Source organism: Bifidobacterium callitrichos DSM 23973 (genome assembly GCF_000741175.1).
GTDB classification, from domain to species: domain Bacteria; phylum Actinomycetota; class Actinomycetes; order Actinomycetales; family Bifidobacteriaceae; genus Bifidobacterium; species Bifidobacterium callitrichos.
Genome location: NZ_JGYS01000008.1, coordinates 1 through 57671, shown reverse-complemented (window position 1 = coordinate 57671; position 57671 = coordinate 1). Strand labels below are relative to the sequence as shown.

44 protein-coding genes, 2 pseudogenes and 1 CRISPR repeat array (1 of these 47 running past the window's edge) are annotated in these 57671 nt (G+C 63.3%); of the genes and pseudogenes, 14 read left to right on the top strand and 32 right to left on the bottom strand.

Features of this window, described 5'->3' with window-relative positions; genetic code table 11:
• On the top strand, positions 1 to 806 hold the 3' portion of the coding sequence (gene asd, locus BCAL_RS06140; protein ID WP_043165615.1) for an aspartate-semialdehyde dehydrogenase. Its footprint begins 289 nt before the window's first position; the window shows 806 of its 1095 coding nt (coding positions 290-1095); its start codon lies beyond the left edge, outside the window; its stop codon occupies positions 804 to 806.
• Positions 807 to 1092: 286 nt separating this feature from the next.
• Here asd and BCAL_RS13190 read toward each other — a convergent pair whose 3' ends face one another.
• From BCAL_RS13190 to dnaX, 8 genes are all read right to left on the bottom strand, one after another.
• The gene (locus BCAL_RS13190) at positions 1093 to 1287 is read right to left on the bottom strand and encodes a hypothetical protein (RefSeq protein ID WP_152600333.1); all 195 of its coding nucleotides are present in this window, start codon (positions 1285 to 1287) and stop codon (positions 1093 to 1095) included.
• Positions 1288 to 1616: 329 nt separating this feature from the next.
• Positions 1617 to 2423: a CRISPR direct-repeat array (repeat unit 36 nt; unit sequence GTTGGGAATTAGCATTCACCCTTCTTGATAGACTTG).
• A gap of 50 nt (positions 2424 to 2473) precedes the next feature.
• The gene (gene cas2 / locus BCAL_RS06135; protein WP_043165617.1) at positions 2474 to 2806 is read right to left on the bottom strand and encodes a CRISPR-associated endonuclease Cas2; all 333 of its coding nucleotides are present in this window, start codon (positions 2804 to 2806) and stop codon (positions 2474 to 2476) included.
• Entirely contained in the window at positions 2803 to 3708 is a 906-nt protein-coding gene (gene cas1, locus BCAL_RS06130; protein ID WP_043165618.1) for a type II CRISPR-associated endonuclease Cas1, read from the bottom strand. Before cas1 ends, cas2 begins: the two co-directional genes overlap by 4 nt.
• A 9-nt stretch (positions 3709 to 3717) precedes the next feature.
• The gene (gene cas9, locus BCAL_RS06125) at positions 3718 to 7131 is read right to left on the bottom strand and encodes a type II CRISPR RNA-guided endonuclease Cas9 (protein WP_043165620.1); all 3414 of its coding nucleotides are present in this window, start codon (positions 7129 to 7131) and stop codon (positions 3718 to 3720) included.
• Positions 7132 to 7539: 408 nt separating this feature from the next.
• A complete protein-coding gene (locus BCAL_RS06120) occupies positions 7540 to 8109 on the bottom strand; it encodes an ACT domain-containing protein (protein ID WP_043165622.1) in 570 nt (189 codons plus the stop codon).
• 75 nt (positions 8110 to 8184) lie between these two features.
• Positions 8185 to 8949 carry an aspartate kinase gene (locus tag BCAL_RS06115; RefSeq protein WP_043165623.1) on the bottom strand — a complete coding sequence of 255 codons (765 nt, stop codon included), beginning with the start codon at positions 8947 to 8949 and terminating at the stop codon, positions 8185 to 8187.
• Between the two features lie 180 nt (positions 8950 to 9129).
• A complete protein-coding gene (gene recR / locus BCAL_RS06110; RefSeq protein WP_043165625.1) occupies positions 9130 to 9732 on the bottom strand; it encodes a recombination mediator RecR in 603 nt (200 codons plus the stop codon).
• Between the two features lie 83 nt (positions 9733 to 9815).
• Complete coding sequence (gene dnaX, locus BCAL_RS06105; protein WP_043165627.1) at positions 9816 to 12668, bottom strand: DNA polymerase III subunit gamma/tau; 2853 nt, start codon at positions 12666 to 12668, stop codon at positions 9816 to 9818.
• 103 nt (positions 12669 to 12771) lie between these two features.
• Here dnaX and BCAL_RS06100 point away from each other — a divergent pair, with 103 nt between their 5' ends.
• Positions 12772 to 13410: a TetR/AcrR family transcriptional regulator gene (locus BCAL_RS06100; protein ID WP_052119129.1), complete on the top strand. Its 639-nt coding sequence runs from the start codon at positions 12772 to 12774 to the stop codon at positions 13408 to 13410.
• 34 nt (positions 13411 to 13444) lie between these two features.
• Here the strand turns inward: BCAL_RS06100 and BCAL_RS06095 are convergent, their stop codons facing one another.
• The 4 genes from BCAL_RS06095 to BCAL_RS06080 form a co-directional block, all read right to left on the bottom strand.
• On the bottom strand, positions 13445 to 14557 hold the full coding sequence (locus BCAL_RS06095) for a diacylglycerol/lipid kinase family protein (protein ID WP_043165628.1): 1113 nt from the start codon (positions 14555 to 14557) through the stop codon (positions 13445 to 13447).
• A 42-nt stretch (positions 14558 to 14599) separates the two neighbouring features.
• On the bottom strand, positions 14600 to 15016 hold the full coding sequence (locus BCAL_RS06090; RefSeq protein ID WP_160268285.1) for an Rv3654c family TadE-like protein: 417 nt from the start codon (positions 15014 to 15016) through the stop codon (positions 14600 to 14602).
• A 5-nt stretch (positions 15017 to 15021) separates the two neighbouring features.
• Positions 15022 to 15366 carry a TadE family type IV pilus minor pilin gene (locus BCAL_RS06085; RefSeq protein ID WP_043165630.1) on the bottom strand — a complete coding sequence of 115 codons (345 nt, stop codon included), beginning with the start codon at positions 15364 to 15366 and terminating at the stop codon, positions 15022 to 15024.
• Positions 15367 to 15601: 235 nt separating this feature from the next.
• A complete protein-coding gene (locus BCAL_RS06080; protein WP_052401196.1) occupies positions 15602 to 15859 on the bottom strand; it encodes a DUF4244 domain-containing protein in 258 nt (85 codons plus the stop codon).
• A 992-nt stretch (positions 15860 to 16851) separates the two neighbouring features.
• On the opposite strand from BCAL_RS06080, the gene BCAL_RS06075 reads away from it, so the two are divergent.
• From BCAL_RS06075 to rlmH, 8 genes and pseudogenes are all read left to right on the top strand, one after another.
• On the top strand, positions 16852 to 17733 hold the full coding sequence (locus BCAL_RS06075) for a CpaE-like family protein (protein WP_052119112.1): 882 nt from the start codon (positions 16852 to 16854) through the stop codon (positions 17731 to 17733).
• Positions 17734 to 17761: 28 nt separating this feature from the next.
• Positions 17762 to 18760: pseudogene (locus tag BCAL_RS06070) on the top strand (CpaF family protein); the annotation flags it as partial.
• A 302-nt stretch (positions 18761 to 19062) separates the two neighbouring features.
• On the top strand, positions 19063 to 20328 hold the full coding sequence (locus BCAL_RS12200; RefSeq protein ID WP_052119113.1) for a hypothetical protein: 1266 nt from the start codon (positions 19063 to 19065) through the stop codon (positions 20326 to 20328).
• Positions 20329 to 20446: 118 nt separating this feature from the next.
• Positions 20447 to 22684: an RNA degradosome polyphosphate kinase gene (locus BCAL_RS06060; RefSeq protein WP_043165632.1), complete on the top strand. Its 2238-nt coding sequence runs from the start codon at positions 20447 to 20449 to the stop codon at positions 22682 to 22684.
• 403 nt (positions 22685 to 23087) lie between these two features.
• Positions 23088 to 24092, top strand: a complete 1005-nt coding sequence (locus BCAL_RS06055; protein ID WP_081887313.1) for an NUDIX hydrolase — start codon at positions 23088 to 23090, stop codon at positions 24090 to 24092.
• Between the two features lie 136 nt (positions 24093 to 24228).
• A complete protein-coding gene (locus BCAL_RS06050) occupies positions 24229 to 24837 on the top strand; it encodes a hypothetical protein (protein ID WP_043165717.1) in 609 nt (202 codons plus the stop codon).
• A gap of 268 nt (positions 24838 to 25105) precedes the next feature.
• The gene (gene upp, locus BCAL_RS06045) at positions 25106 to 25747 is read left to right on the top strand and encodes a uracil phosphoribosyltransferase (RefSeq protein ID WP_043165636.1); all 642 of its coding nucleotides are present in this window, start codon (positions 25106 to 25108) and stop codon (positions 25745 to 25747) included.
• Positions 25748 to 26032: 285 nt separating this feature from the next.
• On the top strand, positions 26033 to 26512 hold the full coding sequence (gene rlmH, locus BCAL_RS06040; protein ID WP_043165638.1) for a 23S rRNA (pseudouridine(1915)-N(3))-methyltransferase RlmH: 480 nt from the start codon (positions 26033 to 26035) through the stop codon (positions 26510 to 26512).
• Positions 26513 to 26586: 74 nt separating this feature from the next.
• On the opposite strand, the gene BCAL_RS06035 is transcribed toward rlmH, so the two are convergent.
• Positions 26587 to 27705: a glycerophosphodiester phosphodiesterase family protein gene (locus BCAL_RS06035; RefSeq protein ID WP_043165640.1), complete on the bottom strand. Its 1119-nt coding sequence runs from the start codon at positions 27703 to 27705 to the stop codon at positions 26587 to 26589.
• Positions 27706 to 27850: 145 nt separating this feature from the next.
• Between BCAL_RS06035 and BCAL_RS06030 the strand changes: the two genes are divergently transcribed.
• Positions 27851 to 28894: a glutamyl-Q tRNA(Asp) synthetase gene (locus tag BCAL_RS06030; protein WP_043165641.1), complete on the top strand. Its 1044-nt coding sequence runs from the start codon at positions 27851 to 27853 to the stop codon at positions 28892 to 28894.
• A 199-nt stretch (positions 28895 to 29093) separates the two neighbouring features.
• Here the strand turns inward: BCAL_RS06030 and clpB are convergent, their stop codons facing one another.
• The 5 genes from clpB to BCAL_RS13725 form a co-directional block, all read right to left on the bottom strand.
• Positions 29094 to 31772, bottom strand: coding sequence for an ATP-dependent chaperone ClpB (gene clpB / locus BCAL_RS06025; protein ID WP_043165644.1), 2679 nt, complete (start codon positions 31770 to 31772; stop codon positions 29094 to 29096).
• Between the two features lie 746 nt (positions 31773 to 32518).
• On the bottom strand, positions 32519 to 33340 hold the full coding sequence (locus tag BCAL_RS06020; protein WP_043165646.1) for a fumarylacetoacetate hydrolase family protein: 822 nt from the start codon (positions 33338 to 33340) through the stop codon (positions 32519 to 32521).
• Between the two features lie 34 nt (positions 33341 to 33374).
• The gene (locus BCAL_RS06015) at positions 33375 to 34820 is read right to left on the bottom strand and encodes an RNA-guided endonuclease InsQ/TnpB family protein (RefSeq protein WP_081887301.1); all 1446 of its coding nucleotides are present in this window, start codon (positions 34818 to 34820) and stop codon (positions 33375 to 33377) included.
• Positions 34801 to 35406, bottom strand: coding sequence for an IS607 family transposase (locus BCAL_RS06010; protein WP_420796817.1), 606 nt, complete (start codon positions 35404 to 35406; stop codon positions 34801 to 34803). Before BCAL_RS06010 ends, BCAL_RS06015 begins: the two co-directional genes overlap by 20 nt.
• Positions 35407 to 35569: 163 nt before the next feature.
• Positions 35570 to 36454 (bottom strand): DUF4190 domain-containing protein, encoded by an 885-nt coding sequence (locus BCAL_RS13725; protein ID WP_052119115.1) that lies wholly within the window; start codon positions 36452 to 36454, stop codon positions 35570 to 35572.
• Between the two features lie 182 nt (positions 36455 to 36636).
• Here BCAL_RS13725 and BCAL_RS06000 point away from each other — a divergent pair, with 182 nt between their 5' ends.
• Positions 36637 to 37188 (top strand): type 1 glutamine amidotransferase domain-containing protein, encoded by a 552-nt coding sequence (locus BCAL_RS06000; protein WP_043165652.1) that lies wholly within the window; start codon positions 36637 to 36639, stop codon positions 37186 to 37188.
• A gap of 26 nt (positions 37189 to 37214) precedes the next feature.
• Here the strand turns inward: BCAL_RS06000 and BCAL_RS05995 are convergent, their stop codons facing one another.
• The 6 genes from BCAL_RS05995 to BCAL_RS05970 form a co-directional block, all read right to left on the bottom strand.
• On the bottom strand, positions 37215 to 37514 hold the full coding sequence (locus BCAL_RS05995) for an acylphosphatase (RefSeq protein WP_052119116.1): 300 nt from the start codon (positions 37512 to 37514) through the stop codon (positions 37215 to 37217).
• Positions 37515 to 37540: 26 nt separating this feature from the next.
• Complete coding sequence (locus BCAL_RS05990) at positions 37541 to 38329, bottom strand: YggS family pyridoxal phosphate-dependent enzyme (protein ID WP_043165654.1); 789 nt, start codon at positions 38327 to 38329, stop codon at positions 37541 to 37543.
• A gap of 266 nt (positions 38330 to 38595) precedes the next feature.
• On the bottom strand, positions 38596 to 40587 hold the full coding sequence (locus BCAL_RS05985) for a glycoside hydrolase family 127 protein (protein WP_043165655.1): 1992 nt from the start codon (positions 40585 to 40587) through the stop codon (positions 38596 to 38598).
• A 77-nt stretch (positions 40588 to 40664) separates the two neighbouring features.
• Positions 40665 to 41483, bottom strand: a complete 819-nt coding sequence (locus tag BCAL_RS05980; protein ID WP_043165657.1) for a carbohydrate ABC transporter permease — start codon at positions 41481 to 41483, stop codon at positions 40665 to 40667.
• Positions 41484 to 41503: 20 nt separating this feature from the next.
• Complete coding sequence (locus BCAL_RS05975) at positions 41504 to 42430, bottom strand: carbohydrate ABC transporter permease (protein WP_043165660.1); 927 nt, start codon at positions 42428 to 42430, stop codon at positions 41504 to 41506.
• Positions 42431 to 42726: 296 nt separating this feature from the next.
• Positions 42727 to 44055 carry an ABC transporter substrate-binding protein gene (locus tag BCAL_RS05970; protein ID WP_043165723.1) on the bottom strand — a complete coding sequence of 443 codons (1329 nt, stop codon included), beginning with the start codon at positions 44053 to 44055 and terminating at the stop codon, positions 42727 to 42729.
• Positions 44056 to 44567: 512 nt separating this feature from the next.
• On the opposite strand from BCAL_RS05970, the gene BCAL_RS05965 reads away from it, so the two are divergent.
• Positions 44568 to 45584 carry a LacI family DNA-binding transcriptional regulator gene (locus BCAL_RS05965; RefSeq protein WP_043165661.1) on the top strand — a complete coding sequence of 339 codons (1017 nt, stop codon included), beginning with the start codon at positions 44568 to 44570 and terminating at the stop codon, positions 45582 to 45584.
• Between the two features lie 101 nt (positions 45585 to 45685).
• On the top strand, positions 45686 to 46906 hold the full coding sequence (locus tag BCAL_RS05960; protein ID WP_202961949.1) for an ATP-binding protein: 1221 nt from the start codon (positions 45686 to 45688) through the stop codon (positions 46904 to 46906).
• Positions 46907 to 47395: 489 nt separating this feature from the next.
• Here BCAL_RS05960 and BCAL_RS13390 read toward each other — a convergent pair whose 3' ends face one another.
• From BCAL_RS13390 to BCAL_RS05920, 8 genes and pseudogenes are all read right to left on the bottom strand, one after another.
• A complete protein-coding gene (locus tag BCAL_RS13390; protein WP_238549639.1) occupies positions 47396 to 48400 on the bottom strand; it encodes a hypothetical protein in 1005 nt (334 codons plus the stop codon).
• A gap of 353 nt (positions 48401 to 48753) precedes the next feature.
• On the bottom strand, positions 48754 to 50436 hold the full coding sequence (locus BCAL_RS05950; RefSeq protein ID WP_152600343.1) for an AarF/UbiB family protein: 1683 nt from the start codon (positions 50434 to 50436) through the stop codon (positions 48754 to 48756).
• A gap of 249 nt (positions 50437 to 50685) precedes the next feature.
• A complete protein-coding gene (locus BCAL_RS05945; RefSeq protein WP_043165667.1) occupies positions 50686 to 50973 on the bottom strand; it encodes a hypothetical protein in 288 nt (95 codons plus the stop codon).
• A gap of 139 nt (positions 50974 to 51112) precedes the next feature.
• Entirely contained in the window at positions 51113 to 51880 is a 768-nt protein-coding gene (locus BCAL_RS05940; protein ID WP_043165669.1) for a type 1 glutamine amidotransferase, read from the bottom strand.
• A gap of 22 nt (positions 51881 to 51902) precedes the next feature.
• Positions 51903 to 53531, bottom strand: a complete 1629-nt coding sequence (locus BCAL_RS05935; protein ID WP_052119118.1) for a Mur ligase family protein — start codon at positions 53529 to 53531, stop codon at positions 51903 to 51905.
• Positions 53532 to 53550: 19 nt separating this feature from the next.
• Positions 53551 to 55062, bottom strand: coding sequence for a replicative DNA helicase (dnaB, locus tag BCAL_RS05930; protein ID WP_420796816.1), 1512 nt, complete (start codon positions 55060 to 55062; stop codon positions 53551 to 53553).
• A 61-nt stretch (positions 55063 to 55123) separates the two neighbouring features.
• Positions 55124 to 56482: an MATE family efflux transporter gene (locus BCAL_RS05925; protein ID WP_043165672.1), complete on the bottom strand. Its 1359-nt coding sequence runs from the start codon at positions 56480 to 56482 to the stop codon at positions 55124 to 55126.
• Positions 56483 to 56866: 384 nt separating this feature from the next.
• Positions 56867 to 57671 (bottom strand): annotated as a pseudogene (locus tag BCAL_RS05920) (HD domain-containing protein); the annotation flags it as partial.

Here is a 57671-nt window from a genome sequence, read left to right as displayed (position 1 = left end):
GCGCGATCGAGGAACGCTACGCGAAGACCGAGACCCCGGTCGTCTCGAACAACAGCGCCCACCGCTGGACCCCGGACGTGCCGATGGTCGTGCCGGAGATCAACCCGGAGCATTTCGCCGTGATCGAGCATCAGCGCAAGCGCCTCGGCACCACGCGCGGCTTCATCGCGGTCAAGCCGAACTGCTCGATCCAGGCGTACACGCCGGCGCTGGCCGCGTGGAAGGAGTTCGAGCCGCACGAGGTGGTCGTGAGCACCTATCAGGCGATCTCCGGCGCCGGCAAGACGTTCAAGGACTGGCCCGAGATGGTGGGCAACATCATCCCGTTCATCTCCGGCGAGGAGGCCAAGAGCGAGAAGGAGCCGCTCAAGGTCTTCGGTCACGTGGATGACGAGAAGGGCGAGATCGTGCCGTTCGACGGACCGCTTCGCATCACCTCGCAGTGCATCCGCGTGCCCGTGCTCGACGGCCACACCGCCACCGTGTTCATCAACTTCGGCAAGAAGGCCACGAAGGAGGAGCTGATCGACCGTCTGGTCAACTACACCTCCCGTGCCGCGGAACTGGGGCTGCCGCACGCGCCGAAGCACTTCATCCAGTACCTGACCGAGGACGACCGCCCGCAGGTCAAGCTGGACGTCGACTACGAGGGCGGCATGGGCGTGTCGATCGGCCGTCTGCGTGAGGATTCGATCTTCGACTGGAAGTTCGTCGGACTCGCCCACAACACGCTGCGCGGCGCCGCCGGCGGCGCCCTCGAATGCGCCGAGATGCTCAAGGCGCTCGGCTACATCACCAAGAAGTAGCAGCTGATCAGCACTAGCCCCAGCCGGGTATCGCGTTTCCCACACGGTTCCGCGATACCCGGTTTTTCATACCACATAGTTTTCATACCACACATTGAATCGGCAATAGATTTGTCGCCGACTGGCTTGCTTGCCCCGGCAGTATCCTACGGTGCGAATTCATTGTTGAATTGACTGCCCCCCAGACCCGCTTCGCGGGCCGGATCGGAGCGAGATGCGCGATGAGTTTGCCACTCAGCGCATGTCAATCGGTTGATGTTCGTTGAGTGGCAGAAAACCGTGCCGCTCAACGCAATTTCGGCGATTTTTTACGTTGAACGGCAGACAAGGCGGCGGCAGAGGCAGTTTTTGGAATACTGGCTATTGCAGAATCGTTGGAAAATAGCCGTTTTGACAACATGTCAAAACGACGGCGAGGCAGTAACGACGTATCGTCGTGCCGCTCAACGCCAAAATCGACGAAAATTGCGTTGAGCGGCACCGCCGGGGGCACAGACAGGGGCGCAACCGGGCGGCATGGCTGAAGTGGTGCGGGAGAGCGGCGCAATTGAGTCGGTTCATGATGGCGCGGCCGAGCGTCTAACATCTCGCGCCGGAAAATTCGTTGGTCTCATCCTGACTCCTCTTGTCAGGGTTCCTCTTGTCGGGGCGTTGCCGTGAAGCAAGCGGCGGAGCTGCTTGTAGGCAACGTGCAAGCCGACAGGCGGGCCGGCATGACGCGCACGCAGCGCGTCCATAATCGCAATACAGCCGGCCACGAAACGGGTCTAAGAGACAGTCAATTCAGCAATGAATTCACGCAGGATACGGGTTGGAAATTAGCGTTCACCCTTCTTGATAGACTTGTACCTACGCGCGATACACACAAACACGCGTTGGGAATTAGCATTCACCCTTCTTGATAGACTTGCGTATCCTCGCGAATATCCTCGGGACTCGTTGGGAATTAGCATTCACCCTTCTTGATAGACTTGAAACGTCACGAACAGTACCCGAGTGCTTCGTTGGGAATTAGCATTCACCCTTCTTGATAGACTTGATGCCGCCGAACGTTTGCGCCTCGTCGGGTTGGGAATTAGCATTCACCCTTCTTGATAGACTTGACTTCACCGACCACCTACTCGACCACCTGTTGGGAATTAGCATTCACCCTTCTTGATAGACTTGGCCGGGTGCAAGTCCCGGCGACGCACGAGTTGGGAATTAGCATTCACCCTTCTTGATAGACTTGTATTGGTCATAAGACCACGTGGGCGTTGAGTTGGGAATTAGCATTCACCCTTCTTGATAGACTTGCCTGCCGGTAGGTCCACCGCTCCACGAGGTTGGGAATTAGCATTCACCCTTCTTGATAGACTTGGACGCGGAGTCCGGCTTGCTGTGTGAAAGGTTGGGAATTAGCATTCACCCTTCTTGATAGACTTGACGCGGGCCACGACACCACGCTCGTTTCGTTGGGAATTAGCATTCACCCTTCTTGATAGACTTGAGCGGCCCACCATGAGGAACCCGGACCGGTTGGGAATTAGCATTCACCCTTCTTGATAGACTTGCCGAGTCCGAAGCGAACAGCAGTTTCGTGTTGGGAATTAGCATTCACCCTTCTTGATAGACTTGATAGCCTCTCAAGAAGGGCCATTTTCTGCGGTTTGTAGCACTTTCTTCATTCAGAAAAGCGTGAACAGCTGCGGAGTCTCCTCTTCCAGGTCCTGTTCGGAGTTGGAGAATCGTAGTGCCGAAGACCACTGGTGATCGCTGATGTGCAACACGCGCACATATCCGTGTGCCGGTAAAGCCGCTTTGATCGCCTGAACCGTCGAACGGTTTCCCGCCTGCGTGGGAGTGTATCTGGCGTAAACCGAATACTGCACCATGCTGTAGCCCATATCCAACAGCATGTTCCTGAATTCTGTAGCAGCACGACGCTGTTGCTTGGTTTTGACCGGTAGGTCAAACATCACCAAACACCACATGCCGCCACTGTCCTCATCCCTTTTCATACGATGCCCGCATATTCGGGCACCGCGAGTCGGTCGACACGCCCTTCACAGTACAAGCCATATTGTTGTGCGAAGTCATTCAGCGAACTGGGAATCGTCAATCCGGTCCCGTTGAGTTGCTGGTTAACAGCTTCAACAAGATACTTCTTTATACTCTTATCCGATAGATCGTCTTCCGCCCGCAATTCAGCAACGCTCCGGTCGATTGCCGGACGATACGGTTCCAGCATGTCGTCTGCCAGACAGAAGTAATTGCCTCGATTACGATGGTGCATCCCCAAGGAGGGGATCAACCCAGCCGATATGACCGCCTTGACCGCGAAACCGCGCAGCACCATATAGGCATAATCCAACTGCGCGTTACGACCTCGGCCGTCACCTGGGCTTCGTTTGAACTCCTCATCGGCTGGAAACACCCGTTTCCAATACTCCCGCGCCGCATGCCCTTCACAATTCGAGGGGTCTCCGGATCGGACCGACGCGGCGATGCCGCGCAACAATCCTCCCCCATCAATTCCAAGCGCGTCCAAGCATGCCGCTTGACCGCGGATCTTGGCCTGGACGATTCGACCCCATGCATTCTTTCCACGAGGCAACGTCATATCGACTTGCGCCAATTGACGCCGAGTGACCGTAGTCGGCAGATTCGTCCAAGCGTGAAGCGCCGCATCAGGTACTCCACGCCAGTCGCACAACAGGACCGATACCCCGTAGCGGGCCATCTCATGCAATACAGAGGCAGAGCATGATATTCGCAGCCCAAGCAGCACGACAGCCACCTGAGATAACGGAACATCCACCGGCTCATCAACAGCATCCCGTTGTACACGCATACAGCCCCGTACATACGAGATATTGCCGGACATCTCCGTGCAATCAACGACCCGCCACTGGCTCTGCATGATGCACTCTTAGTCAAACCATCGCCATGAACATGGCAAACCGGACTGCGAACGCCACCGCGCTTCGCCCAAGGTGTTACGGCGAATCACCGTTGGGGAAAAGCCTCCAAAGACATCTACGGTAGATATCCATCCCGTCTTAGCTACGACTTTCTGAACTCCATCAGGTATTTCCTGATTTTTGCCGAGTTTCATCAACCCTTCGGATGCCAGCAGTCTCGGATGTAGCCTGAGTTGTTTGTTCGAGAAGAAACCATCCAACACCCATGAACATTGAGCGGTACTTGCCGAATCAGAGCCATCGCACCAATCCACGAACTCACCGATCTGCCCATTAAGCGCGGTCTCCCGAGGGAACTCCACACGAAGTTCATCGCCGACAACCATCCAGCCAAGATACGTGGCATTACCGGCTTGCACCGCCTGTACGGTCCGAGGCTCACCCCATCGCATTGAAACCGACTGAGGCGGCAACGGTTCCGAGAACAGATCAGCGCCACGCGCCCGCAGCAAATCCACTTGGAACACGCGAATCATCCCGTACCAGTACTTGCGCACACCTTTGGCGTTCTGTTTCCAGCACCGATAGACACGCGCATGGTGGATCGACGAACCAATATCAGCCGAACCTCCACGGACAGCGAGTTGCGCCGACTGTCCGTCGAAGAACTCCACCTCGTCACTGGCGGAGTACGTGACGCCGTGCACGGCAATCGTCCGCGAATCATTCGCGGGCAGACCGACTGCGGCATCAAAATCAGGCAAACGCGTAAGAGCACACCACAACGCAGGTGTGGACGCCCTGCGAACCAGATCAGCATCCATGGCATCACCAAGCCGCACACGGAGTAGCTTCTTGACCGTCGCATCATGCGCTATCGAATTGCCCAGTTGCAACCTCATCGGCTGACGGACAACTATCCGATCATGATCAAGGGCATCATTCAGCAGCTCCAACAACGATTCCATAGCCGCGCGCCACTGTTGGAATGGAACATATCCCGGACAGCCTTCATACGGATATTCCTTCCAGCTCCGCTCACCGTTGGCCAGTCGTCCTGCAATCAACTGTGACTCACGCAATGAATCGCGTTCCACAAGTGTCTGTGCCACGGATGGGCGCATTATGGCGATCACAGAAGCATCCATCGCATGATGACGGCGGTCCAAACGGGTCTTGTAACGAGCACCAAAGAAGTGAATCCTGCCTTCCAAACCACTCGCTCTACGAGCAAGAGCTGTAACTCGCCCCTGGAACACACGGACCTCCACCATAATCCGAGGACGGAGCTCATCGCACTCCTCAAGATAATGCCCCGCGTTGAAATACCAATCGATACGACGATGCAATTCGTCGGCCATCCATGCGACCGATTCGATGGACCTATTGTCGATTGGCTCATCACTGTAGGTCTGCTTCAGTCTGATCTTCACATCCTGCTTGAACCGTCTCCAAGTTTGCGAAGTATCAGCGTTCCTGTCATAGAGCATGTGATCGACCCGCTGCAAGGATTCCTTCAAATTCACTCCACGAGCATGTGCCGCCTCGGAGTCCGCCCACACCGCAAATGGAATGTTCGACTTAAGCCTGTTGCATTCGATGCAAACAGCGGCCAGATTCGTCCGCGTATTAGTCGATCCCGCACCTTTCCGAGGCACGATATGGTCCATTTCGCAGTTTCTGAACGCAATCGGCCGTCCGCAATAGAGACATTCGCCGTTCTGCCGTTGAATCGCCTCGATACGACGAATATCCTCACTACGTACACGGTCAAGATGTTCGCTCTCACGAAGCTGCTTCGCCAGCGAAGACCGATAGACGCTCCTGTTGCCGGTTCGTCGCTCATATTGCCGTGCAGTAGCTACCGAATCGAACGCGGAACGCACATGCTCAATCTGTACCGATACAGGGGTACCCCAGCGATTACGGCAATTTGACAGCCATCGGCTGACGATTCTCAGTACTCTGTCTACAGAGGGATTGCCCAATGACGCACCGATGGGATCTGCCGGAGGTCTCCAGTAATCAGAAACGTGGAACAACACCTTACGTGCGGCGTGCAGGTCATCGTTGGTGGTCAGCATGCGTTCCGTCAGCTTCCGTAGCGTCTCTTCGCCGTATGCGGCTCGACCTGCAGGAAGATCAACGGAGTCCAGTCTGCTCAAACCCTCATCGTCAAGGCCATCGATGAAGTCGAGCGCCTCCTCGTATGAGATGTCTCCATGGACACCATCCAGATCCACCGTATTGGACAGCAGTCTGATCATAGACTCCTGTGCCTGCCCTGAGGCGTTTTGCCACCATGCCTGCAAGGGCTTGGCGATCTTCTTGTCCGCTTCGCATATCCTCTGGAAAGAGGTCAGTCGAGGCGGGGTGCTGGAAATACGGTCCTCGCCGTCTTCGGTGGTTTTCCCAACGCCCCGAAGCTGTCTCCGCTCATATCCGAGATGCGATGCAACATCTCCCCAAGTAATGTCCTTCGAATCATCAGAGACGAGCATCGCAAAAATCGTCTGCTTCTCCTCAATCGTCAAAGGCCGTTCCTGCTTGTTCTCCTGAATACGGAGATTCGTCAGCACATTGGCGATCCGGTATCGTTGGAACACCAACGATGCTTTCAAGGCACGAGGCTGTGCTGCATCAAATGGGTCACGCCCCACTCGTTTCTCCGCGGATCCCTTGGGAGAGTTCGCGCGGAATATTGCGTGGAATAGGAGATCACCCTCTGATTCCGGAACACGTTGTACAGAGAAGATACGCTTGAGCTCATTGGCGTTATCCTCCTGCATCAGTTTGGAAGGCAGCAAGCCTTCGCCCCGCTTGCTGCTGGTTCGCAAGCGGGCGTTATCCACTGTCCTATGAGGCCACGCTGCAATAACGATCTGCGCCGATGTCATATCCTCATCTAATGCATGTCCGATCTGCGCCTCGGCTCGAGTTTTCAGCTCACGGTATTGCTCCGAATACGGATTATCCACCAGTAGCGATTCCACGCGGTGATATGGGTTGCGCCATCCCCTATGGCGCGCGATATGTCTGATGGCAATGGAGATGTTTTCCTTGCGCGTGGCTTCATCCTCAATAAACACATCGGCCAAGCCAGAACGTATTTTCCACTCGTCGAAAGTGTCCAACGTCTCAGGGTCAATGATCGGATAGCCCAATCGCTGCAACAACTCATCAAGCTGGTTAAGACGCTTGCGACGCCGACGCAACATTCGCCGCGCGCGTCGGCTCTCACCTGAAACGCTCTTACGCGTAGCCGCGTCCTTGTTCCTCGTCGGATCGACCCCGCCGTCATGAATAACTGATTGCGCATTGAGAATACGTATCGGAGTATTGGCGTCATCAACCTCGATGGCGGCCAATCCCACCGAGTTCAGTCCAACATCAATCCCCACTCGATAACGCTTTGCACTCATCTGAATTCCTCTTCCCCGAGAACAATAGTGCCATCCATATTACCTGATTCCGCTGGCATGCGAGGCGAACTTCAGAGAGCACGGATGGCCAGCAGGAGAGGCTGAAGCTGTCTAAGAATCGCCTTCATAAAAAACGGGACGGGTGTAACACCCGCCCCTACGATCTGGAGACCGTTGAGCAATCAAAGTGGCTAACTCGTCCACTCTTATTGAGAATTAGCAAAGCCCATTATAGCCCATAAGATCGTCAGACTCACCTCGCGGAGACCAACATCGCGGAGAAAAGGCCCTTCGCATGTTATCTGGGTGACGGTCGCCGGCTGGAAGCATCTTCGAGATACTCGTGGAATGGCCACCGCCCAGCGTGACAATCGACTGGGATCGTTACTATACGTCAGCGCACTGCGCTCAGCGACCGGTGCCGCCGTAGACGACGGCCTCCACCTGCGTGGCGTCGAGACCGTAGGCGGTGTGCAAGGCGCGCACGGCGTCGTTGAGCTGGTCGAGCGGCACGAGCGCGGCGATGCGGATCTCGGAGGTGGAGATCATCAGCACGTTGATGCCGTGGTCGCTCAGCGCCTGGAAGAACTTGGCGGCGAGGCCGGAGTGGGTCTTCATGCCCACGCCGACGACGGCAACCTTGCCGACCTTGGTATCCACATCGAAGGAACGGTAGCCGAGCTCCTCGTGCTTATCGATCAGGGCGTTCTCCACCGCCTTGACGGACGACTCCGGCACGGTGAAGGAGATGTCGGCGAGGCCCGCGGAGGAGCCGGCCTGCACGATCATGTCCACGTTGATGCCGGCGGCCGCCAGCTCGGTGAACACCTTCGCGGCCATGCCCGGCTCGTTCGGCACGCCACGCACGGTGGCCAGCGCCTCGCTGCGGTCATGCGCCACACCGGAGATGACCGGAGCCTCGGGGCCGAGGTCCGGGAACAGATCGCCCATCGATTTTTCGTTGTTGTTGTCGCTCATTGTCTTGCCTTGTCTTGCTTCGTAAACGTGTTGTCAATACCGTCGGTGCGATGCCGTCGACGTGATCTCGACCGATCAGTCGATGTTCGGCAGCGTGCGCGGGTCGACTCCCTCGGGAACGACCAGCGTGCCGGGACGGTGGGAGAAGGAGCTGCGCACATGCAGAGGCATGTTGAATCGCTGCGCGTATTCGACGCAGCGCAGCGCGAGCACCTTCGAACCGCAGGATGCCATTTCGAGGATCGCGTCGTAGCCGACGTAGGGGATGCGGCGTGCGGTCGGCACGATGCGCGGGTCGGCGGTGAAGATGCCATCCACGTCGGTGTAGATCTCGCAGATGTCGGCGCCGAGCGCAACGGCGAGCGCAACGGCGGAGGTATCGGAGCCGCCGCGGCCGAGCGTGGTGGCGTCGCCCTTCGCGTTGATGCCCTGGAATCCGGCGACGATCGCGACGTCTCCCAGCGACAGCGCGTTCTTCACGCGGTCGGGCTTGACGGCCTTGATGTGGGCCGCGCCATAGCGGGCATCGGTGAAGAAGCCGGCCTGCTGTCCGGTGAAGGAGTGGGCGCGGCTGCCTTCCGCATGAATGGCCATGGCGAGCAGACTCATCGAGATGCGTTCGCCGGCGGTCATGAGCATGTCCATCTCGCGCTCGGGCGGGTTCGAGTCGATGCTCAGCGCCTGATCGATGAGATCATCGGTGGTGTCTCCCATTGCGGATACCACCACGGCGACCTTGTTGCCTTTCTTCTTGGTCTCGACGACGCGCTTGGCCACACGTTTGATCGATTCCGTATCGGCGACCGACGAGCCGCCGTACTTCTGTACGATGAGAGCCACTGCTGTCCATTTCTCTCTTGGGGGTTTCGGGGCATGCGCCCCTCGATATTCCGTCCGCTTATTCTACGTAAGCGGCACGATTATAAGGATTTCGCTGCTCGAACCCCATCCGCTCACCCAACATGCGGACGGCGGGGAGACATCCGGGAGACACGCGGAGGGAACGGCGAATGAGTCCTCCTATGCCTCGCGGCGGCCGGCGAGCGCGCGGCCGAGCGTGATCTCGTCGGCGTATTCAAGATCTGAACCGACCGGCAGTCCGCTGGCAAGGCGCGTGACCTTGATGCCGAGCGGGCTGATCAGGCGACTCAGGTACGTGGTGGTCGCCTCGCCTTCAATGTTCGGGTCGAGCGCGAGGATGATCTCCTTGACACTGTCGTCCTTGAGCCGTTCGAGCAGTCCTGCGATGTGCAGATCGCTCGGCCCGACGTTGGCCATCGGGTTGATGGCCCCGCCGAGCACGTGGTACATACCGCGGTATTCACGCGTGCGCTCGATGCTCATCACGTCCTTCGGCTCCTCGACGACGCAGATCAGCGTGTGGTCGCGTCGCGGATCGGAACAGATCGGACACGGGCTGGTCTCGCACACGTTGCCGCATATGTCGCAGAAGCGCACCTTCGCCTTGACTTCGGTGATGGCGTCGGCGAGCGCCGCGGCCTCCTGCTCGTCGGCGCTCAGCAGGTAGAATGCGATGCGCTGTGCGCCTTTCGGCCCGATGCCGGGCAGTTTGTTGAATGCGTCGATGAGCCGTTGGATCGCACCGTCATAGGCCAATGCCATGCCCGTTCCTCCTTGTCACGTGTTCATTCCGTGTCTTCATGTGCGCGCTCGAGTGCCGTTCCGTGCCATTCGCGCCAGCCCCGTCACTCGTCGTCATGCTTGGGTGCCGGATGGACGTTGCGCGGGTTGTGCGGATCGTCGGCGGCGAACTGTTCGACCTTCTTCACTTCGAACATCCGCAGCAGCTCGTTCCGATCCATTGCGGTGGCCTCGCCGAGCGACTGGTCGTCCATCGAGTATTCATCCTCGTCCGCGGAGACCTGCGGTTCTGCAGACGCGGGCGACTGCGACCGGGCGACGTTCCAAGGATCAGCCCCCGCATCAACGGCCGCCCCGCCGCCAACACCTGCGGCGCCAGTGGGCTTCGCCGGTGTTTCACGTGAAACATCCGAGGGCGTATTCCACGGATCGTCCGGTTCGCTGGGCGGAGGCACGTCCTTCCATGGGTCGTCCGGCTCGTTCGGAACCGGCATCTGCGATCCAGAGCCAGTCGCTCCTGTCGGACGCATGGTACGGTTCCACGGATCATCGCCCTGACCATTCTGAGCGGCCGGAACGGCCGGGGTGCCAGCCGAACGTCCGGCCATCCGAGCATTGTTGCCGGTATCGGTTTCAGACTGTCCAGGCATGACCGAACGATCACCGACGCCGTGCCCGGCTCCGACGTTTCCGGGCTTAGGCATGGCTGCGGGCTGCGCCCATGGATCGATGCCGTCACTCAGATCGGGAACCGCCACATGCTTGTGATGGTGTTCGCTCCCATTGGATTCGCCGGCACTGGCACTCGGACCATTGCCGCTGGAACTCTTGTCACCACCGACTCCGGCCGGGGAGCCGATCGGTGATGCAGCAGGCTTCGTCAGCGTCGGATGCGCCCACGGGTCGTCGTCATCCAACGCCGACAGTGCGGCGGACCGAGCTCGGTGAGCTTCATCATCGTCCGACGAGGTGCCGGCCGTATGCGCGCTCTGAGCGGCGTGCTCACGACTCGACTCCTGACCGCCGTTCCCCGACGAAGCAGCAGACTCGGCCGTGGCGGTCAGACTGGCGGCCGCCTTGAGGTTCTCCTGCAGCAGCTGCGCCTTGATGCGCTGCTGCTCACCCATCGGCAGTTTGCTGAAGGCCGGTGTCTTCTGACCGTCGTCGGTGGTGGGGGTCGGGGCGATCTCGGTCTGCTCGCCGAACACCTTGCGCACTTCGGAGCGCAGGATGGACACGACCTTGTTGCTGCCGTCGACCTCTTCGGAGGCCACGGCCAGTGCGAAGGCATACTTGCTGAGGGGCTTGTCGAACTTCAGCCACAGCCTCATCCGGCCGGTCTGCTTGTACGGACGCAGGCTGATGCGCAGCACCTTGTCGCGGGTGACGTATCGGCGTACGTCGTCGGGCAACGACGCGACCAGAGCATCCCACTTCTGATCGGGAGTGCGATTGTCGGGTGCCGCAGGGGCGGCGGCAGCGGCCTGAGGGGTGTTATTGCCGGCTGTCGTCGACGCGGGCCCATTGACGGGCGCCTCGACACTTGAGGTCGAGGCCGAGGCCGAGGTCGCGACGGAAGTCGCAGCATTCACGGAGCCGTCGCCATGCGAGGCCACCGCTGTCGAGATACCGACTTTGCCGGCACCGGCAGCAGCACCGGCAGCAGCCTGTTGATTGCGCGCGGCACCGGCGAACCCACCGACGCCACCGGCGTTTCCGCGAGCGCCCCCGGCGTTACGCGCCGCACCGGCGAAACCACCGGAAGCCCCGGCACCGGGCGCAGCCTGCGCGCCCCCCATGCCGTTGCCCGCGCCGCTGCCGACCGTGGCAGGGGCCGGAGCCGCGAATCCGGTCTCCGCTCCGGCGAGCAGCCTCGCCGCCAGCAGCTCCAGGCGCATGCGCGGCGAGATCGCACCGGTCATCGCACCCAGCGTGTCGTTGATGATGTCGGCCATGGCGGTGAGCGCACCAAGCCCCAGCGCGGCCGCCTGACGATGCAGATCGCCCATCTCCTCGGCCTCGGCGGTGTCGGACAGTACGCTTTCCGCCCGATCCCCCGCCAATGTGAGCACCAGCAGGTCACGCACGCGGGCGAGCAGATCCTCGACGAATCGGCGCGGATCGAAGCCGCCGACCACGACCTTCTGGATGACTGCGTACAGGTCCTTGCCGTTCCTGTCGATCACCGCGTCGATCGCCTCGCCGATGAGCGCCTCGGGCGTGAAGCCGAGCAGCGCCACGGAGGCGTCGTGCGTGATCACGCCGTCGATCGAGCCGACCATCAGCTGATCCAGTACGGACAGCGTGTCTCGCACCGATCCGCCACCGGCGCGCATCGCGAGCCGAAGCACGCCCGGTTCGGGCTTGATGTGCTCCTCATCGCAGATCTTCTCGAGGTACGGCCCCATGATCTCGGCCGGAACGAGCCTGAACGGATAGTGGTGGGTACGCGAGCGGATGGTGCCGATCACCTTGTCGGGTTCGGTGGTGGCGAAGATGAACATCACATGCTCGGGCGGCTCCTCGACGATCTTGAGCAGCGCGTTGAATCCCTGCGGCGTGACCATATGGGCCTCGTCGAGGATGAAGATCTTGTACCGGTCGCGTGCGGGGGCGAATCCTGCGCGTTCACGCAGTTCGCGCGCATCGTCGACGCCGTTGTGCGACGCCGCGTCGATCTCGACCACATCGATCGACCCCGGGCCGCCGGTGGCGAGATCCTTGCAGGACTCGCACTCGCCGCACGGATGCGAGGTCGGTCCCTTCTCGCAGTTCACGCATCGGGCGAGAATACGGGCGGAGCTGGTCTTGCCGCAGCCTCGCGGGCCGGAGAACAGGTACGCGTGAGTGAGCTTGCCCTCGTCCAGCGCCCGCATCAGCGGTACGGTGACCTGATCCTGCCCGATTACTCCCTCGAACGTGTCCGGGCGATAACGTCGATACAGTGCAAGTGCCATATGTTCCAACCTACCTCAAACCGACTACCCATCGATGGCGATGGATGTTGACGAAACGCGCATGACTGCCGTGCGTACCGCCGAAATCACCTACACTGTTGCCATGAGCAGTATTGACACGACGTCAACAGCGACGATGACGGCGACGGGCAAAGGAGACGCCAGGCGCGCGGCGATCGTGCGCGCAGCGAGAGAGATCTGTCTGGAGAAGGGCTTCTCCAGGATCACCGTGAGCGACATCGCCTCGCGGGTGCACATGACCAGATCATTGTTCTACCACTACTTCCCCGATAAGGACGCAGTCGCCGACGCCGTGCTCGACGACGTGGTGGGCGAGATCCTCTCCAAGCTCGAGGCATGGAACGCATCCCGCGAGACCGGCAACATCGACAAGGCGCTCGACGACATGGTGCGGCTGATCCGCGCCCTCATCGCGAACGAGGGGCCGTTCTCGGCCCGCATGATCCATGAGGGCAATGCGGAGCTGTACATCCGGTTCATCGACCGCATCGCCGATCGCATCGCCGATCTGCTGGAACGCACCGTCGTGCGCGATTTCGCGCTCCTGCACGGCATGCCGATCACGAACGTGCACGAGACGTTCTTCACGCTCATCGTCGGGTTGATCTCCCTGATCCGATCGCATGCGAACGTCACCGACGCGACGCTGAAGTCGCTGATCGCGCAGACGCTGCATCTGACCGACTATCTCCGTTCATCGTCGATGGTCACGGCCGGCTGAACCTGGTGACTGTCGAACCGAACCACCAGCCGAATCAGACGAATGCGCCGGTGATCGGATCGCGTCCGTCGCGGCGTATGGCATCCAGCACCGCCTGTTCGCCTCGTACCCGTTCATGCCAGCCGACCACGGCCGGCGGCACCAGTACGCGCAGCGAACGATCGCACGCCCGTACAGCCACCGGCAGTCGGCCGATGTACTCGCCGTCCGCCATCAGCACCGGCGGCTCGTCGCCGGCCGCGGCCCGAGTGATCTCGACGGCGCGCACCCGTTTCCACCCGAAGATGCGGGAGGCGAGCAGTTTGCCGCTGTAGGCCTTGGAGATCGCATCGGCGATCTCCAACGGGCTGGGCATGTGATCGATCCAGATCAGGTCGAGCAGCCCGTCATCGAACCGCGAGAACGGAGACACCTCCAGCCCGCCACCGATGTGCCGCGAATTGGCGACGGTCACCATCGGTGTGATGAGGTCATGCTCCTCGATCGTGCCGTCCGCAAGCGTGGCTCTGATGTGGTATCCGTACCGTTTGAGATGCGCCACCTCGACGAGCACCGCCGCGAAGTATCGCAGCGATCCTCCCGGCAATCGCGAATGGTTGGCCCGGTCGTTGATGCTCGCATCCAATCCGCAGGACAGCATGCCCGCGTAGTACCGGTCGCCGTTGATTCCGCCGTCGGCAAGCTCCTTGCCGGTGGTGGGATCGGCGGCGACGAATCCCGGCAACGCCGTGACCCGGCCCATGTCGACGTCGATATACGATCCGCGTACGATCGCTCCGACGATGCCCTCGACCGCCGTGGGGATCTTGTTGACCGGCAGTGAGAGACCGCGGGCGAAGTCGTTGCCCGATCCGGTCGCCACGATGCCCAACGGCTTGCCGCTGGAACCGACAGCATTCGCACCGAGGGCGATCATGCCGTCACCGCCCACCACGACCAGATGGTCGTAGTCGTTCATGCGACCGCGCACCTTGGCAAGGGAGTCGTCGAAGCTGTTTCCGGTCAGATCGATCACATCGAATCCATGATGTCGGCCGGCTTCGGTCAGCATGTCGAATACCTGTGCTCCGATCCTGGCACCCCTGCCCTTGTCGGATACGGGGTTGCCGACCATGGCGACGGTCGTATGCTTCTGGCTCTCGGTCATACGCAACACGATAACCGGGAAGCCGGCTGACGCGCCAGCAGTCTATTCGCAGACCGTCGGCCCTGCCCGAGCGGACTGGATCATATCGGGCAGGAACGGCATCCCGACGTCCACGCCCACCTGAACCAGCACGTCCTCGCCGGTGTCACCGCCGACGTCGCAGGAGATCAGGTGCGCACCCTGGCCTTCGGCGGCCCTGGCTGCCACCTCGCATGGCACACCGCCGGACCACAGGGCGTTGGCCGCGGAAAGCGCCGACATATCCGCGGCCGTTGCCGCACGGGAACGGCCAACCAGTATCTGGCCGACGCCCACCGCCACGACGATCATGACCGTGGCGATGGTGATCATGATGATGCCGAGTATGGTGCCGGCGCCTTCATCACATGCGGTTGCGGTGGCGGCGAATCGGTCGAATCGCCCTTGGCGGCCGAGGTGCCTGTCGGTTTGCTTGCTCATGTCATTCATGTCAGCACTCCCACCGCTTTGCCCGACGCCAGTGACGGCAATACGCCCATCGGATCGGGAACCACCGGGCAACGCGTGATGACGGTGACGGTCCCGGCTTCGGCGTCGACATCGATGTCGACGTCGACACCCTTCCCGACGACCGCCTGAGCGGCGGCCTCGGAATCCGCATCCCCTCCGGAGGAGACGACGGCGCGGGCGGCGGCGGATGCGGCGTCTTGGCAGGTCATGGACACCACCACTCCGCGGGCGAGCGCAGCCAGCAGAACGATCATCACCATTACGGAAGGCAGTACGCTGGCGAATTCGGCAGTGACCGCGCCGGCGTCGGACCGGGACATCCATGCGGATAACGCGGATAGACGACGAAAACGACTGGGATTGAGACGATCACGGTTACGGATCGGGGGCGTCGGCCCTAAACGGGCCGACGAGAAAAGAGATGGCGATTGGTTCGGCGACTGATGCCGGCCGCCGGCAACGGCGGAGATCGTTGCCGGCGGACGACGTGCGCGACGCTTCACGTACGGTTTCATCGGTGACGTCCGATTGCAATCAGGCTCGACTCACGGGGAATCAAGCGGAGAACGCTCCCGTGGTGATCGCGTTGAAAATAGTGGTGAAGATCTTCTGGACCAAGGCCTTGAATTCCTTGGACTTCAGAATCGTCCAAAGGATACCGCCGAGGCTGACGGCCGCAACGGTGACGGCCGCGTACTCGACGGTCGCCGCGCCCTCTTCGGGCTCGGCGGTCAGGGTGCGAATCCTGGCGTCAAGCATGTAGAGACGAGCCTTGGCGCTGGTCAGCATGTTGTTGATCTTGGTGTTCATCATGACTCCTTCATCATGTCGTTATTGGTTTCCTGGTTTCCCCGTTTCGACCGGCGGCTCCGACGTTGGGGCCCTGTCGAACCGGGTGTGACCACTGTGCCGCCGATCGATCCGACGAACACGGAAAATCCGGGGCATGTGGACGAAACCCCCGGGTTATCCACATCGCCGGCGTGTCATCCACAGCCATTGTGGATGGGGAGCCCCATTGTGGATAGCCGATCGCATCACCGACCGCGATCGATCGCGACACGCCGATCGGATACCCGAAGAGAACACAACAGCACAGTCAAACGTTTTGAATCGCACAGGTCGATCCATTTCTACGTTGTCAGCACGCACATATGACCATTTGCGCAAAGAATCGAACAAGGTGCCGTTGTAGGTTGCGCGAGGGCGACGGCGCGCCTAGATTATGAACTACAAGAACAACTGAACAGAGCAGAGCCCACAAAAAGTAATGGTCAAAGGACTAATACGTTGGACGGGCATTGGAAAGACTTACCGTTGCAACGATGATGTTGTGTTGAGATTCTGCTCGCAGTTGGACTTGTTACGAAAGGGCCCGCTTCGGCGGGCCCTTTCTGTTGCGCGGGGAAGCCGTGAGCCGGAAGCCGGCAGACAGACTGACGGGTACTCACTCGAGGTACTCGAATCCACATCGGAAGCAATGAAGCAATCGCACGGAGACAAGTCGAGGGGTTTCGTCCACATTGGCCGGAATCGGTTGCCCGTGCCGGACATCACCCGGTTCAATCGGCCGCATGATCACATCGACGAAACAACCGAGAACCCCGTCCTTCGACAGACAACGCGGCAACGTTCCTCTCCCCGCCGAGCCGGCACCGATGCCGGGAACCCGCACACCGGTCGCGCCGGCTCCCGCCCCTCCGACACGGCATGCCCCGACACCGCCCTACCCGGCACCGCCAGTGCCGGCTCCGAATGCGCCGCCACCGGCTCCCCCGCCGATGCCTCCGTCAGCACCACCGGCCATGACGCCGAAATCGCCACCTGCCGTCAGAGGACGCGGCAATCTCGTCGCGTTCACTTCCCCGGGCGGCGGCATCGGACTGACCACCCTGATGGCGATGTGCGGGCTGACCGCAAGCAAGCGTGGGATCTCCTGCGCGCTGATGGATGCCGATCTGCGCGGCGGCGGGCTCGGCGTGCTGCTCGGCATCGAACACGAGCCCGGATTGACGCTGCAGGATCTCAACGCCCCGCTGGGGCATATCGAAGGCAATGCGCTCAATCATGAACTGCCTCAGTGGGAGGATATGCGGGTTCTTGCGCACGCGCCCTGGCTCGGCGAGGATCCTGACGAGTGGGAGCTGCAGGCGGCCGTCAAGGCCCTGTGCGAATCGAACGATCTGGTGCTGGTCGACGCGGGACGCGGCGATGCGTTGCGCACCATCCCCGAACTGGCCATGGCTCGTCAGGTCGTCGCCGTCGAACTGTCCGCGCTGGGGATGGCCCGGGCGAGATCGCATCTTGCGCTGCTCTCGCAAGCAAGGAATCGGGCGCTGAATCCGCAATCGGCCTCAGACGGCGATCGCGCAGGCACCGGGATCGCCACCGACGATCCGCCGTTGGTCGTCGGCGTGGAGCCACGCGGCGCGACGAAGCGGTCCGCGTCGTCATCCGTGGCTCTGCGGGAGGCGATCGAACGGTTCGGCGACGAGGCGTTGGGGCCTTTGCGCTGCGATCCCGCCCTGTGCGCGGACATCATGAACGGACTGGGCATCCGCTCGGTGCCGAAATCGGCCAGACAGGTGGTCGGCGAACTGGCCGATCGGATCGTCGCCCCGGCCCCTCAGCCGCGCGCGGCACGTCATCGCGCGCCGAAGACCAAGACGCGTAGATCCCGCTCATGACAGCACAACGTAAGGAGGCGCAACACCCATGACCGATCTGATTTTCGGCCCTCTCGAGGAGATCGTCCGCAATCCGCGCGTGACCGATGTGGCGGTCACCTGCGACGGCAAGGTGTGGGCGGATCAGGGCGAGGGCATGTGCGAATACAGTGCACGCATCCCGTTCCGTTCCCCGCAGGTGGTACGCGACTACGCGGTCCAGCTGTGCGCGCAGCTCGGACGCCGACTCGACGACGCCCAGCCGATCGCCGACGCATCGAGCGAGGAGGGCGTGCGCATCCATGCGGTGATCGCGCCGCTCGTGCCCCAAGGCGCATCCATCTCGATCCGACTGCCCGACCGCATGTTCTCGCCGCTGTCGGCATTAGGCGCCAAAGGGCTGTTTCCCCTCGCCTGGCTGCCGCTGATGCGCGGATTCGTCGCGAACCATGCCACGGTGCTCATCACGGGAGGCACCGGCGCCGGCAAGACCACACTGCTCAAGGCGCTGCTCGGCGAATGCGGACCGACCGAACGGGTCATCACCGTGGAGGAGGTGCGCGAGCTGGGCGCGCTGCCGCTGACCAATCGTGTCTCGCTCGCCACGAGGGAGTCGAACGTGGAGGGGTCGGGCGCGATCGGACTGCCGGATCTCGTCAAGGCGACGCTGCGCATGCGCCCCGATCGCGTGGTGTTGGGCGAATGCCGAGGCGAGGAGATCGCCGATCTGCTGCGCGCCTACAATTCCGGCCATCACGGCGGCATGACCACACTGCACGCGGACAGCGTCGCCCGCGTGCCCTCGCGACTGATCTCGCTGGGACTGCTCGCGGGGCTGGCACCGCAGGCGATGACGATGCTCTCGCACGACGCCTTCGATGTCGTGATCCACGTGGAACGCACCACGAACGGACGGCATATCGCGCAGATCGGCCGGCTCGTCGACCGACACGGCGATCTGGACGGCCAGCCGCTGTGCATATGGGACGGGGTCTCCCCGCCGAAGCTGGATGCCGGATGGGAGGCATTCGTCGAGCGGTGGAGCGTCGCTTCAGATGACAGGAGCGACGGTGGAAGAACCGACGCCTCCACGTCAACGGCCACGGCGGAAGGCCGCCGAACGCATGACACCAACAGCAGCAGGGGCACTGCGGACACCGCGGAACCGACCCCGACCGCCGGCATGATGTCCGTGGCGCTGCCGCCACGGCCAACGCCGCAACGGGCCAGAGCGAGGCATGCGGCACCGGCGAAGTCGTACGAGGATACGCACGAGAACGCCGGGGCAACGGCTGCGACCGTGGCCATGGCACGTCACGAGAGGAAACATGAATGGAAAGGAGCATCGCCATGCCTGCCTCCGCGACCGTCCTCATCGCACTGATGGCGATACTCGGCGTCGGCGCGCTCTTCCTGTGGCATGAGCCGACCGCCGCACCGTACGGCTGGGGCGTCAACGGCATCGCGGCCAGTCCGGACGGCGATGCGGACGGCCCGGCGAAGACCGGCATCGACGCGACGATCGCCGCCATCGTGGCGCGCACGAAGGGCGGCGGCAACGTGGTCGAGGCCTTCGAGGATCAGGGGGGCATACGGTTCGCGACGCCCCAGGTCAGCGCCGCGCGCGCCGCCGCCGTATTGCGGGCTCGCGCCGGCAAACGCGATCCGCAAGAAGACATCGAACGCACCGCACGGCATCTGGCTGCCGCCTGCCGGCTGAGCGAACGGCTCGGATGCGCGGTGTCGCTGTGCCTTGAGGCGGTGGGGATCGACCATCGCCGTGCAAGCAGGGCGTACGACCTGAAACAGCAGGCGTTCGCCGGCCCCAAGGCCACCATCAGGCTGCTGTCGTTCCTGCCGCTGCTCACCATCCTCGCGGGAGAGCTGATGGGCATGCACTCGTTCCGGTTCCTGTTCACCAGCGTGGCGGGATGGGTGTGTCTCGTCATCGGCATGGTCTGGTACGGCGCCGGCATGCTGTGGACGAACCGTATGCTCCGCGCCTTCGGCCGCCGCGAAGGCATCGATGACAATCTGCCGATCGCGTTGGAGATGCTGCGCGCGGCGCTCGGTCAGGGCTCATCGATACCGAGCGCCATGATCGCCGTGGGAACGGTGCTGACCGAGGCGGATACAGCGGACGAGCGAGCGCGCACGAGACGATTCGGCGGTTCCGGGGAATCCGGCCGCAACGGCATGAGCGAATGGAAGCCGTTGGCGCGCAGTCTCGTCGAGGCAGGGCGGGCCCTCACCCGTGGCGCCGGCTGGAAGGAGGCGTGGCTGAGTGCCAACGCCGCCGTACTGACCGAACGAGGAGATACGGACGACGACGAGGAGGATGCCGAGCGCGTCATCGGACTGGCCGCGCTGCATCCGTCCATGATGGTGGTCTGCGAGTGTCTCGGCGAGGCGTGGAATCACGGCGCATCCCCCACCGAACGGCTTGCGCTCGCGGCGCGCGAATACGATCGAGAGGAGCTGTCGGCGATCGAGCAGGAGGCGGCGAAGCTGTCCGTGAAGCTGCTGCTGCCGTCGGCGCTGTGCTTCCTGCCGGCGTTCGTGATGATCGGCATCGTACCGGGGATCGCGTCGATGATGGCGGCGATGGGCGCGTGATCAGGTGACCGGCACGAGCCCGGAACGACGTAGTCAAAACGGGGAAACAATGTGAACTCGCGTTGAACTTTGGCGAGTTCACTCCATGAGAACCGTTCCAACGCCTAGGATGAGAAGTATGGCACAGATATTTGACGCACCATCGAAAGCGATCCTGCGAAGCCAAATCGCAGAGCACATCGCCGAAACCGACAAAAACGACCGGCGCGAAACTCTGGAAGGTGAGGCTCCGCTGCCCACCGACCGCTTTTTCGACCGTGAGCTGAGCTGGCTGAAGTTCAACAAGCGCGTTCTCGAGCTGGCCGAGGATGAGGACATCCCGCTGCTCGAGCGCGCGAGCTTCGCGGCTATCTTCGCCAACAACCTCGACGAGTTCTTCATGGTCCGCGTGGCCGGCCTGAAGCGCCGCATCGACTCCGGCATCGCCGTGCCGTCCGCGGCTGGTCTGAGCCCGCGCCAACTGCTGCGCGCGATCGGCGAGCAGGCGCACGCGCTGCAGAACGAGCACGCCCACTACGTGATCGACCACATCTTCCCGGCGCTGGCCGAGCAGCGTATCGTGCTGCTGAGCTGGGACAAGCTCACCACCGCCGAGCAGGAGCGCCTGTCGCGCTACTACCGTCAGCAGGTCTTCCCGGTTCTGACGCCGCTCGCCGTGGACCCGGCCCACCCGTTCCCGTACATCTCCGGCGGCTCCATCAACCTCGCCGTGATCGTCGAGAACCCGGCCTCCGGCAAGTCGCACTTCGCCCGTGTGAAGATCCCGGGCAACCTGAACCGTCTGGTTCCGGTCGACGACATGACCGATGAGGAGTCCAAGGAGGAGCGTTACGGCTTCATCACGATGGAGAACCTCATCATCGCCCACCTGGAATCCCTGTTCCCGGGCATGATCATCAAGGAGGCCCGCTCCTTCCGCGTCACGCGTAACGAGGACATCGACGTCGAAGAGGATGACGCCGAGAACCTGCTCAACGCGATGGAGAAGGAACTGCTGCGTCGTCGCTTCGGACCGCCGATCCGCCTGGAGATCTCCGACCAGACCAGCCCGTTCCTCTCCCAGCTGCTCGCCGACCAGCTCGGCGTCAGCCCGGACGAGGTCTACCGTCTGCCGGCCCCGCTGGACATGACCGTGCTCTTCGAGCTCGGCGGCATCGACCGTCCGGACCTGAAGAACCGCCCGTTCATTCCGACGACGAACCGTCAGATCGCCGAGGTCGAGTCGAGCCGTGCGCAGGACATCTTCGCCGCCATCCGCGAGCGCGACATCCTGCTGCACCATCCCTACGACTCCTTCTCCACCTCCGTGCAGGCGTTCCTGGCGCAGGCCGCCGCCGATCCGAAGGTGCTGGCCATCAAGCAGACGCTGTACCGCACCAGCTCCAACTCGCCGATCATCGACGCGCTGATCGACGCGGCTCACGCCGGCAAGCAGGTGCTGGCGCTGGTCGAGATCAAGGCTCGTTTCGACGAGGACGCCAACATCGCGTGGGCCCGCAAGCTCGAACGCGCCGGCGTGCACGTCGTCTACGGCATCGTGGGCCTCAAGACCCACTGCAAGCTCATCGAAGTGGTGCGCCAGGAGGCCGACGGCCTTCGCCGCTACTGCCACGTGGGCACCGGTAACTACAACCCGAAGACCGCCCGCATCTACACCGATCTCGGCCTGCTGACCTGCGACCCGGTGGTCGGACAGGATCTCACCCGCCTGTTCAACCAGCTGTCCGGCTACGCGCCGAAGTCAAGCTTCCACCGTCTGCTCGTCGCGCCGCGCACCATCCGCTCCGGCCTCATCCAGCGCATCCGCCGTGAGGAGGACGCCGCCCGCGCCGGCAAGGAGGCCTGGATCAAGATCAAGGTCAACTCCGTGGTGGACGAGAAGACGATCGACGCCCTGTACCGCGCCTCGCAGGCCGGTGTGAAGATCGACATCGTCGAGCGCGGCATCTGCTCGCTCAAGCCGGGCGTTCCGGGCCTGTCCGAGAACATCCGAGTGCGTTCGATCCTCGGCCGCTTCCTGGAGCACAGCCGCATCTACGCGTTCTGCAACTCCGACGGCCCGCAGATCGGCGAAGGCCCGATGTCCGGCCCGGAGGTGTGGATCGGTTCGGCCGATCTGATGCACCGCAACCTCGATCGTCGAGTCGAGGCACTCGTGCGCATCACCGCCCCGGAGCAGATCCAGTCCCTGCTTGACTACATCGACCTGCAGATGGCCGACTCCACCTCCAGCTGGCACATGCTGCCGGACGGCTCCTACGAGCGTCATTCGAAGGACGAGGAGGGTCGCCCGCTGGTCGACTGCCAGGAGTACCTGATCCGCAAGCACACGCGTCGTCGCGGCGCGCACAGCTGAACACCTGGCCGGAGCCGGTTACGTGACTGGTTCCGGTCGGCGTGCGGACGGATAGCCACCGCCTTACGGCGTATAATCGTCCGCAGCACAACACGATAACTGCATGTCGTTTGAAGGCCGGCCCAGCAATGGACCGGCCTTCGTGTATTCGGACGCGAAACTACGTAGAGCGCACACATGCGGCACGTATCATTGAAGGGTGGGTAGCAGAGTGAGAAAGATCGTCGAGGCCGCCGGAGGCATCCTGTACCGACGACGTCAACCGCAGGAAGACACCGTGCACGGGATTGGAATCGATGCAGTCGCCACGGCCGGCCCGCTCGATGACGGCATCGTGGCGGGTACCACCCCAGATCCCCCCGCCCGCGACGTTGCGGATACCAATACGGAGGGCACATCCGACATGAACGGCGGCGTCGCACCGCATCGCACGCCACTGTTCAACGACATTGAACTGTGTCTCGTGCATCGCCCGAAATACGATGACTGGAGCTGGCCGAAGGGCAAGCTGGATCCGAACGAATCGCATCGCCACGCAGCCGTGCGCGAAATCGGCGAGGAGACGGGTCTGCCGGTGGCATTGGGGCCATATCTGGGCGAAATCGAATACCCGCAGTCCGAGGAGGGCAGCAAACTGCGCCACACCAAGGATCGCACCGTGGATACGAAGCACATCCTGTTCTGGATGGCGACGCAGATCTCACCGATCGAAAGCCTCAAACGCACCGGCGCGTTGGGACCGGTGCATCGCGCCGACAAGGACGAGATCGACGAGGTCATCTGGCTCACGCCGGATCAGGCGCGCAAGAAGCTCAGCCACTCGACCGACAAGGAGATCCTCGCCCTGTTCATCGATCGTCTCGAGGAGGGCGCGGCCGACGCGGTGCCGTTCCTCATCGTGCGTCACGGCAAGGCGGAGGCGCGCAAATCGTGGCGCGGCACCGACGCCAATCGTCCGATCACGCCTCTGGGAGCGGCGGCCGCGTTCGCATTGAGCTACGAACTGGCCTGCTTCAACCCGATCCGACTGTCCACCTCGCCGTGGATCCGCTGTCAGGAGACCATCGAGATGTTCGCGTGGCAGACGCACCGTGACATGGTCAACCTGCCCCCGCTCACCGAGGACGCATTCGCACGCGATCCGGAGGGGGCATGGGAGTGCATGCTCAGCGAGATCCAGTACGCGCTCGACCACAAGCTGCCCACGGCCGTATGCATGCACCGGCCGGTCATCGGTGGTATATTCGAGCATCTGCGCACCTTGTGCGTCTCGCCGCTGCTCGCCAAGCGCCTGATCGCCAAGTCGCCCTACATGCCCACAGGCAACGCGATGGCGCTGTTCATCACGCCCACGCCCGACGGTCCACGCATCATCGACATTCAGAAGGTCACACCGCTTGTCTACTAGCTACTCCCTCACCGACGGTTTCACCAACTCCGGGTCCGGGTCGGTCCGCTCCTCCCACTCGGGATTCGTGCCGACCCCGGGACGCGGCACGCGCCCGTCCCGCCCGGGTCAGCTCGCCCCTGCGCTGCTCGATCAGATGGCCGGCGGCTCCGATCCCGGCATGGTCAACGAGATCGCGCACTCCTCCGCCGCGTCGCTGCTCGACCGCGTGCGCCACAGCGAGGATCCGAGCGTGGTCGCCCGCGTGCTGACCGTCGTCGAACGCGACGGCGTGGACGACATCGCGGAACTGTGGAGCTCGTCGCCGTCCGACTCGTTGCCGGGCGTGCTGTGGCGACTGTACATGCTGCGCACGTGGATGCGTTCGCGGCGCGACGACATCGCACGCCTGTGGCGCGTCGGCGAGCCGGTCGCGACCAGCGCGTCGGCCATCGCGGGCGTCGATCAGGCACCGACCGAGGACGACATCGCGCGTCTCGCCGACTCGATCCTCTCCGGCGCGTTCACCGGCGATTTCGCGGTGGCGATGGAGCGCGCGGCGGCGTTCACCGATGTGGTGGCGCTCGGATTGCGCGTGGAGGCGGGAAAGCTGAATGCTGCCGCCGCGCATCGGGAGGACGCCGCGGATGCCAAGACGATTCGCACCAAGGCGGCGCAGATGCTGCACAACGGGGCGAATCTCATGGCGACCGCCAAGGACTTCCACCACGCGGCGAACCTGTGGAGGCGCGGCAAGCTCGAGTGAGCGGGAAGTAAACGGGGAACCGGAATTTATGGATTCGCCGGGCCGGCGTGGCACGGGTTTTCGCACAGGTATACTGTTAGGCGCGTCGGGCCGTGCTTAAGCCCCGGGCTCCATTTTTTGCCGCTGCGAGCGGCCTTTGCGCCGACAGGCGCTTTCACGGTTCGGCGCTTCACTCTTTGCTGATCGTTGTTCTCTGGTCACTGGCCACTCCTGATGCGCCGACGCGGGCGGGCTCCTATGCCCCCGATAACGAGGTAGTCTAGGAACCATGGAACTGCATGTTTTGAATCACCCGCTCGTCGAGCACAAGCTGACCGTGCTCCGAGACAAGAACACCCCGTCCTCCACCTTCCGCGAGCTCGTCTCCGAGCTGGTCATGCTCGAAGCGTATGAGGCGACCCGCGACCTGTCCGTCGTGGCCACGCCGATCGAGACCCCGGTCGCGCCGATGACCGGCAAGAAGCTCGCCGAGCCGCGTCCGATCATCGTGCCGGTGCTGCGCGCCGGACTCGGCATGCTCGACGGCATGACCCGTCTCCTGCCCACCGCCGAAGTCGGATTCCTCGGCATGAAGCGCGACGAGGAGCACCCCACCCAGCAGATCACCTACGCGAACCGCCTGCCCGACGACCTCTCCGGCCGCCAGTGCTTCCTCATCGACCCGATGCTCGCCACCGGCGGCACGCTCGTCGCCGCCACGCACTATCTGGCCGAGCGCGGCGCGAAGGACGTCACCGCGATCAACATCATCGCCGCTCCCGAAGGCATCAAGTACGTCGAGGAGCACATCGACCCGTCCATCGACTTCAAGGTCGTGGTGTGCGCGGTCGACGAGAAGCTCAACGACAAGTGCTACATCGTGCCGGGGCTTGGCGACGCCGGCGACCGCCTCTACGGAGTGATCGACTGACACTCTCGTACCAACATCCGTACGTTCCCGGTGGCTATCGGGGACCAAGCCTCGTTGTTCGTACACTGCGCGCCGGTCAGTGTACGAACAACGAGGCCATCGCCGATCAATCCCCCGTTTTCGTATGCTGAAGTCAGGTCAGCGTACGAAAGCGGGGGATGTTGCTGATCAAGCCCCAACCGCCGGACGCTGACTGCATCTCATCGTACGATTTGCGGGGCTAGGGGGCTGATCGCCACCATGAACGTACGGACCGAATCAGGTCGAATCGAAAATGAGGACCACATGCAGATCGACATCATCGCGCCGGGGCGCGTGAAGGAACGCTACCTGCGCGACGCCATCGACGAGTACTCGAAACGTCTGTCGCGCTATTGCAGACTGAACATCATCGAGGTCGCGGACGAGAAGACGCCGGAGCACGCCTCCGAAGGCGTCGAACGGCAGATCAAGGAGAAGGAGGGCGAGCGCATCGCGAAGCATCTGCGCGACAATGCGTTCGTCATCGCCCTGGCGATCGACGGCAAGCAGCTGTCCAGCGAGGAGCTGGCGGCGAGGATCTCGGATTGGGGTCTGCACGGCGTGAGCCACATCCAGCTCGTCATCGGCGGATCGATCGGGCTGGATGATGCGATCCTGCGCCGCGCGGACTTCCGATTGAGCTTCTCGAAGATGACGTTCCCGCATCAGCTCATGCGCGTGATTCTGCTCGAGCAGATCTACCGCGCCTACAAGATCAACGCCGGGGAGCCCTACCACAAGTAAGACCAGTAGAACTGGCGGGTGGGACTCCCCGGCGTTTCGCCGATTCCGGCGTCAGTCGGCCATGCCCCGGCGAATCAGCGGATGTCGTCGGGGACGAACGCCTCGAAGATGTGGTGATCGAAGAACTGGTCGCAGTCGGCGAGTTCGGCGCTGGAGCGCACCGTCCACGACACTGTGATCGCGCCCATCGCACGGGCGAGACGCACCTGCGGCGAGGAACCGCCCGTCCAGTCGTAGGCGATGAAGTCAGGGCGGGACAGCCAGTCGAAGGCCAGCAGACCGGCAGCCCATTCGACCGGACCGTTCTTGCCAAGCTTGGCGGGCCAGCTCAGCTGTCCGCGGCAAACGTCCGGGTGATGCTCCTTGTACCAGTTGACGGCACCCGGGTGGAAGGATTCGATCACATACGGGCCGCTGTACGCCTCGAGCAGGGCGTGGCCCTTCTCCATCAGCTCCACCTCGCGCTCGCCCCACGCCTGATTGTTGGAGAACTTGTACTCGACGATGAGCGGCGCACGGCCGGCAACGACCTTGAGCACGTCGGAGAACAGCGGCACATGCTGGTAGTAGCCCGTGGGCGCGGTGGGCGGCGTGACCACCAACGGCACCTTCTCCTCGGCGCCCGGCAGCGGGGCGGCCTTGAGATCGCCCGGCTTGGAGCCGTTGGCCGCGGGGAACAGCGGGATGCGCGTGAGCTCGTCATAGGTGAGATCCTCGATGCGGCGCGGATCGCCGGCAACACGCAGCAGGTCGGCATCGTGGACGACGACGACCTGTCCATCAAGGGTCAGCTGCAGGTCGAGTTCGATGCCATAGCCGGCCTCGCAGGCGGCGGCGAATGCGGCGAGCGAGTTCTCCGGGGCGAGCGGACCGGTCACATCGGGCGTGCCGTAGCCGGCCTTCAGCGCCATGCGCCGGGCGAGCGCCACATAGTCGGCGTTCTCGGCGATGGACGCATCGGCCGTGTCCGCCTGGGCGCTGACCGGGTTATCGCCGCCGTAATCGGGAATGTCGGTGACGCCGACCAGACCCGATCCGGCGTCGTGCAGGCCGCGATGCGCATACCAGACGTCGGGGATGACGGGCACGAAGTTACGACGCTTGTCGTTGAACGAACGCGGGGCGAGCGCCCATGCTGCCGCGCCGGCGAGCGCTGCGCCGCCGATCAGTGCGTTCCTGAGGAATTTCGACATGACGGTCCTTGATCCTTCCGTGACGCGGGGTCGCGGTCAGTCGCCGGCCCCGCAATGTTGGTTATCAGATTACCGCCGAGGGCCTATACGGGGAAACAGGGTCTTACGAACGGCAGGTGAATTCGCGCGTATTACGCTAGAGGACATGACAGGACGATTCGCGCCGACTCCCTCCGGGCGCATGCATATCGGGAACATCACCGCGATGCTCGCGGCGTGGCTGGATGCCCGCGCCGGCGGCATCCGGAACGGAGCCGACGGTACCAACGGGAATGGCCGCATGCTGCTGCGCATCGAGGACATCGACACCCCCCGAGTGCTGCCGGACGCGGACCGATGGATCATGGATGATCTCACCTGGCTCGGGCTTGATTGGGACGATGAACCCGTGTATCAGTCGCGACGGCTCGACATATATGAGGAGGCGCTTGATGCACTGCGGGATTTTCGACCAGCGCTGATCTATCCGTGTTTCTGTTCGCGCGCGGACATTCGCGCCGCCTCCGCGCCGCAGGAGGGTGATGGCTTCCAGATCTACCCGGGCACCTGCCGGCGGCTGATGCGCGATCACCCCGAGACCGTTGCGGCGAGGCTCGCGCATGGGGATCGGCATTCCCTGCGCATTGCGATGCCGGAGGCGGATCGTGGTGCTGCCAATAGCACCGTCAGCTTTGTGGATGAGGTTTTCGGGCCGCAGACCTATGATCTCGTGCGAGAGATCGGCGATTCGGTGATTCGCCGGTCCGATGGGCTGTTCGCCTATCAGTTCGTCGTCACCGTCGACGATCTGCTGATGGGCGTCGACTCCATCGTGCGCGGGCGCGACCTGCTGCGGTCCACTGCGTTGCAGATCTATATTCGCGAGTGTCTGGCCAAGGCACCGGCGCATATGCGCTACACGCATATCCCGCTGATCGACAACGCCGCCGGACGCCGTCTCGCCAAGCGCGAGCGGTCGCTGGATATGGGGGCGCTGCGCGCCCGCGGGGTCGGAGCCGAGGAGGTCATCGGCTGCTGTGCGTGGCTGCTGCGGCTTATCGACCGGCCGGAGCCGTGCGCGGCGGCCGATCTGCTGCCGCTGTTCGCCGAGCACGAGTGGAGCGCGCTGCGGGCGGATCCGGCCGATCGGGCGCTCAAACCGGATGATCCGGCGATGCCTCAGTGGCTGGCTGAGGCGCTGGAGGCGTAAAGACTACCCCTCAGACCCGCTTCGCGGGCCAGCTCCCCTGACAAGGGGAGCCGACATAGGAGAACGACAAAAGCCCGGTGCGCGGGAATGCGCATCGGGCTTTGCGAGTGACGATCATGGGTTAGGTTCAGGGCAGCGCGGTTGCTGCACACTGATCCATGATCGCCACGAATCGTGATACCGCGTGAGATGGACTATCTCACTCGTCGGTCTTGACGTCTTCGACGTTGACGTCGGGGTCGTCGGACGGCGCGCCGTGGTCACCGGCAAGCGGATCCTCCGGCATGTCGGTGAGTTCCAGATGCTCTCCGCCGGTCTGGTCGACGAGCACGGTGTCGCCGTCGTGGACCTTGCCGGCCAGCAGCATGCGGGCCAGCTGATCGCCGACCTCGGTCTGGACCAGACGACGCAGCGGACGCGCACCGTAGGCCGGATCGTAGCCCATGTTGGCGAGCCATTCGCGTGCGGCGCTAGTCACGTCGAGCGTAATGCGGCGATCGGTGAGGCGCTGGGCGACCGAGTGGACCTGAATGTCGACGATGCCGCCGAGCTCCTCGCGGGTGAGCGGGTGGAACATCACGATGTCGTCGAGACGGTTCAGGAACTCCGGCTTGAAGTTCATGTGCACGGCGTTCATCACGGCGTTCTTCTTGGCGTCGGCGTCCATATCCTCATTGACGAGGAACTGGGAGCCGAGGTTGGAGGTCATGATGAGGATCGTGTTCTTGAAGTCCACGGTCCTGCCCTGGCCGTCGGTCAGACGTCCGTCGTCGAGCACCTGCAGCAGCACGTCGAAGATCTCCGGGTTCGCCTTCTCGACCTCGTCGAACAGGACGACGGAGTACGGGCGACGACGCACGGCCTCGGTGAGCTGGCCGCCCTGCTCGTAGCCGACGTAGCCGGGGGCCGCGCCGATCAGGCGGGACACGGAGGCCTTCTCCATGTACTCGGACATGTCGATGCGCACCATCGCCTTCTCGTCGTCGAACAGGAAGTCGGCGAGCGCCTTCGCGAGTTCGGTCTTGCCCACGCCGGTGGGGCCGAGGAACAGGAACGAGCCAGTCGGGCGGTTCGGGTCGGAGATGCCGGCACGCGAGCGGCGCACGGCGTCGGACACGGCGACGATGGCCTCCTTCTGGCCGATCACGCGCTTGCCGAGGTAGTCCTCCATGTGCAGGAGCTTCTCGTTCTCGCCCTGCATCAGGCGGCCGACGGGGATGCCGGTCCAGTCGGAGACGATCTCGGCGACGGAATCGGCGTCGACGTGATCCGGGACCATCGGCTCGGGCTTGTTGCCGTCCTCGTTGGACTCGGCGTCGGCCTTCTCGGCGGCGGCGAGCTGCTTCTGGATGGCCGGCATCTCGCCGTACAGGATGCGGCTGGCCTCGGCGAGGTTGCCCTCGCGGGTGAACTTGTCGGCCTGCACGCGCAGCGCGTCGAGCTTGGCGCGCAGATCGCCGACCTTGTTGTGGCCGGCCTTCTCCGCATCCCAGCGGGCCTTCAATCCCGAGAGCTTCTCGCGGGCGTCGGCCATTTCGGCCTGCAGCTTCTCCAAGCGCTCCTTGGAGGCCGAGTCCTCGGCCTTCTTGAGCTGCATCTCCTCCATCTCGTAGCGCGTGACCTTGCGCTGGAGCTCATCGATCTCCTCCGGGGAGGAATCGAGCTCCATACGCAGGTGCGCGGCGGCCTCGTCGACCAGATCGATGGCCTTGTCCGGCAGCTGGCGGCCGGAGATGTACCGGTTGGACAGGGTCGCGGCGGCGACGAGCGCGTCATCGCCGATCGTGACCTTGTGGTGCGCCTCGTAGCGCTGCTTCAAACCACGCAGAATCGCGATGGTGTCCTCCACGCTCGGCTCGCCGACGAACACCTGCTGGAAACGACGCTCCAGCGCCGGATCCTTCTCGATGTTCTCGCGGTACTCGTCCAGCGTGGTCGCGCCGATCAGACGCAGTTCGCCACGGGCGAGCATGGGCTTCAACATGTTGCCGGCGTCCATCGAGCCTTCGGCCGCACCGGCGCCGACGATCGTGTGGATCTCATCGATGAACGTGATGATCTGGCCGTTCGCGCTCTTGATCTCGTTGAGGACGCTCTTCAGGCGTTCCTCGAACTCGCCACGGTACTTCGAGCCGGCCACCATCGAACCCAAGTCAAGGCTGATGAGCTTCTTGCCCTGCAGCGTGGTCGGCACGTCGCCGGCGACGATACGCTGGGCGAGGCCTTCGACGACGGCGGTCTTGCCGACGCCCGGCTCGCCGATCAGCACCGGGTTGTTCTTGGTACGACGGGAGAGAATCTGGATGACGCGGCGGATCTCCTGATCGCGGCCGATCACCGGGTCGAGCTTGCCTTCCTTCGCGGCGGCGGTCAGATCGGTGGAGTACTTCTCCAGCGCCTTGTAGCTGCCCTCCGCGTCCGGGCTGGTGACCTTCGCACCGCCACGCACGCTCGGCACGGCCTTGCGCAGTGCCTCCGGGGTGACTCCGTACTTCTTGAGGATGTCGGCCGACTGGTTCGGCGCGCTTGCGGCGATACCGATGAGCAGATGCTCGGTGGAGACGTATTCGTCTCCCATCTGCTGCATCTCCTTCTCGGCCTGCGCGAGCGCGGCGGTCAGCTGACGGCTGGCCTGTGGCTGCGAGGTGGTCGAGCCACTGGCGCTCGGCAGGGCGACCAGCGCGTTGCGCACGGCCGCACCGATGGCCTGCGGATCGCCGCCGGCCGCCTGGATGAGGCCGCGCACGACTCCCTGTTCCTGGCGCAGCAGCGCATCGATGACGTGCAGGGTCTCGACCTGCGCGTTGCCCGCGGCGGACGCACTCTGGATGGCGTCGCCGATGGCCTCCTGGGCCATGGTGGTGAACTTCTGTTCCATAATGAATGTCCTCCAAGTCTGTCATTCGCCTTGGGCGGGCCGGCCGATCCGTCGATCCGTTTCGTTCGACGTATCGGCCGGCCAGTCCAAGGCATTGCTGTCATGTTCTGACAGGCTCAACAGACCTGGAAGCCATTCTATTCCCAAAACTTGAGCTTCATCGACTCAAGTTTTTGATTCCGAGATGGGCGGGAGGCAAGCGCTTTCTGCCTCATTTACTGCATCGCCGGTTTTCTACATCATTTTGGTAGCATATGAGGCAGAAAACGATTGATGAGGCAGCAAAGACAGCACCCGGCCAAGACTCCACGCAGGGCGCCTGACTACCGTTGCAACAATCGCACCATTCGCCCCGCCGTCTGACCTACGTCGGCTCGCGTTCGTCCTCTTAGTGGCTTCTATTGGCAGGCGCTGATTGTCACAACGCGCCCGCAGCGGTCTTTTCGTTATGTTGTGACGAGAATCCTTGTCACAACGTGACGAAACCGAGCGGAATCGCACGTTGTGACAGGAACCAGCCGCAATAGGCAGTGAGCGGTCATGAGTCGGTAATGCAAAAGGGCAGAATTCCGCCATTCCTCTCGCCCTGAATCGAGCGCTTGACCGGGAAGAACGGACGACGGCTGTCACAACGTGCAGAAATCACACGGAATCGCGCGTTGTGACAACCCAACGTGTACACAACGCACGAAAAACGCGATATTCGACACGTTATGGCACGGGGACGGCCGCGGCGAATCACGCCGCTACGCGCGCACGATCACGTTGCGCAAGTCGCCGATGCCTTCGACGTGGACGATGGTCTCGTCGCCGGGGTCGAGGTGACCGGAGGCGTTCGGCGTGCCGGTCATGATGACGTCGCCGGGCAGCAGCGTCGAGAACGAGGAGATCGCGGCGATCTGCTCGGGGATGCCATGCACGAGGTTGGCGGTGGTACCGGACGCCATCGGCACGTCCTCGCCGTTGAGCGTGAACGAGATCTTCGCGTCGCGCCAGTTGAGGTCGTCACGGCCGACGATCCACGGGCCGAGCGGGCAGGAGGTGTCGAAGCCCTTGGCACGGGTCCACGTCGGATCGATGCCCTGCAGATCGCGCAGGGTGACGTCGTTGACGCAGGTGAAGCCGAGCACGTAGTCCATCGCCTTCTCGACGGGCACGTTCTTGGCGACGCGACCCATCACGACGGCGACCTCGGGCTCGAAGTTCATGTCCTTCGAGCAGGCCGGGTACACGATCGGATCGTCGGGGCCGATCACCGAGGTGGACGGCTTGGTGAAGATGACCATGTCCTCCGGCGCGTGGCTGATCTCGGAGTGGCCGGCCTCGTGCATGAACTGGGCGTGGGCCTCGTAGTTCTTGGCCAGACCGTAGACCTTGGACGGGATGACCGGGGACAGCAGTCGCAGACCGTCCATATCGAGCGGGTAGCGGTTGCCGGTGGGGGTGACCTGGCCGCCCAGCAGCGGGTGGCCGTCGAGTTCGACGAGATAGTCCTTGCCGTCCGATTCGTCCGTCTGGACGAAGGCGTAGCGCGGAGAGTCATTCAAAGAAAAGCGTGCGATTCTCATAGGTCCAGTCTAGAGTATGAGAGCAACTGGTATTTTATGATGTTGTTGTTTTCTTGACCCGCGCATCGGTTTTGGCTTTCGTTTTGGCCGACGTCGGGGAGCCGTACTCCGGGCGGCGTGACGGGCAGTGTGATCTGTCCGGGCATCGCTGGGCGTGCTCTTTGCGGAGTCTGCTCAGGATGGTGTGTCTGCCGATCCATCGCCAGTCTTCGGGGCGGGAACGTCTCGCCTTGATGTTGGTGGCGGCGACGATGTCGGCGTTGCATGTGTATCCGCAGCATTCGCAGCGGAAGTGTTTCTGGTCGGGCCTGTTCCCGGGGGAGGTCCACCCGCATCGGAGGCATTCCTGGCTGGTGTACGCGGGGTTGACCCGGGTGATGGTGATGCCTTTGAGCGCGTGAAGCCGTTCGAGCTTGGCGCGTACCGCGTTGCGGCCGGCGCGGGTGACGATGCGGTTGAGCCGTTTCGACAGTCCGCCGTGACGGAAGTCGAGGTCCTCGACGACGAGCTCCATGACCCGATCGTCCGCGATCAGATTGAGGACGCGGTTGACCTCGTTGGTCACATGGTCGCGGATGCGTTTGTTAAGGCGGCGGAAGCGCTTCGAATCACGGTATCCGACGTTGGAGCGGGCGAGGTCGCGGGTCAGCGCGAGAAGCTCCTCGTCACGTTGTTGGAGCCATGCGAACAGGCGCAGACCGTAGAGGCGCCCCTCGGAGGTGGCGAACAGGCTGGACAGGCCCCAGTCCAGTCCGACGACATCGCCCTGGACGCGTGGCTCGGCCTTGTCCTGCGTGGTCATGAGACGGACGGTCATGCCGCCGTCCTCGTCGAACCGGATCTGAAGATGGTTGGCGAGCGTCTCCAGATCCCGGGGGTCGAGATGCGGGTTGAGATCGGAGTGGATGTCGAGGGGCGCGTGGATCGGACGACCCTTGTCGAGGGTGGAGATGCGCGCCCAGTAGGGGAACGTGCCGCCCATGGCGGAGGGTTGGATTTCGGCGATCTTGCCGTCCATGCTCAGCGTGCGGCATCGCATGGGATTGGGGAACCGGTGGCGTTTGCGCAGATGCTTCATGATGCGGCGCGCCATCCTATGGGCCTCGTCATCGACCGGCTCCCACCATGCGTGGCGCAGGTTGATGCGCCACAGTTCGCGTTTCATGCCGTCATCGAGCGTGGAATGGGATACGATCGACCGGAAGTCGATGACGCGCAATTCGATCCACGAGCCCATCATGGCCCGGGCCTGCCGGGTGATGGAGTCCCACTGCCTTTGGCTGAACCCCTCCCACTGTTTGGCGTCCACGTACCGGGGGAGCCTCTCGCCTCGGATGAGCCCGCCCTCAAGCAGAAGCAACGTACGCCGCAATCCCAGTCTCCACGGCCGCAGCATGACGCGCAGACGCATGGCCTTGCCCCGGTTCAGAGGCATAGACACCGCGTACGAACGGTACGCCTTACCTGGTTTGGCCGGCATGATCCGCCTCCTCTCCCTCCAGGAGGACGCGTGTCATGGCCATGGCGCGTTTGGACCGTCGCTGTCCGTAGAGTCGCGCACTGAACGAGTAGATGATGGATACGAGATCCCGCACGAGATCCGCACGGTCGTCGCCGGTCTCGTTGATGACGATGATGCGCCGACCCTGCGATTCGAGGAACAGGCTGAACCAGTTGAAGCCGAAACGGGTGAGGCGATCCCTGTGCTCGACGATGAGCGTGCCCCAGTCGGTTCGTTTGAGCAGGGTCGTGAGCCTGCGCCGCGTGTCGCTCACGCCGGAGCCGACCTCCGCGACGGAAGCGACGATATGATAGCCATTGGCCACGGCCCAGTCCTCGACGCGCTTTCGTTGCGCCGGCAACTGGGTTCTCCCCTTGGAGGGGTCGGACACGCGCGCGTAGACGGCCGCGTCGTTGAGCGAGAACCCCTTCGACTCGTCGGGCACGATGATCGACCCCACCTCGTCCCGATACGCGCCCGGAATCCGGCCGGCCTTGAAACGATTCCAGGCCGCCCGATACTGAATCCCATGCAGACGCGCATACTCGGACAACTTCATACCCACTAGCATACCATACAAGAGTAGAAAATACTACTCTTCAAGCAACCAATCGCAAGACCCGTCGGAGGCGTAGACGGCGGCGATTATGGGAGAACCCGTCGCCGGGCGATGCGCAGCGACGGGTTCTCTATGCCTATGCCAGGATGTCTATGTCAGGAGGTTCGGGTTACAGGGCGGCGTAGGCATCGGCGATGATCGCGTCGATCGAGGCGGTGCGGGCCGCCTCGGAACCGGGCACGGCCGCACGGGCGCGATCGGCCGCGGAGGTCGAGGTCGCCGAAGCGTCGTCGTAATAGCCGTAATCGGTGTCGTAGTAGTCGTGATCGCTGTTGCCGCTATGGTAGGTGACGTCGAACGCGCCCGCGGCAGCGCCGATCACGACGAGAATGATGACGAGGATCACGAACACCATCTGCACGGCGCTGATGATGATGCCGGCGATCGCAAGGCCGCGGCCCTTCTCGCCGGTGCGCTTGACCTGCCTAAGGCCGATGATACTCAGGATCAGACCGGCGATCGCGATGAAGAACGAGCAGATGAAGCCCGCGACGGCCATCACGTTCCAGTTCTGATTCTGCGGCGGCACCGGGTAACCATAGCCGTATCCGGGCTGGGCGTAGGGGCCGGGCTGGGCGTAGGGGTTCTGACCGTACTGGTCGTACTGACCCGGCTGACCCGGCTGACCCGGCTGAGCATAGGCAGGCTGCCCATTCTGGCCCGACTGGTCCGGCTGCGGCGCGTAGCCGGCGGCCTGCGCGGTGGGCTGCCCGTACGGATTCTGGCCGTACGATGTCTGGCCGTTCGGATTCTGGCCGTATCCGTAGGGCTCACCGTATCCCTGCGGCTCATATGCCGGGTTGACCGGATTGACCGGGTTGACCGGATTGGCGGACGCCTCCTGATTGGGATTGGGGTTGAACGGATTCGGAGCCTGCTCCGGCTGGGAGTCCTGAACGGGCTGCGCCGGCGGCTCGTTCAGGCCATTCTGATCGCCCTGATCATGCTGCTGCGCGTTCGGATCCTCGGGATTGGTGGAAAACGGATTGGTCATGGCGCCCTCCTCGTCGTCATGTCGCTGATGAACTCATCTCCAGCTTACCGCGAGAACACGCGCGAATGGAAGAGCGCAGCGGCATAATGGGGTGGGGTGCATCGCCCGCCGAGAAAACGCGGACGGGCCCCGCAGACAAGCCGTCAAAAGGCAGCGCCAACCGATCCGATCGAGGAGGAACCATGGCAGTCAACGCATCGAAGGTACTGATCATCGTCAACAACTGGGGCATCGAGGAGACGGAGCTGACCCGTCCGCTGCGCGATCTTCAGGCCGCGGGCGCCGACGTGACGCTCGCCGCGACGACGCTCGACAAGTGCGAGACCGTCGAGCACGATCGTTACGAAGGCGAGACGCTTACGCCCGACGCGAAACTCTCCGACGTGCAGGCGTCCGACTACGACCTGCTGGTCGTGCCCGGCGGCACCTGCAACGTCGATCGCATCCGCGTGAACGAGGACGCGATCACGCTGGCGCAGGAATTCGCGCACGAGGGCAAGCCGATCGCGGCAATCTGCCATGGCGCCTGGCTGCTGGTCAACGCGGGGCTCATCGAAGGCAAGACCGCGTCGCCGTGCCGCTACATCGCCGCGGACATCGAGAACGCGGGCGGCCACTACGTCGACAGCCAGCTGACAGTCGACGACGCGAACGGCTGGAAGCTCATCACCTCCCGCAAGCCCGACGATCTGGACTACTTCGTCGGCGCGATCAAGGACGCGCTCGGCGACTGATTTCCGGGCAACGTCAGTTCTCGGCGTCAGTTCTCGACGTGGAAGTCGGGTTCGTGGGGGTATACGTCGATCTCGTCGACGACGACCCGGTCGACGTGCCCCCATCGCGGCCCGACCTTGAGCTGTGAGAGGAACGCGGCGACGGCCGATCGAGCGCCTTGCGCCTCGACCTCGACGTCGCCGCTCCACAGATTGCGCACCCAGCCGGTGACGCCGGCCGCGCGTGCGGCACGATACGTGAAGTAGCGGTATCCGACGCCCTGCACGAGTCCGGAGACGGTGGCGTGGATGCGGATGATGTCCTTGCCTCTGTGCGCAGTGACCATGATTCCCCGATCGACCGTCCGACCCGTCAGATGAACGCGCGAGGCCCGAAGATCGCAGTGCCGACGCGCACGATCGTGGAGCCCTCCTCGATGGCGAGCGCCATGTCGTTCGTCATGCCCATCGACAGCTCCGTGCAATGCTCGGTACCATCGGCGCCCGAGGCGAGGATCTGGTCGCGCGTGCGGCGCAGATGCGCGAATCCCGCGCGAATCGTGCGTTCGTCGTCGACATGCGCGCCGATCGTCATGAGGCCCTGCAGTTCCAGTCCTCCCATCGCGCCGATGCGCTTGGCGAGGTCGATCGCGTGGCTCGGCGGGCAGCCGGACTTCGATTCCTCGCCCGACTCGTTGACCTCGAGCAGGACGCCGACCGTCATGTCGCGCATGACCGCACGGCGGGCGATCTTCTCGGCGAGTTCGATCGAGTCGACCGATTCGATGGTGTTGACGACCGGCAGCACCTTGCCGATCTTGTTGGACTGCAACTGGCCGATCAGGTGGAACGGCACGTCCTTGCCAAGCGTGAGGCCGCGTTCGAGGAGCCGTTTCGTCAATCCCCCGGCCTTGGCCTGCACCTCCTGAGGGCGGTTCTCGCCGATCAGGCGGATGCCGGCGTCGATCGCGGTGATGATCTCGCCGACGTCGCGGGTCTTCGTCGCGGCGAGCAGTTTGACCGACCCGACCTCGCGGCCAGATGAGACCTCGGCTGAGGCGACGGCGTCCATCGTGCGCCTGACGCCGTCCGCGATCTGACGCGCGCGTTCCTCGTCGATGATGTCGTTCGTCAGATCCTTGTGATCCATGTACGCGGTCATGCTTGCGCTCCCCCGTTATCGGCCCTGTTGACGTGTTTGCTCCCATCGTAGTCGGGTCGCACGCCCCCAAGCGAGAGGTTTTCGTCAGGACATGGCAACGGCCTCTCGCTGGCGGCTGCCTAGCGAGAGGCCGTGGTTGTCGTGTGACCGATTTGTCTCGCGGAGGACCTCCTTGGCGAGAGGTTTCCGTCATGATGCGGCGGACATGGCCCACTGGGACGCTGCCGGCGAGAGGTTTCCGTCAGCGTGTGACGGCTGTCTCTCGGCTAGCGACGCTGGAAGACGCGCATCTGGCCCAGATCGCGGTTGGCCCAGGCGTAGTACGGGATGAGCTTCAGCGTGGCGGGGTCGCCGGAACGCGGTTCATCGGCGTCGAGGTAGAGCGGCGCGTCGTCCGGGTCGGCGGACTCGCGCACGGCCGGCAAGCTGACCGTATCGACGCCACCCAGCAGGTCCGGCTCGAACGCGACGGTCGCGTCGGCGCCGGTCACGCCGTCGGCGAGACGGTAATCCCACAGATCGCCCGCATTGTCGGCCTGCTCGGCGCAGTAGACGAGCGGGCCACGCGTGACAGCGACCTGCCCGGCGTCGGAGCGCACATGCGAGTTGGCGCGCACGAATCGAACGGACATGTCGAGATCGAGCGAGATCTCGACGGTTTCGCCGGGGGCGACGTCGACGTACGCGAAACCGTACTCGAGATCGCCGGCGAACGGCTGACCGTTGACCGTGAGCGCGTACGATCCGCGCGACCACGCGGGGATGCGCACACCGAAGCGGATGGGCTCGGCCAAGACACCGGAATCGCCCGCAGCATCCGGCAGCGAGACCGTGTACTCGACGCGGCCATCCCACGGGAAGTTTGAACGCTGCTCGACTCGAAGCCCCCGCGAGGAGACCGCGGTGTTCGCGATGAACTGGTGGCTCAGCACCGTGCGGCCGCCGTCGCGCTCGGTGTAGATGTAGCGATCCACCGAGGCGACGAGTCGGGCGATGTTGGCCGGGCAACAGGCGCAGCCGAACCAGTCGACGCGATGCGAGAGCACATGGTGGCGATCCGGGTTGTCGAGGCCGTCGGGCGTGGTCTCCAGGGCGTTGACGTAGTAGTACTGCTTGCCGTCGAGGGAGATGCCGGCAATCGAGCCGTTGAACAGCTCCTTCTCGAGCACGTCGGCGTATTCGGCCTTCGGCTCGGCGAGCAGCATCTGCTGGGCGAACATGCTCATCGACACGGACGCGCAGGTCTCGCCGTACATCGTGTCGTTCGGCAGGTCGTAGTCGTAGGTGAACGATTCGCCGACATGCGTGGAGCCGATGCCGCCGGTCACGTACATGCGCTTGGTGACGATGTTGCGCCAGAATCGCCTGGCGGTGTCCATCAGCTCCTCGTCGCAGGTCAGACGCGCGACGTGGGCGATGCCGGTGCACAGGTAGCCGACGCGCACGGCGTGGCCGTTGGCGGTCTGCTGCTGGCGGACAGGCTCGCCGGCCTGGAAGTACGTGGGCTTGTAGAAGCCGAGGTCCGGGAAGATGTTGTCGTTGTCGATCGCCTTGAGCTGCTTGGTGTAGAACTGCGGGTCCTGACCGCGCACGTCGATCAGGTACTGGGCGAGCGCGAGATAACGCCGTTCACCGGTCACGTCGTACAGCTTGGCGAGAGCCAGCTCGATCTCGGGGTGGCCGTCGGCGCCGTGGATCTTGCCTTCCTCCGGCCCGAAGTTGGCATCGAGGCAATCGGCCATCCTCTTCGCCACGTCAAGGGCCTGCTCGTTGCCGGTCACGTCGTGGTAGGCGACGGCGGCCTCGATGTAGTGTCCCATCACGTACATCTCGTGGCTCTGCTGGATCAGGCTGAAACGCTCGCGGTGTGCCCACACACCGGACTTGATCTGGTAGGGGGTGTCAAGGTAGCCGTCGGGCTGCTGTGCTCGGGCGATCAGGTCGACCGTGCGGTCGCACAGGGCCTTGAGCTCCGGATCCGGGTGGTAGGCGAGCGCGTAGGCGGCTTCCTCGAGCCACTTGTAGACGTCGGAATCCTGGAAGACCATGCCGTGGAACTCGTCGTCGAGCTCGCCCGCGGCGACCTTCAGGTTCGCGACCGCGTGGCTTTTGTTGTCGGACAGCTGGTTACCCGCCGGATCGTCGGGGACGACGGTGTCGATCTCGTCGTTCATCACTCCCCACTGATAGGGGATCACCGATTCGACGATCTGGTCGCGACGCTGCTTCCAGAACGGGGAGGTAATCGTTACCTTCATGATGTACCTTTCGGATGCGTCGGGCCGGCGCATCAAGCGAACCGGCCCGACTGTTGTTTATTGTGCCGGGAAGAGTGTCAGCCCTTTACCGCGCCAGCCATGAAGCCCTTGACGTAGTACTTCTGGAGGGCGAGGAAGAGGATGGCGCAGGGGATGAGCAGGACGACGACGCCGGCTTCGGTGGCGCCGTAGTCGATGACGCCCATGGTCTGCTGGCGCATGTTCACCATCGCGAGCGGCAGGGTGGACTTGGCCGAGGAGCTCAAGTACAGCGGAATCATGAAGTTGTTCCACGCCTCGAGGAAGGCGAGCAGGCCGACGGTGACCATCGAGGGCTTGACGACCGGCACGAGGATCCTCAACAGGGCCTGGAAGGAGTTGCAGCCGTCGACCATGGCGGCCTCCTCCATGTCCTTCGGGATCGCGTCGAACGCGTTGCGCATGATGAACGTCGACATCGGCAGCTGGAACAGCGTGATGACGAGGCCGACGCCGAGCAGGGTGTCGTTGAGGCCGATGTCCTTGAACCACACCATCAGCGGGATCAGCAGCGAGGCGTACGGAACCATGAGGATGGACAGGGTAACCATGAAGCCGAGGTTGCGGCCCGGGTAGTCGAAGCGGGAGAACGAGTAGCCGGCCAGCGTGCAGACGACCACGGAGAAGACCACGGCCACCAGCGAGACGATGACCGAGTTGAACAGGTACTTCGGCAGGCCTTCCTGATAGCCGAACAGGGTCAGGTAGTTGGCGATGCCCCAACCTTCCGACTGGGCGGAGCCCTTCTGCGGGCTGAAGGAGCTGACCACGACCCAGATCAGCGGGGAGACGAAGATGATGGCCAGAAGAGCTTCCAGGACTCGCGCAATGACGCGCTTCCACAGCGGGGTAGTCATGATGTGTTACCTCCCCTTTCTCACTTGGTGTTGTCGCGCATGCCGCGCATCTGGATGGAGTTGATGATCACGAGGGCGATCAGCACGATCAGCGACAGCGCCGCGGCCATGCCGAGGTCCTTCTTGGAGTCGAACGCGAAGTTGTAGATGAGCTGGACGACGGTCATCGTGGAGTTGTTCGGACCGCCCTTGGTCAGGATGAAGAACTGGTCGAAGGCGAGGATCGAACCGGTGACGCAGTAGACGAGGCACATCACGATGGTCGGCTTCATCAGCGGCAGGGTGATGGAGCGGAAGATGCGCCAGGTGCCGGCGCCGTCCATGCGTGCCGCCTCGTAGAGGTCGCCCGGGATGGCCTGCAGGCCGATCATCATGAGCAGCATGTAGTAGCCGGAGAATCGCCAGACGATGACGATGATCGTGGCCCACAGCGCGGACTGGCCGGTGGCGAGCACCGAGCCGCCCTCCTGCACGAGTCCGAGCGCACTCAGGATCTTGGTGAGCGGGCCGACCTGCGGGGAGTACAGGGCGTAGAACAGCAGGGACGCGGAGGCGAGACCGGTGGCGGAGGGCAGCAGGAAGCAGGTCCTCAGCACGTTGTTCCACTTGGTCGACTCCTGCACGATCAGGGCCAGGCCGAGGCCGAGGATCAGCAGGAAGATCGTGACGATCACGGTGTATTCCAGCGTGAAGCCGATCGAGGGCCAGAACAGCTTGTGCTCGAACACCTTGACGAAGTTGTCCGGGAAGTTGACGCCGCGGTTGCCGCCCAGCAGGCTCCAACGGGAGAACGCCATGTAGACGAGCAGCACGATCGGCACGAAGAACAGGACAACGATCATGACCCAATCGGGCAGGGCGTACAGGATGCCCCGCTTGAACGCCTGAGCCTTGGCCGTGGACTTGCGCTCGGGCACGGCCGCGGCGGAATTGGAAACACTTGACATGCTTCACTCCTTTGTGGGGATTTGTGAATGGTGATCGAACGATGATCGCTTGTTCGGATTGAATGCAATCCGTTATCAGGGCCGATTCCTCAGGTTTCAGGAAAAAAGGAGAAAGGAAGGAGACGAACCAGGAGGTTGCGAAATCAGCCCCGGCAACGGAACACAGTCACGGGATGCGCGAGGATATGTTCGGTTGGTGGGGGGCCGGCGGCCGCCGCCCGTGAAGGACGGGGGCGGCCGCCGGCTGTTCAGTTATGTGCGTTCAGTTATTCGGTTGATTCAGGAGATCAGTGCGATCAGTTGCCGGCGAGGACGTCGGTGACGGCCTGGTTGTCGGCCTTGAGGTCGGACTTGCCCCAGACGGCGTTCTGGACGAGCAGCTGCCACGGGGAGCCGGCGGCGTTGAAGCCCTCGTTGAAGGCGGCGGACTTCGGGGTCTTGCCGTTGCCGTCGATGATCGTGGAGTTGATGGTCTGGATGCGCGGATCGGCGTCGTCGTAGGCGGTCTTCAGGGTCTCGATGTTGGAGGCGGTGTAGCCGTTGTCGGCGAAGACTTCCTTCTGGGTGTCGGACTGCATCAGCCAGTAGAGGAAGTTCCAGGCCTGGGCGACGTGCTTGGAATCCTTCGAGATGCCCATGGCGTCACCGCCGAGGAACGTGGAGGTCTTGCCTTCCTTGGTGCCCGGGATCGGGGTCACGCCGACCTCGAAGCCACCGGACTTCTCAGCGTCGAAGATGTCGTTGAGGGAGGTGTTCGGGTAGGGCATGACGCCGATCTTGCCGTTGGCGAACGGGGCGGTCCACGTCGCGCCGGTCTCCTCCTTGGAACCCGCGCCGAGGCCGTTCTGGGTGTTGGCCAGCTCCTTGTAGGCGTCGAGGACGGCCTTCATGGAGTCGTTGTCGAGCGTGGCTTCGGTGCCGTCGTCGTTCATGACGTTCTCACCGTCGGCCCACACGGACGGGAAGAGATCGAAGACCAGGGCGCCACCGGACTGGCCGGCGAGGTAGGAGCCCGCGACTCCGTCCTTGTTGAGGGCGGCGATCTTCTTGGCCTGCTCGGTGAACTCGGCGATGGACTTCGGGCCCTGCTCCGGGTCGAGTCCGGCCTCCTTGTAGAGGTTCTTGTTCCAGACCATCACGGAGACGTCGGTGATGAACGGCAGGGTGTGCTTGGCGCCGTCCACGGTGCCGGCCTCGATGTGGCCCTGCTGCAGGTCCTTCAAGTTGTCGAGTCCGTCGATCTGCTTGGTGATGTCGGCGAAGATGCCCTCGGACGCCCAGTACGGGATGCGCACGACGTCGCCGGCGAGGATGTCGGGCAAGGAGTCGGTCTGCGTGGCGCCACCGACCTTGCCCTCCATGTCGTCGTTCGGGATGATCTCGAGCTTGACCTGGTTCTTGTGACTCTTGTTGTACGCCTCGACGACGCCCTTGGCCTGACGCTCCAGCGGGGAGCGGGTCCACATGGTGATCGTGGTGCCGTCGTCGGTGCCCTTCGCCGGGATGTCGGAGGTGTCGGCGGCACCGGTGCTGCCGGAGCCACCACCACAGGCGGCCAGCGGGATAAGCATTGCGGCGGCGGCGATGCCGGCCAGTGCGCGGGTGACCTTGTTGAAAGCCATAATCGCTTCTTTCTCTAAAAATGTTCCGCTCATCTCTGAGAGGCGGTGGCGGACTTTCCGCCTCCGGTCCCTCGCGGCGTTCCACCCGATCCTCCTTCGGCCGAACGAAACTCCGCGAAAGCCTTTTCACAATATAGCGCCATTCTCCCATGATTGCAAAACCGCTTTCGCACTTTTCTTGAAGCAGGTCGCCAAGCTATGCGAATCCTTGAAAAATAGCGAAAAACAGCTTTCAATACATGCCTTCATGTGTTGCGTCAATCGTTTTGACCGTCGAAAATCGCCGGAAATTGCGGCGTGTCTACGAATGATTGCGCAATCATCTGCGAAAACTCACAGATTAAAACTTTCGCACGTTATTGCGCACAGAAACGAACACCGTCATCGCACCCCCACTGACACGGCAAACCAATTTGCGAAAACTTTCGCATCGTGACTATACTGAAGTTCAGTTCCGACGCAGCAGTCGGAACGGGCACAACAACAGTTTCACCGACTTTCATAAAGGAACGGCCATGGTCGAGGACAGACGTCAGAGCGCGCGACTTGAGGATGTGGCGGCGGCGGCCGGCGTATCGCTTGCGACCGCGTCGAAGGCGCTGCACAACAAGCCACGCATCAGCGAGGAGACCCGCCAGCGGGTGCTCGAGGCAGCCCGACAGCTCAACTACGCGCCGAACAAACTCGCCCAGTCGCTCGCCCGCGGCACATCCGGGCTTATCGGACTGGTCACCTCCGACCTGCAGGGCCGCTTCTCCACCCCGATCCTCATCGGCGCCGAGAACGAGCTGCGCGCGCAGTCGATCTCCGTCCTGCTGGCCAACGCGCGCGGCGACGCCGCGATGGAACGTACACACGTCGAGAAACTGCTCGATCTGAAGGTCGACGGGCTGCTCATCGTGCAACGCGAGACCAACCCGCGCCCCTCGCTCGGCAACGACTGGGGTGTGCCGCTCGTCTATGCGTACGGCCCCTCGACCGACCCGAACGACTGCTCGGTGACCTGCGACAACGTGGAGGCCGGACGCACCGCCGTCAACCACCTCATCTCCTGCGGACGGCACAGGATCGCGATCATCGGTGGCGACGAGACGTACACCGCGGCCACCGACCGCACCAAGGGCGCGCTCGAGGCGCTGGCCGAATTCGGCCTCGAGCCGGCCGGCCCGATCCGCTACGGCCGATGGGACGAGAACTGGGGCCGCGCCGCCACGCGACTGCTGCTCGATCAGGGCGTCGACTTCGACGCGGTCGTCTGCCAGTCCGACCAGCTCGCGCGCGGATGCATCGACGCGCTGAAGCAGCAGGGCATGAAGATCCCGGACGACGTCGCGGTCATCGGCCACGACAACTGGGACGTGCTCACCAAGAGCTCCCGGCCCGCACTGACCTCGATTGACAACGAGACCGAGCTCATCGGACGGCGAGCCGCGCACTACCTGATGGATGCGATCAACGGTCGCCCGCATCACGGCGTCGACTACGTCCCCTGCCGGCTCGTCCAGCGCGAGTCGACGCTGCCACTCGACTGAGGCATGCACCCAATTTCTTCCACGGGAGAAGTTCGACCGAAAATTGCCCTCAATTTCTTGTATAGAAGAAACTCAAGCACAATGTTGCTATACTTTCTTGCATGGAAGAAACTCGACCCCAGCTGATCAATCGCCCGCAATATCTTGATCGCATCGCACCGTTCATCGACGAAGACGTCGTCAAGGTGCTGGTGGGGCTTCGTCGAAGCGGCAAATCGGACATGCTGCGGCTTATCCAGCGCAGACTCGTCGAGGAAGGTCGCAAGCCGGAGCAGTTCATCTCGTTGAATTTCGAGGACTACTCACTCACTCCCCTGCATGACCCGGACAAACTGTACCCGTATCTGATGAAGCGTCTGGAAGGCATTGACGGAAAACCCTACGTCTTCCTCGACGAGGTTCAGGAGGTACGGGACTTCGAGAAGATCGTCAACTCGCTGCGCGCCACCACGCCGGCGGATGTGTACATCACCGGGTCCAACTCGACGCTGCTGTCCGGCGAACTCGCCACGTATCTCGGCGGCAGATACGTGCAGTTCGAGGTATATCCGTTCGGCTACGCCGAGTTCGTCGAAGCACGGACGCTCCTTGGGGCAGACCATTCGTTCGAGGACTTCCTGCGCATCGGCGGCATGCCGTTCGTGGCCACCCACGACTGGGACGAGGACAGCCAGCGCACCTATCTGACGGACATCTACCGGTCCGTCGTGCTGAGGGACATCGTCCGGCGGCACCGCATCCGCGACGTCTCCCTGCTGGAGCGGGTCGCCCTGTTCGCCATGCAGAACATCGGCAACACGTTCTCCGCCAGCGCCATCGCAGCGTATCTCAAATCGGAGCGATTGGACATCGGCGTGCAGACCGTCATCAACTACCTCGACTACTTCTGCGATGCGTTCCTGCTGGAGAAGATGCCACGATACGACATCGCCGGCAAACAGGTACTTAAGACGATGCAGAAATACTACGTCGCCGACCATGGTCTGCGCGGAGCGGTCGTCGGCGACGGCATGGACCAGCTGCAGGGGCTGCTGGAGAACATCGTCGCGATGGAGGGACTGCGCCGCGGATACCGTGTATCGGTCGGCGCGACGGCTGGCAAGGAGGTCGACTTCGTCTTCGCCAAGGGAGACATCCGCCGCTACGTGCAGGTCACCTACCTGATGCAGTCCCAGAAGACGATCGACCGCGAGTTCGGAGCGTTCGACTCCATCGCGGACAACTATCCGAAGACCGTGGTGTCGATGGACCCGATCCTGCGCCCGCGAAATGGCATCGAACACCGCCGCATCGACGAATTCCTGCTCGCCGGGGATTGGTGAGCGAGGAACACCGTGTCCGGCGGTCATCCGACCTCTATCCGACTTTTATCCGGCCTCCGGCGCACGGAGAACGAGACGCCATCGACGGAAACCCCGTTCTCCGTACGCTCAGGTCGGGCCAGTGTACGGAGAACGGGGCTTGACCGATGCAATCACCCGTATTCGTACGCTGCCAGTCAGTCAGCATACGAATACGGGTGATGGAAATCCGATAGTCACGAGGGACGTACGCTGAGCAAGGGCCAGCGTACTGGGAACGGGAGTTGGGTCGAGATGACCCCGGTGAGCGTACGTGGCCTATGGGGACGGGTTCGTCCACTACTCTGCGCCGTACATTCATTGACGAATCGGCTACCCCTCAGACCAGCTTCGCGGGCCAGCTCCCCTGAATCACTGGCGCGAGATACTAGGGATGGGCTCGTCTAGGGGGACGGTTTCTCAGCCGGATGAATCCTTGGACTTCACGGCCGGATGAGTTCCCAGGACACCTCACCACGGGCGGCCGATCCATGGGACTCCGGCGTCGGACAGTTTGCGCAATAATGGTTTCTGGGCCACCACATCGTCGTAATCACAGTGCACAATCGTCGTGACGCCGAGCGAACGCAGCGACTGGTCACGGGTCAGCTGGTCGCTGACCACCTGTTTGATCGATCTACGGCCAGCCATGGACGGATCGGAGTATTTACGCATGCCGTCGTATTCCAACACGATGATGCGCCCGTCATGGAGTCGCCAGAGGAAATCGACGCGATACGCCCGATCGGCCGTGCGGAACTCCACCTGGAATTCGGGAACGGCGTATCCGCCGGACACGATCACCCCGTAGACCATCGACTCACCGCCGTTCTCGCACTTGCCATTGGCGTATTGCAGCACCCGTAGCACCGAGGTGAGATCGGATCGGGACCCACGGCATGCGGCACGCACATCATCCATGGCGATTCCCTTGCGGATGGCCGAATCGAACATCGGCAGGGCCTGGATGAAAGAGACTTGCCTGGCACATTCCACCAGTGTCCGACCGGCATCGGTGACCGGAATCCCGGCGATCATGGACGCCCGGATCGTCGGAACGAACACGCGTCGCAGTGTGTAGGAACCCTGATTCGCCATCACTCTGTCGCCACGTCCACGATTGTCCGCGATCATCACCGTTTCGCCGTGCAATCGCCATGTGTGATCGAAGCCGTAGGCGTCAAGAGCCGTCAGACCGGTGAACACCCATTTCGGATGCATCAGGTGCAATGTTCTCGCCACATATAGGGAGCGTTTACACGCATTCAGCCCCTTCCAGTATTCAGGACGAGCGTAGATGTTCGGATATGGGGAGACCAATTCCCCGATCGAATACCGTCGACGCAGGGCACGCCGTACCGCGTCATCGCCACCGTACAGACATCGCCGCTGTTCCTCGGACTCACGGATCAGCGTATTCACTACCTTGTGCTGTTTCATGTCTTCACGGTAGGAGGTCCGATGTGAGACCGCCACACCGATTGATGGTCATGGGGATAGTGTGCATAACACGGTGGATGATCTGTCCCGAATGTGAGTACGCATATCGGGACTAGCGACAGGGGAACCCCGTTCTCCGTACGCTCAGGTCGACTCAGCGTACGAGGAACGGGGTTTGAGCGATGAAATCACCCGTATTCGTACGCCTCCAGTCGGTCAGAGTACGAATACGGGTGATAGAGACCCGATAGCCACAATGGGCGTACGCTGAGGCGACCGCAGCGTACGCCCATTGGGGCATGGATCCGGCTAGCCACGAGGAACGTACGTACATGACGATGGCAGCGTACGTCCCTTGACTACGGGCTGACCGATGGAGAGGCTATATACTACCGCTTTTTGGACTTGCGGCCTTTGAGGTAGATGTCCAGGACGATCCAGCAGCCGAGGACGAAGGCGACGACGTAGCCCATGAAGCCGACGATCGGGATACCAAAGATGATCGGCTTCATGCCGGCGTAGTAGACGATGGACGATCCGATGAACAGGCCGACCACGATCAGCGCCATCGTGAGCCTGTTGACCATATCGGAGAGCAGCTGGAACGGCTCCTGCGAACCGACGAGCTCCATGTTCATGCGCAGTTGTCCACGTGTGAGCATGCGGGCGGCCACGTTGAGCTCGCTCATCGCGCCGAGCGCGCTGTGCAGAGCCTCGTGCCCCTCAAGACCAAGCGATTTCAGCTCGTCCTTGACCATCTGGTCGGGCGTGCGCGAGGTGGCGATGTGCTGGGAGATGATCTCGATCATGTTCACGTCCGGGATGAACTCGTCGAGCAGCCCCTCCAACGTGACCAGCGCACGGCCGACCGTCGTGATCGTGCTCGGCACCTCGATGCCGTGCCTTTGCGCAAGCGAGGTCAATGCGGTAAGAAACGCGGCGATGTCGAGATCGGCCAGATCGACCGTGCCGTACTCCTTGACGATCACGTCGAGATCGGCGAGCAGGGCCGGATAGTCGGCCGGATCGGCCTCACCGCCGGCGAATCGCAGGAGGCCGTCGGCGAGCGCGGGCGAGTCCTGCTTGGCGACGGCGAAGATCATGTCCTTCATGACAGCGCGCGTCTTGGCGTCGAGCCGGCCGGTCATGCCGAGGTCGATCAGGACGATCTGCCCGCCGCGGATGATGATGTTGCCCGGGTGCGGGTCGGCGTGGAAGAAGCCGTCGTCGAGGATCTGCGTGGAGTAGTTGTCGACGAGTTTGGTGCCGATGTCCTTCAGGTCGTAGCCGGCGGCGACCAGTTCGCCGGCGTGCGAGACGGAGATGCCCTCCACGTACTCCATGACAACCACGTGCTCGGTGCACAGGTCCGGGTAGGGCTTGGGGCAGTCCATGTATTTGAACGGTGCGGCGAATCGTTTGAATTCGGCGAGGTTGCGCGCTTCGACGAGGAAGTCGGTCTCCGATTCGAACGTGTCCCACAGTTCCTCGACGACGCCCTTGAGGTCGACGATCTGCGAGGTGCTGATCACCTTGGTGGCCACCTTGGCGATCGATCGCATGATGGAGACGTCCTGCGCCATCGTCTCACGCACGCCGGGGCGCTGGACCTTGACGGCGACGTCCTCGCCGGTGGTCAGCGTCGCGCGATGCACCTGTGCGAGGGATGCGGAGCCGAGCGGATGCGGGTCGATGTGCTCGAAGATCGTGTCGATCGGCCGGCCGTATTCGGCGGCGAGCGTGTCGATGACGGTCTGGTAGGGCATCGGATCGGCGTCGGCGCGCAGTTTGGCGAGTTCGTCGCAGAAGCTCTGCGGCAGGATCTCGGAACGCATCGACAGGATCTGGCCGACCTTGACGAAGGTGGGACCGAGCGCTTCGAACATCAGACGCATCTTGACCGGGGTGAGGCCCTTCAGCGCGTCGAACTGGTTGACGATGCGCGTGATCTGGGCGAGTCGCTTGGCCTTGCCCCAGCGGGTCAGGTGGTAGCGCTGGGAGAAGTCGTCGCGATGCGGGCCGAACAGGCCGATGGTTTCGGCGTAGACCGGGTAGGCGCCCGACGGGTACATCGGGTCGGAGGAACGCGATGCCGGGGAAGACGGCGTGCCTGTGGCGGAACGTGCGGCAGGCCCCGACTCAGCGGACCGTGACGAGACGTCCTCGGTGGCCTTCGCGGACTTTCCGCGCGTGCTGTCCTGCTCCATACTCGCCTCCTATGTACCTTGCCTTCCGTAATCGCAAACGAACCCCGGGACGACGAGTGAACGCCGTGACGGGGTTCGGTGCAGGACAATGACCGATGGGTCAGGTCCCGTGAATCAGACCTCGGAAGGCTTGTCCTCGGCGTCCTCCGCAGTCGCCTCGGTCTCGCCCTCGGCCTTGGCGGCGGCGCGCTTCTCGTCGTCCTTGTTCGCGTCGTTGACCAGAGACTCCCCCACCTTGCGCTTGAGCTCGGTGTTGAGGCTCTTGCCCTGCTCGACGGTCAGCTCGCCCTTCTTGACGAGATCGTCAACGAGCTCGCTGCCCTTCTCGTAGCCGGTGGCGAGGGCGCCGATGCCCGCCAGCACGACCTTGCGCAGGCCGTCACCCAAATCGAAATCTGCCATGATACCCCTCCTTATCGGATGTCCTTCTCGGATGTCGAGGCCGGTGCGCGGCGTATGATGCCGCGCGCTCGTACTTCCCAGCGTACTCCATCGGACTGCACGCGATTATTGGGCGACACTCCGCGCATCGCACGGTTGGCTACCGCGGGCGCGCCGCCGCCACCTTGCGCGCCTGTTCGGCGACCGTATCGATGCGGTCCAGTTCGGCGGCCTGCTCGGGGGTCTGATCGTCCGTGGCGAGTCGCCCGTCGTTGAGTGCGCCGTATCGGCGCTCGACGGCGTTGCGGATGAGGAAGTCGGCGATCAGCGGGTTCTTCGGCAGCAGCGAGCCGTGCATGTACGTGCCGATCACGTTGAACACGCGAGCGCCCTCCGTGTAGTCCTTGCCGTTGTTGCCGCGTCCCTCCACGTCGACCGTGCCGAGCGGGGTCGTGCTTTCACGCAGGAACGTCTGGCCGGAGTGGTTCTCGTAGCCGATGATGTCGCCGAAATCGTCGGAATGCTCGACGAGGTTGCCGATCATGCGCACGTTGCGGCCGACCGTGTACGCGCCGATCACGCCGATGCCCTCGAGTCGCGATCCTTCGGCGGTTTCGAAGTACTCGCCGAACAGCTGGTACATGCCGCAGATCATCAGCATCGGGGTGCCGTGGAACGCGAGTCCGCGGATGAGATCGGCGCGGCGGAAGAAGTCATCGATGATCTTGCCCTGACCGCTGTCCTGACCGCCGCCGCCGAGGATCAGGTCGACGTGGTCGGGCCAGTCGTCGCCCTGATTGTACTGGTGGATGACCGGCTCGTAGCCGTACAGTTCGAGGCGACGACGGATCGTCAGCACGTTGCCGGAGTCGCCGTAGATGTTCATGTCCTTCGGGTAGAGGGACATCACGTCGATTGTCTTGCCCATCGTTCCTTCCTTACTTGCCCGCTTACTTGCCCGTACCCACGCCGGCGTCGGCGACGTTGGCGATGCGGCCCAGCGCGGCGCGCACCTTGAGCATCGCGGTGTACGTGCAGTAGATGTGCTTGGAATGCCCCGGATTGCGCTTGACGAACGCGGCGAGCGCGGCGTCGATATCGGGGTCGACCTCCTCGACCTTCACCTGGTCGTAGCCGAGTCGCAGGGCCATGTCCCACGCGCGCACGCCGGAGACCTGCGCGACGCCGGTCTCCTTGAGCGACGTGAAGTCAACGTCCCACAGCCAGCTCATGTCGCGGCCGTCGGCGTATTCGTCGTTGATGACGATCATCGTGTCGGCGCCCTCGGGCGGGAAGCTCGCGAGCGAGAGGCGGAAGCCCATCGGGTTCTTGACGAGCAGCAGTTCGGTCGGCGAACCGTTCACGTCGATGACCTCGCCGCGTCCGAACGCCGGGGTGACGCGGGAGACGGCGGCGATCAGATCGTCGGACTTCGCGTCGGCGAAACGCTGCAGACGGGCGCGGAAGGCTTGGAATTTCGGCGATGTCATCGATTTGAGCATGGCGGAGCCCGCCACCCTGTTCGCATCCCTGATCACCGCGCGCACGACGGCGAGCGCTGCGGCGGCGTTGAAGAGGTTGTAGACGCCTTCGAGCCTGACCTTGGTGTGGCGTTCGATGGCGGCGGCGTCGGACGCGCCGGGCCTGACCGGTTTGCCCGGTTCCCCGGACAGACGGAACGTGGCGGCGTGGTCGCCGACCTCGGTCAGGGTGACGTCGGCCGGCAGCGTGGCGATGGCCAGGGCCTCCGGGTTCACGGGAGGCAGGGTGAGCGTGTCGGACAGGTCGGCTGCCGGGGCCTGCTTGGCCGCGGCGTCGGTTCCATCCTCCGCACCGGAGTCGGATGCGGCCGTCTTCGGCTTATCGGACGCCGGTGCATCGTCCTTGCCATCCTTGCCCTCGACGGACACGGTCGTCGCCATGTCGTCGTCGGAGGGGAAGAACCGCTTCAGATCGTCGGACAGGCCGAAGTACTTGACCGTCGTGCTGACCGGCGCGAGTCCCGCAAGGCGGGCGATGCGCGGGTCCTCGCGGTTGAGCACCACCGTGCCGGTGGTGGCCTGCGCCACATGGCCCAGCAGTCGGGCGGTGTTGTCGATCTCGCCGAACCGGTCGAGCTGATCGCGCATCACGTTGAGCAGCAATGCGTACCGCGGCTTGACCTGGCGCACGAAATGTACGGCGTACGCCTCGTCGAGCTCGAGCACGGCGATGTCGGCGTCGAGCCGGCCGGTGAGCGGCACGGTCTGCAGCAGCGCGGAGACGACGCCGCGCGTGAAGTTCGATCCGGTCGGATTGGTGAACACCTTCAGGCCAAGATCGGAGAGCATCGAGGCGACCATGCGCGTGGTCGTGGTCTTGCCGTTCGTGCCGGACACGAGCACGACGCCGAGCGGCAGCTGCGCGAGCGTGCGCGCGAGGAACGTCGGGTCGATCGTCTCGACGACCTTGCCGGGCAACGCGGAACCACCGTGATGCGTGACGCGCGACGCCCAGCGCACGCCCTTGCCGATCAGCGGCGTCGCGAAGGAGTACCACAGTCCGCTCGGGGCGTTTGAGCCACCCCACGAACCGCCCATGACATTATGATTCGTCATCTCACACTCCCTGATTGCTGTAGTCCTGCGGCATGTCCTGGAACTTCGACATCGCTCCGAGGAACGCCAGATGGAACGTCTCGGTCGGACCGTTACGGTGCTTGGCCATGATGATGTCGGCCTCGCCCGGCCTGTCCTCCTTATCATAGAAGTCCGGGCGATGCACGAGGAACACCACGTCGGCGTCCTGCTCGATCGAACCGGATTCACGCAGATCGGACAGCTGCGGTTTCTTGTCGTTGCGCATCTCGGGGCCACGGTTGAGCTGCGAGAGGGCCACGACCGGCACCTCGAGCTCCTTGGCGAGCAGCTTCAACGCACGCGAGAACTCGGAGACCTCCTGCTGACGGCTTTCGACCTGCTTGCCCGAGGTCATGAGCTGCAGGTAGTCGATGACCACGAGCTTGAGATCGTTCGTCTGCTTGAGACGGCGGCATTTCGCGCGGATCTCCATCAGGCTCATGTTCGGACTGTCGTCGATGAACAGCGGCGCGCTCTCCAGCTTCGTCCAGAACGAGTTGAGCGTGTTCCAACGCTCCGGCGTGATCTCGTCGGCGCGGCGCAGCGCTCCGAGCGGGATATCGGTTTCGGCGGAGATGATGCGCTGAGCGAGTTCCACCTTGCTCATCTCGAGGCTGAACACGATCGTCGTGAGGTTGTGGTGCAGGGCGGCGGCACGCGCGAAGTCGATGCCGAGCGTCGACTTGCCCATGGCCGGACGTCCCGCGACGACGACCATCTGGCCGGGCTGCAGGCCCTGCGTCACGTCGTCGATGTCGTGGAATCCGGTCGGCACGCCCTTGTTGATCAGGCCCTGCTGGAGCTTGTCGATCTGATCGAGGGTGTCTCGAACCACCGGATAGATCGCGGAATAGTCCTGACGCACCTTGCCGACGGACATCTCGTACACCTCGGCCTGCGCGAGGTTGACGACGTCCTCGGCCTGCGACCCCTCCGCGGAGTAGCCGAGCTGGGCGATCTTCGTGCCGGCGGCGATCACGTTGCGCAGGATCGCGCGCTGATGCACGATTTCGGCGTAGTACGTGGCGTTCGCGGCGGTCGGCACGGCCGCGACGAGCGAATGGAGGTAGTCGGCGCCACCGACCTTGTCGAGGTCGCCGTGCTTCAGCAGTTCGTTGGCGACGAGCACCGCGTCGACCGGCTGGCTCGCGGAGAACAGGTTGATGATCGCCTCGTAGATGGTCTGGTGCTTCGGCTGGTAGAAGTCGGTGACCTCGATCATCTGCGAGACCTCGCCGATGGCGTCCTTGCTCATGAGCATGCCGCCGAGCACGGCCATCTCCGCGTCGTCGTCGTGCGGGGGCACGCGGTCGAAGAGCGCGTCGCGCACGGGGGTGCCGGTCGCGCCGGGTACGTAGCCACCGCCGTTGCGATTGCCGGCGCCGCGGGCGCCGCCGTTGCGGCTACCGCCGTTCTGCGACCCGCCGCCGGCGTAGTCGTCTCCGCCTCCCGCGACCGCGACGAACGCGTCGTCGGCCCGCGTATCTTCCAAGGTTCCTCAGCCATAGCCCCTAAGTATAGGTTCATCGTGCAACTGCGGTAGATGGTGGACGCTATGCGTGCATCCACTGGTCGCCGCGGGCGCGCAGGCCGTTGGCGAGGCCGCGGCCGCCCATGAGGATCACGTTGAATACGGTCCACAGGATGATCGTGCGGGCGAAGTCGCCGGGGATGAGCGGCAGGGCGAGATCGGCGAGCGCCATGACCACGGCGATGTAGACGCCGGCCGTCGCAAGGCAGGTCGCGGCGAGGTAACGGTAGTCGCGCGCGCCGATGAGGATGCCGTCGAGGGCCATCATCCAACCCTGCAGCGGGAAGAACACGCCCATCGTGACCATGCCGGCGGCGATCAGCAGCTGGATCTGCGGGCTCGGCGAGAAGAAGTGGCCGGCGAACAGGCCGACTACGGCGAATCCGAGCCCGATGATCGCGCCGACCGCAAGGCCCATGCGTCCGGTGGCGCCGGTGAGGCGACGGGCCCGGTCGACCGCACCGGCGCCGAGGGCCGCGCCGACCAGGGTCTGGCCTGCGATGCCGACCGAGTCGAGCATGTTCATCGCGAAGTTCCATGACGAGTTGACCGCCTGGAATCCGGCGAGCACCTGAGTGCCCATGCGCGCCGCGCAGGCCACGGTCACGACCATCGCCGCGCGGATCGCGAGCGTGCGGATGAACAGCGGCAGGGCGTCGCCGCCGGCCCGGGCAAGACCGGAGAGCTGGGGTTTGAGGCTCGCACCGTCGGCCTTCGCCCACAGGATCGCCGGAATCGCAAGGAACAGTCCCATGAACCATTGCGCGATCAGCGTGGCCGTGCCGGAGCCGACGATGCCCCAGCCGAGCACGATCACGAACAGGACGTCGAGCACGGTGTTGAGTATCGCGCCGCCGACCGCGGCGATCAGGGTGATGCGCACTTTCTGCAGACCGCGGAACACGCCGTTGGCGGCGTAGACGAGCAGCATGCCGGGCGCGCCGAGGACGATCGCCCGCGTGTAGGCGACCGCCTGATCGAGCACCTCGCCCTGTCCGCCGAGCGCGCGGCACAGCGGTTCGGCGGCCACGAACAGGCCGATGGCAAGGATCACGCCGATGCCGAGCGCCAGCCACAGGCCGTCGATGCCCGCCTGCATGCCTTCGCGGCGACGGCCCGCGCCGAGAAGATGCGCGACCTGCGCGGTGGTCGAGTACGCGAGGAAGATGCACAGGCCGACGGCGGTGAGGATGATCGTCGATCCGATCGACAGGCCGGCGAGCGCCGCATCGCCGATATGCCCGACGATGGCGGTGTCGATGAGGATGAACGTCGGTTCGGCGATGAGCTGGCCGAAGGTCGGCAGCGCCAGAGCGAGGATGCGTCTGGACACCGAAGGGGCCGAGGATGCCGAGGATTCCCGCACGTTCGTTTCCTTCATCCCTGCCTCCTCGATTCGATCACGGCGTCCAGTTCACCGTGTGTTCAGATTCGATTACCACGGTGTTTCGGATTGTGCAAGCGGCCTGTGCACTGTGGATAAGTTATCCCCAAGTTATCCACTAAGTTATCCCCATATTGTGGATAACTTAGTGGATTATCCCCAAGGTTATCCCCGAAATGTGGATAACTATTTTCTCTATCCACATTCCTCCCCGCGCGTGTCGCGCCGCGTCGCTCCCCGCCCGGCACGCGCGCAACGCAACGCCCGCACGCAACGAGCGGGGGATGGCGATGCTCTGCTCTGGACCGTAAAGACTTGGCCAGAGCGGCCCGGAGCGTGTCCTGAACAGAGCATCGCCATCCCCCGCGGACACGCCATCAGTCACATCTGCGCGCGGGCCGCCATGACCATCTGGCGCGCGAGGGTCTCCCTCCACTTGCTCCAGCCGTATCGCTTGGTGATCGTCTCCTCGGGGGTCGCGCCGAGCGACGAGCCGTCGGCGCGCGTCAGATCGTAGAGCATGTCGAGCAGGACCGGATCGTGATCCACGCGATCGGCGAGCTCACGGCCGACCGCCGGATCGTTGGGGTCGCGGCCGGTCGCGAATTCGCTCAGCGTCAGGTGTTCGCGCACGAGGAACGTGACCATGCGCACGGTGTCGTCGTCGAAGCCCATGCGTCGGGCGATGACCGGCGCGTGGCGTGCGCCTTCGACCGCGTGGTCGGCGATGCCGGAACGCTTGCCGATGTCATGCAGGAGCCCGGCGAGCAACAGTGCGGCGTAGTGGCGGTCGTCGTAGCGGACCGTGCCGTCGTCGGCGAGGATTTCGCCGGAGCTCGTCCCCTCGCCCGACCGTGCGGCGGCCGACGGGAATCCGACCTCGCGCCCCAATCGCGTCACGACCTCGATCGTATGACGGTCGATCGTGTAACGATGTGCGGCCGACACGGACGGGCGATTGCGGATGCCGAGCCATTCGGGCATCCATTTGCCCGGAATGTCGGCGAAATCGATCTCCTCCCACACGTCGAGCAGCGCGGGGCCGCAGGCGAGCAGGTCGATGAACAGCGCACGCGAGGCATCATCCCAACGGTTCGAGTGGATCGGGCATCGGCGCAGGTTGGTGAGCGTTCCCGGGTTGATCGGCAGGCCGTGGCGCCCGGCCGCGACCGCGACGCGCAGGGCG

Coding starts and splice junctions, on each gene's coding strand:
- cas2 (WP_043165617.1), bottom strand. CDS start 2,806: ATGAAAAGGGATGAGGACAGTGGCGGCATGTGGTGTTTGGTGATGTTT.
- cas1 (WP_043165618.1), bottom strand. CDS start 3,708: ATGCAGAGCCAGTGGCGGGTCGTTGATTGCACGGAGATGTCCGGCAAT.
- cas9 (WP_043165620.1), bottom strand. CDS start 7,131: ATGAGTGCAAAGCGTTATCGAGTGGGGATTGATGTTGGACTGAACTCG.
- BCAL_RS06120 (WP_043165622.1), bottom strand. CDS start 8,109: ATGAGCGACAACAACAACGAAAAATCGATGGGCGATCTGTTCCCGGAC.
- recR (WP_043165625.1), bottom strand. CDS start 9,732: ATGGCATTGGCCTATGACGGTGCGATCCAACGGCTCATCGACGCATTC.
- dnaX (WP_043165627.1), bottom strand. CDS start 12,668: ATGGCACTTGCACTGTATCGACGTTATCGCCCGGACACGTTCGAGGGA.
- BCAL_RS06100 (WP_052119129.1), top strand. CDS start 12,772: ATGAGCAGTATTGACACGACGTCAACAGCGACGATGACGGCGACGGGC.
- BCAL_RS06095 (WP_043165628.1), bottom strand. CDS start 14,557: ATGACCGAGAGCCAGAAGCATACGACCGTCGCCATGGTCGGCAACCCC.
- BCAL_RS06090 (WP_160268285.1), bottom strand. CDS start 15,016: ATGAGCAAGCAAACCGACAGGCACCTCGGCCGCCAAGGGCGATTCGAC.
- BCAL_RS06085 (WP_043165630.1), bottom strand. CDS start 15,366: ATGTCCCGGTCCGACGCCGGCGCGGTCACTGCCGAATTCGCCAGCGTA.
- BCAL_RS06080 (WP_052401196.1), bottom strand. CDS start 15,859: ATGATGAACACCAAGATCAACAACATGCTGACCAGCGCCAAGGCTCGT.
- BCAL_RS06075 (WP_052119112.1), top strand. CDS start 16,852: ATGACGCCGAAATCGCCACCTGCCGTCAGAGGACGCGGCAATCTCGTC.
- BCAL_RS12200 (WP_052119113.1), top strand. CDS start 19,063: ATGCCTGCCTCCGCGACCGTCCTCATCGCACTGATGGCGATACTCGGC.
- BCAL_RS06060 (WP_043165632.1), top strand. CDS start 20,447: ATGGCACAGATATTTGACGCACCATCGAAAGCGATCCTGCGAAGCCAA.
- BCAL_RS06055 (WP_081887313.1), top strand. CDS start 23,088: ATGAACGGCGGCGTCGCACCGCATCGCACGCCACTGTTCAACGACATT.
- BCAL_RS06050 (WP_043165717.1), top strand. CDS start 24,229: ATGGCCGGCGGCTCCGATCCCGGCATGGTCAACGAGATCGCGCACTCC.
- upp (WP_043165636.1), top strand. CDS start 25,106: ATGGAACTGCATGTTTTGAATCACCCGCTCGTCGAGCACAAGCTGACC.
- rlmH (WP_043165638.1), top strand. CDS start 26,033: ATGCAGATCGACATCATCGCGCCGGGGCGCGTGAAGGAACGCTACCTG.
- BCAL_RS06035 (WP_043165640.1), bottom strand. CDS start 27,705: ATGTCGAAATTCCTCAGGAACGCACTGATCGGCGGCGCAGCGCTCGCC.
- BCAL_RS06030 (WP_043165641.1), top strand. CDS start 27,851: ATGACAGGACGATTCGCGCCGACTCCCTCCGGGCGCATGCATATCGGG.
- clpB (WP_043165644.1), bottom strand. CDS start 31,772: ATGGAACAGAAGTTCACCACCATGGCCCAGGAGGCCATCGGCGACGCC.
- BCAL_RS06020 (WP_043165646.1), bottom strand. CDS start 33,340: ATGAGAATCGCACGCTTTTCTTTGAATGACTCTCCGCGCTACGCCTTC.
- BCAL_RS06015 (WP_081887301.1), bottom strand. CDS start 34,820: ATGCCGGCCAAACCAGGTAAGGCGTACCGTTCGTACGCGGTGTCTATG.
- BCAL_RS13725 (WP_052119115.1), bottom strand. CDS start 36,454: ATGACCAATCCGTTTTCCACCAATCCCGAGGATCCGAACGCGCAGCAG.
- BCAL_RS06000 (WP_043165652.1), top strand. CDS start 36,637: ATGGCAGTCAACGCATCGAAGGTACTGATCATCGTCAACAACTGGGGC.
- BCAL_RS05995 (WP_052119116.1), bottom strand. CDS start 37,514: ATGGTCACTGCGCACAGAGGCAAGGACATCATCCGCATCCACGCCACC.
- BCAL_RS05990 (WP_043165654.1), bottom strand. CDS start 38,329: ATGACCGCGTACATGGATCACAAGGATCTGACGAACGACATCATCGAC.
- BCAL_RS05985 (WP_043165655.1), bottom strand. CDS start 40,587: ATGAAGGTAACGATTACCTCCCCGTTCTGGAAGCAGCGTCGCGACCAG.
- BCAL_RS05980 (WP_043165657.1), bottom strand. CDS start 41,483: ATGACTACCCCGCTGTGGAAGCGCGTCATTGCGCGAGTCCTGGAAGCT.
- BCAL_RS05975 (WP_043165660.1), bottom strand. CDS start 42,430: ATGTCAAGTGTTTCCAATTCCGCCGCGGCCGTGCCCGAGCGCAAGTCC.
- BCAL_RS05965 (WP_043165661.1), top strand. CDS start 44,568: ATGGTCGAGGACAGACGTCAGAGCGCGCGACTTGAGGATGTGGCGGCG.
- BCAL_RS05960 (WP_202961949.1), top strand. CDS start 45,686: ATGGAAGAAACTCGACCCCAGCTGATCAATCGCCCGCAATATCTTGAT.
- BCAL_RS05950 (WP_152600343.1), bottom strand. CDS start 50,436: ATGTACCCGTCGGGCGCCTACCCGGTCTACGCCGAAACCATCGGCCTG.
- BCAL_RS05945 (WP_043165667.1), bottom strand. CDS start 50,973: ATGGCAGATTTCGATTTGGGTGACGGCCTGCGCAAGGTCGTGCTGGCG.
- BCAL_RS05940 (WP_043165669.1), bottom strand. CDS start 51,880: ATGGGCAAGACAATCGACGTGATGTCCCTCTACCCGAAGGACATGAAC.
- BCAL_RS05935 (WP_052119118.1), bottom strand. CDS start 53,531: ATGGGCGGTTCGTGGGGTGGCTCAAACGCCCCGAGCGGACTGTGGTAC.
- BCAL_RS05925 (WP_043165672.1), bottom strand. CDS start 56,482: ATGAAGGAAACGAACGTGCGGGAATCCTCGGCATCCTCGGCCCCTTCG.